The organism is Ruegeria sp. AM7 (genome assembly GCF_056535965.1).
Genome location: NZ_JBQFJE010000001.1, coordinates 401,108 through 457,926, shown reverse-complemented (window position 1 = coordinate 457,926; position 56,819 = coordinate 401,108). Strand labels below are relative to the sequence as shown.

The 56,819-nt window shown below is 57.0% G+C and carries 54 protein-coding genes (2 of these 54 running past the window's edge); 18 read left to right on the top strand and 36 right to left on the bottom strand.

Annotated features, from left to right (window positions below; genetic code table 11):
• The 6 genes in view from ACR3EG_RS01990 to ACR3EG_RS01965 are tightly spaced (at most 36 nt apart) and all read left to right on the top strand, a layout consistent with a single transcriptional unit that may run on beyond the window.
• A protein-coding gene (locus ACR3EG_RS01990) for a glycosyltransferase family 4 protein (RefSeq protein WP_480482452.1) crosses the window boundary here: on the top strand, positions 1-419 show its 3' portion. The gene continues 655 nt to the left of window position 1, outside the view; the window shows 419 of its 1,074 coding nt (coding positions 656-1,074); the start codon falls outside the window, past its left edge; it ends in the stop codon at positions 417-419.
• A 12-nt stretch (positions 420-431) separates the two neighbouring features.
• A complete protein-coding gene (locus ACR3EG_RS01985; RefSeq protein WP_480482450.1) occupies positions 432-827 on the top strand; it encodes a 6-pyruvoyl trahydropterin synthase family protein in 396 nt (131 codons plus the stop codon).
• On the top strand, positions 811-1,590 hold the full coding sequence (locus tag ACR3EG_RS01980) for a methyltransferase domain-containing protein (RefSeq protein WP_480482448.1): 780 nt from the start codon (positions 811-813) through the stop codon (positions 1,588-1,590). The genes ACR3EG_RS01985 and ACR3EG_RS01980 overlap by 17 nt, the downstream gene beginning before the upstream one ends.
• A gap of 36 nt (positions 1,591-1,626) precedes the next feature.
• A complete protein-coding gene (locus tag ACR3EG_RS01975) occupies positions 1,627-2,448 on the top strand; it encodes a RibD family protein (RefSeq protein WP_480482446.1) in 822 nt (273 codons plus the stop codon).
• A 24-nt stretch (positions 2,449-2,472) separates the two neighbouring features.
• Positions 2,473-3,453, top strand: coding sequence for a zinc-dependent alcohol dehydrogenase (locus ACR3EG_RS01970; protein WP_480482444.1), 981 nt, complete (start codon positions 2,473-2,475; stop codon positions 3,451-3,453).
• Positions 3,450-4,271 carry an inositol monophosphatase family protein gene (locus tag ACR3EG_RS01965; protein WP_480482442.1) on the top strand — a complete coding sequence of 274 codons (822 nt, stop codon included), beginning with the start codon at positions 3,450-3,452 and terminating at the stop codon, positions 4,269-4,271. Before ACR3EG_RS01970 ends, ACR3EG_RS01965 begins: the two co-directional genes overlap by 4 nt.
• Positions 4,272-4,301: 30 nt before the next feature.
• Here the strand turns inward: ACR3EG_RS01965 and ACR3EG_RS01960 are convergent, their stop codons facing one another.
• Complete coding sequence (locus tag ACR3EG_RS01960; protein ID WP_480482441.1) at positions 4,302-5,201, bottom strand: LysR family transcriptional regulator; 900 nt, start codon at positions 5,199-5,201, stop codon at positions 4,302-4,304.
• A 112-nt stretch (positions 5,202-5,313) separates the two neighbouring features.
• Between ACR3EG_RS01960 and ACR3EG_RS01955 the strand changes: the two genes are divergently transcribed.
• Complete coding sequence (locus ACR3EG_RS01955) at positions 5,314-5,934, top strand: glutathione S-transferase family protein (RefSeq protein ID WP_480482439.1); 621 nt, start codon at positions 5,314-5,316, stop codon at positions 5,932-5,934.
• 79 nt (positions 5,935-6,013) lie between these two features.
• On the top strand, positions 6,014-7,642 hold the full coding sequence (locus tag ACR3EG_RS01950) for an FAD-binding oxidoreductase (protein ID WP_480482438.1): 1,629 nt from the start codon (positions 6,014-6,016) through the stop codon (positions 7,640-7,642).
• A gap of 9 nt (positions 7,643-7,651) precedes the next feature.
• On the opposite strand, the gene ACR3EG_RS01945 is transcribed toward ACR3EG_RS01950, so the two are convergent.
• The 18 genes from ACR3EG_RS01945 to ACR3EG_RS01860 all read right to left on the bottom strand — a co-directional run bounded on the left by ACR3EG_RS01945 (position 7,652) and on the right by ACR3EG_RS01860 (position 26,208).
• Positions 7,652-8,560: a carbon-nitrogen hydrolase family protein gene (locus ACR3EG_RS01945; protein WP_480482436.1), complete on the bottom strand. Its 909-nt coding sequence runs from the start codon at positions 8,558-8,560 to the stop codon at positions 7,652-7,654.
• A 78-nt stretch (positions 8,561-8,638) separates the two neighbouring features.
• Positions 8,639-9,052, bottom strand: coding sequence for a GFA family protein (locus ACR3EG_RS01940; protein ID WP_480482434.1), 414 nt, complete (start codon positions 9,050-9,052; stop codon positions 8,639-8,641).
• A gap of 28 nt (positions 9,053-9,080) precedes the next feature.
• The gene (locus tag ACR3EG_RS01935) at positions 9,081-9,791 is read right to left on the bottom strand and encodes a glutathione S-transferase C-terminal domain-containing protein (protein ID WP_170724620.1); all 711 of its coding nucleotides are present in this window, start codon (positions 9,789-9,791) and stop codon (positions 9,081-9,083) included.
• Positions 9,788-10,969 (bottom strand): CaiB/BaiF CoA transferase family protein, encoded by a 1,182-nt coding sequence (locus ACR3EG_RS01930; protein ID WP_480482432.1) that lies wholly within the window; start codon positions 10,967-10,969, stop codon positions 9,788-9,790. Before ACR3EG_RS01930 ends, ACR3EG_RS01935 begins: the two co-directional genes overlap by 4 nt.
• A gap of 88 nt (positions 10,970-11,057) precedes the next feature.
• Positions 11,058-11,963 (bottom strand): LysR substrate-binding domain-containing protein, encoded by a 906-nt coding sequence (locus ACR3EG_RS01925; RefSeq protein ID WP_480482430.1) that lies wholly within the window; start codon positions 11,961-11,963, stop codon positions 11,058-11,060.
• A gap of 403 nt (positions 11,964-12,366) precedes the next feature.
• Entirely contained in the window at positions 12,367-13,872 is a 1,506-nt protein-coding gene (locus ACR3EG_RS01920; protein ID WP_480482429.1) for an enoyl-CoA hydratase-related protein, read from the bottom strand.
• A gap of 51 nt (positions 13,873-13,923) precedes the next feature.
• The gene (locus ACR3EG_RS01915; protein WP_480482427.1) at positions 13,924-14,844 is read right to left on the bottom strand and encodes a helix-turn-helix transcriptional regulator; all 921 of its coding nucleotides are present in this window, start codon (positions 14,842-14,844) and stop codon (positions 13,924-13,926) included.
• Between the two features lie 64 nt (positions 14,845-14,908).
• Positions 14,909-15,355, bottom strand: a complete 447-nt coding sequence (locus ACR3EG_RS01910) for an acyl-CoA thioesterase (protein ID WP_480482425.1) — start codon at positions 15,353-15,355, stop codon at positions 14,909-14,911.
• Positions 15,355-16,545, bottom strand: coding sequence for a benzoyl-CoA 2,3-epoxidase subunit BoxA (gene boxA / locus ACR3EG_RS01905; RefSeq protein ID WP_480482423.1), 1,191 nt, complete (start codon positions 16,543-16,545; stop codon positions 15,355-15,357). Before boxA ends, ACR3EG_RS01910 begins: the two co-directional genes overlap by 1 nt.
• A complete protein-coding gene (locus ACR3EG_RS01900; RefSeq protein WP_480482421.1) occupies positions 16,542-16,709 on the bottom strand; it encodes a hypothetical protein in 168 nt (55 codons plus the stop codon). Before ACR3EG_RS01900 ends, boxA begins: the two co-directional genes overlap by 4 nt.
• A 79-nt stretch (positions 16,710-16,788) precedes the next feature.
• Positions 16,789-18,240 carry a benzoyl-CoA 2,3-epoxidase subunit BoxB gene (gene boxB, locus ACR3EG_RS01895; RefSeq protein WP_480482419.1) on the bottom strand — a complete coding sequence of 484 codons (1,452 nt, stop codon included), beginning with the start codon at positions 18,238-18,240 and terminating at the stop codon, positions 16,789-16,791.
• Between the two features lie 33 nt (positions 18,241-18,273).
• Complete coding sequence (gene boxC / locus ACR3EG_RS01890) at positions 18,274-19,932, bottom strand: 2,3-epoxybenzoyl-CoA dihydrolase (RefSeq protein WP_480482417.1); 1,659 nt, start codon at positions 19,930-19,932, stop codon at positions 18,274-18,276.
• Positions 19,933-20,012: 80 nt separating this feature from the next.
• Positions 20,013-20,465 (bottom strand): DUF309 domain-containing protein, encoded by a 453-nt coding sequence (locus ACR3EG_RS01885; protein ID WP_480482415.1) that lies wholly within the window; start codon positions 20,463-20,465, stop codon positions 20,013-20,015.
• Complete coding sequence (locus ACR3EG_RS01880; protein WP_480482413.1) at positions 20,462-21,280, bottom strand: alpha/beta fold hydrolase; 819 nt, start codon at positions 21,278-21,280, stop codon at positions 20,462-20,464. Before ACR3EG_RS01880 ends, ACR3EG_RS01885 begins: the two co-directional genes overlap by 4 nt.
• On the bottom strand, positions 21,277-22,815 hold the full coding sequence (locus tag ACR3EG_RS01875) for a benzoate-CoA ligase family protein (RefSeq protein WP_480482411.1): 1,539 nt from the start codon (positions 22,813-22,815) through the stop codon (positions 21,277-21,279). Before ACR3EG_RS01875 ends, ACR3EG_RS01880 begins: the two co-directional genes overlap by 4 nt.
• Before the next feature lie 228 nt (positions 22,816-23,043).
• Entirely contained in the window at positions 23,044-24,540 is a 1,497-nt protein-coding gene (locus ACR3EG_RS01870) for a TRAP transporter large permease (protein WP_480482409.1), read from the bottom strand.
• Positions 24,537-25,097 carry a TRAP transporter small permease gene (locus ACR3EG_RS01865; RefSeq protein WP_480482407.1) on the bottom strand — a complete coding sequence of 187 codons (561 nt, stop codon included), beginning with the start codon at positions 25,095-25,097 and terminating at the stop codon, positions 24,537-24,539. Before ACR3EG_RS01865 ends, ACR3EG_RS01870 begins: the two co-directional genes overlap by 4 nt.
• 82 nt (positions 25,098-25,179) lie before the next feature.
• Positions 25,180-26,208, bottom strand: a complete 1,029-nt coding sequence (locus ACR3EG_RS01860; RefSeq protein WP_480482405.1) for a TRAP transporter substrate-binding protein — start codon at positions 26,206-26,208, stop codon at positions 25,180-25,182.
• A gap of 249 nt (positions 26,209-26,457) precedes the next feature.
• On the opposite strand from ACR3EG_RS01860, the gene pobA reads away from it, so the two are divergent.
• The 6 genes from pobA to ACR3EG_RS01830 are packed head-to-tail and all read left to right on the top strand — an operon-like array spanning position 26,458 to position 31,291.
• A complete protein-coding gene (gene pobA, locus ACR3EG_RS01855) occupies positions 26,458-27,627 on the top strand; it encodes a 4-hydroxybenzoate 3-monooxygenase (protein WP_480482403.1) in 1,170 nt (389 codons plus the stop codon).
• Between the two features lie 2 nt (positions 27,628-27,629).
• Entirely contained in the window at positions 27,630-28,034 is a 405-nt protein-coding gene (gene pcaC, locus ACR3EG_RS01850) for a 4-carboxymuconolactone decarboxylase (RefSeq protein ID WP_480482401.1), read from the top strand.
• On the top strand, positions 28,031-28,747 hold the full coding sequence (pcaH, locus tag ACR3EG_RS01845) for a protocatechuate 3,4-dioxygenase subunit beta (protein WP_480482399.1): 717 nt from the start codon (positions 28,031-28,033) through the stop codon (positions 28,745-28,747). Before pcaC ends, pcaH begins: the two co-directional genes overlap by 4 nt.
• A gap of 2 nt (positions 28,748-28,749) precedes the next feature.
• Positions 28,750-29,349 (top strand): protocatechuate 3,4-dioxygenase subunit alpha, encoded by a 600-nt coding sequence (gene pcaG, locus ACR3EG_RS01840; RefSeq protein WP_480482397.1) that lies wholly within the window; start codon positions 28,750-28,752, stop codon positions 29,347-29,349.
• Positions 29,342-30,193, top strand: coding sequence for a 3-oxoadipate:acetyl-CoA acetyltransferase (locus ACR3EG_RS01835; protein WP_480482395.1), 852 nt, complete (start codon positions 29,342-29,344; stop codon positions 30,191-30,193). Before pcaG ends, ACR3EG_RS01835 begins: the two co-directional genes overlap by 8 nt.
• Positions 30,194-30,229: 36 nt before the next feature.
• Positions 30,230-31,291, top strand: a complete 1,062-nt coding sequence (locus tag ACR3EG_RS01830) for a 3-carboxy-cis,cis-muconate cycloisomerase (RefSeq protein ID WP_480482393.1) — start codon at positions 30,230-30,232, stop codon at positions 31,289-31,291.
• Positions 31,292-31,452: 161 nt separating this feature from the next.
• Here ACR3EG_RS01830 and ACR3EG_RS01825 read toward each other — a convergent pair whose 3' ends face one another.
• Genes ACR3EG_RS01825 through ugpB form a run of 4 tightly spaced genes read right to left on the bottom strand, consistent with a single transcriptional unit; the run spans position 31,453 to position 35,621 of the window.
• The gene (locus ACR3EG_RS01825; protein ID WP_480482391.1) at positions 31,453-32,508 is read right to left on the bottom strand and encodes a sn-glycerol-3-phosphate import ATP-binding protein UgpC; all 1,056 of its coding nucleotides are present in this window, start codon (positions 32,506-32,508) and stop codon (positions 31,453-31,455) included.
• Positions 32,509-32,511: 3 nt separating this feature from the next.
• Positions 32,512-33,348 (bottom strand): sn-glycerol-3-phosphate ABC transporter permease UgpE, encoded by an 837-nt coding sequence (gene ugpE / locus ACR3EG_RS01820; protein WP_480482858.1) that lies wholly within the window; start codon positions 33,346-33,348, stop codon positions 32,512-32,514.
• Positions 33,349-33,368: 20 nt separating this feature from the next.
• The gene (gene ugpA, locus ACR3EG_RS01815; protein ID WP_480482389.1) at positions 33,369-34,250 is read right to left on the bottom strand and encodes a sn-glycerol-3-phosphate ABC transporter permease UgpA; all 882 of its coding nucleotides are present in this window, start codon (positions 34,248-34,250) and stop codon (positions 33,369-33,371) included.
• 60 nt (positions 34,251-34,310) lie between these two features.
• Entirely contained in the window at positions 34,311-35,621 is a 1,311-nt protein-coding gene (ugpB, locus tag ACR3EG_RS01810) for a sn-glycerol-3-phosphate ABC transporter substrate-binding protein UgpB (protein WP_209196375.1), read from the bottom strand.
• A gap of 172 nt (positions 35,622-35,793) precedes the next feature.
• Between ugpB and ACR3EG_RS01805 the strand changes: the two genes are divergently transcribed.
• Positions 35,794-36,708, top strand: a complete 915-nt coding sequence (locus ACR3EG_RS01805; RefSeq protein ID WP_480482387.1) for a LysR substrate-binding domain-containing protein — start codon at positions 35,794-35,796, stop codon at positions 36,706-36,708.
• 241 nt (positions 36,709-36,949) lie between these two features.
• On the opposite strand, the gene ACR3EG_RS01800 is transcribed toward ACR3EG_RS01805, so the two are convergent.
• From ACR3EG_RS01800 to ACR3EG_RS01770, 7 genes are all read right to left on the bottom strand, one after another.
• Entirely contained in the window at positions 36,950-38,005 is a 1,056-nt protein-coding gene (locus ACR3EG_RS01800) for an ABC transporter ATP-binding protein (protein ID WP_480482385.1), read from the bottom strand.
• Positions 38,005-39,252 carry an MGH1-like glycoside hydrolase domain-containing protein gene (locus ACR3EG_RS01795; RefSeq protein ID WP_480482383.1) on the bottom strand — a complete coding sequence of 416 codons (1,248 nt, stop codon included), beginning with the start codon at positions 39,250-39,252 and terminating at the stop codon, positions 38,005-38,007. Before ACR3EG_RS01795 ends, ACR3EG_RS01800 begins: the two co-directional genes overlap by 1 nt.
• Positions 39,253-39,257: 5 nt before the next feature.
• Entirely contained in the window at positions 39,258-40,466 is a 1,209-nt protein-coding gene (locus ACR3EG_RS01790; RefSeq protein WP_480482381.1) for a carbohydrate ABC transporter permease, read from the bottom strand.
• Positions 40,466-41,698 carry a carbohydrate ABC transporter permease gene (locus ACR3EG_RS01785; RefSeq protein ID WP_480482379.1) on the bottom strand — a complete coding sequence of 411 codons (1,233 nt, stop codon included), beginning with the start codon at positions 41,696-41,698 and terminating at the stop codon, positions 40,466-40,468. Before ACR3EG_RS01785 ends, ACR3EG_RS01790 begins: the two co-directional genes overlap by 1 nt.
• A 65-nt stretch (positions 41,699-41,763) precedes the next feature.
• The gene (locus tag ACR3EG_RS01780) at positions 41,764-43,119 is read right to left on the bottom strand and encodes an ABC transporter substrate-binding protein (protein ID WP_480482377.1); all 1,356 of its coding nucleotides are present in this window, start codon (positions 43,117-43,119) and stop codon (positions 41,764-41,766) included.
• Positions 43,116-44,270 (bottom strand): LacI family DNA-binding transcriptional regulator, encoded by a 1,155-nt coding sequence (locus tag ACR3EG_RS01775; RefSeq protein ID WP_480482375.1) that lies wholly within the window; start codon positions 44,268-44,270, stop codon positions 43,116-43,118. Before ACR3EG_RS01775 ends, ACR3EG_RS01780 begins: the two co-directional genes overlap by 4 nt.
• Before the next feature lie 1,056 nt (positions 44,271-45,326).
• The gene (locus tag ACR3EG_RS01770) at positions 45,327-46,604 is read right to left on the bottom strand and encodes a replication initiation protein (RefSeq protein ID WP_480482373.1); all 1,278 of its coding nucleotides are present in this window, start codon (positions 46,602-46,604) and stop codon (positions 45,327-45,329) included.
• 580 nt (positions 46,605-47,184) lie between these two features.
• Between ACR3EG_RS01770 and ACR3EG_RS01765 the strand changes: the two genes are divergently transcribed.
• Complete coding sequence (locus ACR3EG_RS01765; protein WP_209196383.1) at positions 47,185-48,570, top strand: AAA family ATPase; 1,386 nt, start codon at positions 47,185-47,187, stop codon at positions 48,568-48,570.
• On the top strand, positions 48,563-49,630 hold the full coding sequence (locus tag ACR3EG_RS01760) for a ParB/RepB/Spo0J family partition protein (protein ID WP_480482371.1): 1,068 nt from the start codon (positions 48,563-48,565) through the stop codon (positions 49,628-49,630). The genes ACR3EG_RS01765 and ACR3EG_RS01760 overlap by 8 nt, the downstream gene beginning before the upstream one ends.
• A gap of 843 nt (positions 49,631-50,473) precedes the next feature.
• Here ACR3EG_RS01760 and ACR3EG_RS01755 read toward each other — a convergent pair.
• The 5 genes from ACR3EG_RS01755 to ACR3EG_RS01735 form a co-directional block, all read right to left on the bottom strand.
• Positions 50,474-50,800, bottom strand: coding sequence for a hypothetical protein (locus tag ACR3EG_RS01755; RefSeq protein ID WP_480482856.1), 327 nt, complete (start codon positions 50,798-50,800; stop codon positions 50,474-50,476).
• Positions 50,801-50,907: 107 nt separating this feature from the next.
• Complete coding sequence (locus ACR3EG_RS01750; RefSeq protein ID WP_480482369.1) at positions 50,908-52,842, bottom strand: acyl-CoA synthetase; 1,935 nt, start codon at positions 52,840-52,842, stop codon at positions 50,908-50,910.
• A 48-nt stretch (positions 52,843-52,890) separates the two neighbouring features.
• Entirely contained in the window at positions 52,891-54,351 is a 1,461-nt protein-coding gene (locus ACR3EG_RS01745) for a coniferyl aldehyde dehydrogenase (RefSeq protein WP_480482367.1), read from the bottom strand.
• A gap of 36 nt (positions 54,352-54,387) precedes the next feature.
• The gene (locus ACR3EG_RS01740; protein WP_480482365.1) at positions 54,388-54,807 is read right to left on the bottom strand and encodes a hypothetical protein; all 420 of its coding nucleotides are present in this window, start codon (positions 54,805-54,807) and stop codon (positions 54,388-54,390) included.
• A gap of 11 nt (positions 54,808-54,818) precedes the next feature.
• Positions 54,819-55,268: a hypothetical protein gene (locus ACR3EG_RS01735; RefSeq protein WP_480482363.1), complete on the bottom strand. Its 450-nt coding sequence runs from the start codon at positions 55,266-55,268 to the stop codon at positions 54,819-54,821.
• Between the two features lie 101 nt (positions 55,269-55,369).
• Between ACR3EG_RS01735 and ACR3EG_RS01730 the strand changes: the two genes are divergently transcribed.
• Positions 55,370-56,380 (top strand): AraC family transcriptional regulator, encoded by a 1,011-nt coding sequence (locus ACR3EG_RS01730; RefSeq protein ID WP_480482361.1) that lies wholly within the window; start codon positions 55,370-55,372, stop codon positions 56,378-56,380.
• Positions 56,381-56,387: 7 nt separating this feature from the next.
• Here ACR3EG_RS01730 and ACR3EG_RS01725 read toward each other — a convergent pair whose 3' ends face one another.
• A protein-coding gene (locus tag ACR3EG_RS01725) for a LysR family transcriptional regulator (RefSeq protein WP_480482359.1) crosses the window boundary here: on the bottom strand, positions 56,388-56,819 show its 3' end. It continues 456 nt past the right edge of the window; only the last 432 of its 888 coding nucleotides appear in the window; its start codon lies beyond the right edge, outside the window — the gene reads right to left on this strand; its stop codon occupies positions 56,388-56,390.

Here is a 56,819-nt window from a genome sequence, read left to right as displayed (position 1 = left end):
CGAATGCAGGGTTAGCTAATCGTATCCAACTAAGGGGCGAGGTCGACGGCGCTGCCATCGAGGATGCATACCGACGCGCAAGTATGTTCGCTCTGGCCACCCGTTACGAAGGCTACGGCATGGTCCTGAGCGAGGCGATGCTGCACGGTCTGCCGGTTGTTTCCTGCGCAGTCGGCGCGGTCCCCGAAACGGTTGGCCATGCCGGGCGTCTTGTGCCCGCCGATCAACCGGATGCCTTTGCAGCCGAATTGCGCACCCTGCTGGAAGACCCGGATCAGTTGGCGAAAGCTGCGCATGCTTCACTGGAACAGTCGGCAGGGTTGCCGAGCTGGCACGACACAACCCGGCATTTCGCCGATGTCATCAAACGGGTGGCCGAGGCACTTGCGCCGCCTTTCCCCTCTGGACCCACGAAATGAACTGGACTGCCTATGTTTGCTGTTGAAGTCCGCGACCATGTAATGATCGCGCATTCCCTACCCTCTCCTGTTTTTGGCCCCGCGCAAGGGATGCACGGCGCGACCTTCGTGGTGGATGCCGCGTTTTACACCGAAGATCTGGATGAAAACGGTCTGGTCGTTGATATCGGCTTGGCCACCGAGGCTCTGGCCAACACGCTTGCCCCGCTGCGCTACGCCAATCTGGACGAAGTCCCCGCGTTCAAGGGAAAGATCACAACGACCGAGTTTCTTTGCTATCACATTTGGGATCAACTCAAGGCGGCCGCAAAAACCACCGGGCTTGGCGACAATGGCCGCGTCAAACGCATCCGGGTTCAGCTGCACGAAAGCCATGTGGCACGTGGGTGGTATGAAGCAGACGTCTGAAACCAGCTTTGAACCGGATTGGCTGAATCTTCGGGAACCAGCCGATCACCGGGCCCGCGATCCAAAACTGCTCGCTAGTGCCGCAGGCTGCGTTCAGGATGGGTCCGTTGTACTGGATCTGGGCAGTGGCACCGGATCAACGGCCCGGGCATTTGTTCAGGCAGGGTTCGGCAAGATGCGTTGGCGCTTTTTCGACAACGACGCGACCCTGTTGCGTATTGCAAGTGATCGCCATCCCGAAGCCGAATGCGTCGTCGGCAATCTCGGTGACGTAAAAAATCTGCCGCTCGGGGACGTCGGCCTGATCACGGCTTCGGCCTTGTTCGATCTTGTGCCCGAAAGCTGGATCAATGCTCTGATCCTCCGTGCAGCCGAAGCGGGCATACCAATCTACACGGCCCTGAACTACGATGGCCAAATGAGCTGGACGCCCAACGACGAACGTGACTGTGTCGTCACTCGGGCGTTCAACCGGCACCAGACGAACGACAAAGGTTTGGGACCAGCGCTGGGGCCGTTATCCGGGTCACGGTTTGCGGAATTGAGCGAAATAGTGGGCTACACTGTTGCTTCCGCACAAAGCCCGTGGCGGTTGGGGCGGCAAGAGACCCAACTGCATGACGCAGTTTTAGACGGAATCGCGCAGGCAGCCCACGAGGCGGGCGCGAAACACGCCCTCGATTGGGGAATAGACAGGCGGGGCGCGGTCGCGGAAACGCTTGGGATGATTGGGCACACTGATCACTTATCGGTACCGCGATGACAGTCGCTCAACTCTATACAGAATGCGGAGAAACCAATGCACGACATTGACGTAACATCCAGGGTTTGGGACCGCATTCTTGCCGTTCGAGCAGGTCATGGTTGTCTGTGCGATCCGGATTGGACGGAAGGCGAAAAGCGGGCCATCTCTGTCTATGGAGCGTTAGCACAGCCGAACCCCTCGGGTCAGGTGATCGGGCAGATCGGGCAATCACTGGACGGACGGATTGCAACTGTTTCGGGCGATGCCAAAGACATCTCTGGTCGTCAAGGGCTGGTACATTTACACCGTCTACGGGCTTTGTCGGATGCGGTTGTGATCGGCGTTAAAACTGCACTGCATGACAACCCACGCCTCACCGTTCGCCTCGTCAAAGGTCAAAATCCGGTCCGCGTTATCATTGACCCAAACGGGAGGATGCCAAACGATATCGGTCTGATGCAGGACATGAACGCCCGGTGCATAGTCATCCAATCGGTAGATGCACCGCGTCCCGACCATACCGAAGTGGTCAAGTTGCCCCGCACCCATTGGATTTCGCCGGCACAAATCCTGGGCGCCTTGCGTCAGCGCGGATTGAACCGCGTCTTGATCGAAGGTGGCGGCATCACGATTGCTCAGTTTCTTGAAGCAGGGCTGCTGACCCGGCTGCATGTCGCAGTTGCACCCCTATTGATCGGGGCCGGACCACAGGGGCTGACCACATCACCGGTCGCTAGCCTGGGGCAGGCTCTTCGGCCCAAGACGGACGTCTATGGTTTGGGTACAGACGTGCTGTTTGACTGCACACTGGAACCTCGACATGAACAAGTGGCCACCTACCCCTTGCCTTGCCGGACCGCTGCTCATGCGTCCTAAAGCGAATAAGTTGAACTTTAAACAATGACCGCCAACCCAGAACCGCCAACACGGGCTTTATGGATTACTAAAGCCGCTAGCACTGAAATACGTGAAACGGACATCCTTGATGGCCCGGACCATATACAAGTGTCCACCCTGTTCTCGGGAATCAGCCGGGGCACCGAACGGCTTGTGTTTCACGGTCAGGTACCGCGCAGCGAACATGACACCATGCGTGCACCGTTTCAGCAAGGCAATTTCACCTTCCCCGTCAAATATGGCTACTCGGCTGTTGGCACCGTTCAATCCGGACCGCGTGAGGGTGAGACTGTATTCGCGCTATATCCGCACCAGACACGGTTCAGCATACCGTCACATTCGGCCATTTCCATCAACCCAGCGGTCCCTCCTGCGCGCGCCGTGTTGGCGGCCAATATGGAAACGGCATTGAACATCATGTGGGACGCGGGCGTTTGCGCAGGCAGCAAAGTGACCATTGTTGGCGGCGGTGTTGTCGGCGCGCTTACCGGATACCTGTGCGCCAGAACGCCCGGAACCGAGGTTTGCATAGTGGACATCAACCCGGACAAGGCCGCGCTTGCCGAACAGTTGGGTTGTGCATTTGCCACCCCCGAAAACGTGCTCGAAGACGCAGACATGGTCATCCACACCTCAGCCACCTCAAGCGGATTGGCGACAGCAATAAACGCTGCCGGTGTCGAAGCAACGATTATCGAGGCCAGTTGGTATGGTGATCACCTCACGACCGTGCCGCTTGGTGCCCGATTCCATCAAAGGCGGTTGCGGATCATCAGCAGCCAAGTAGGTCGTATCCCAGCACATATGGGAGCGCGCTGGGACTACAAAAAGCGGCTAACCAAGGCGATTGACCTGTTGGCAGACCCAGTTCTGGACGTATTGATTTCGGGTGAAACTAATTTCGCAGATCTTCCCGAGAATTACGGGCCTATTCTGGAAGATCCATCGACCCTCTGCCATAGAATACGGTATTCCAACAGATGACGTTGCCGCAGGAAGTTACTCCTTGGCTGTCGCCCAAGGCGTCTGAACACATGCAAGCGATGGCACGGACCGCGCTTCGCGCCGGGGCCGGGTTGCAGCAAGCCTTCAAGACCCGCGACACGCTAAACATTTCGCAAAAATCAAAAGGCGATTTCGTATCCGACGCAGATCGCGCGGCAGAAGCTGAAATCGATCGACACCTGACTGCGATCTACCCCAAGTATGGTTGGCTCGGTGAAGAGACTGGAACGCGCGCGGGCATCGGGACGGCTTTGCGATGGGTGGTGGATCCGTTGGACGGGACGACGAATTTCCTGAAAGGTATTCCCCATTGGGCCATATCCATAGCGTTATGTGATGGCGACGAAGTACGGGCTGCCTTGATCTACGATCCCCAGAAAGCCGAAATGTTCACAGCCGAACGCAGCAGCGGCGCCTTTTTGAACGGGCGACAGATATCGGTCAGCGGCGAAAGTGATCTGACCGCAGCTTTGTTTGCCACTGGCGTCCCTGCCGGGGGGCGTGTGACCTATCTGGAACCTGCCCTTCAGGACCTTGAACGACTTATGCCAGAGTGTGCCGGTATTCGCAGAAACGGCGCTGCGGCCCTTGATCTTGCATATGTCGCAGCCGGGCGGCTTGAAGGGTATTGGGAGCGGAACCTGGGTCCGTGGGACATTGCTGCAGGAATTCTGTTGGTACAGGAAGCCAAAGGGGTCGTGCAGCCGCTTTGGCCGGATCAAGACATCTTCTCGTCAGGCTCTTTTCTGGCAAGCAACGCAGCCTTGGCAAATACGTTCCGCAAATTCATTGTCTGAGGTGATCTTAGACCAATCCCCCCATCCTGATCACGCGCCTGCGTTTGTGATTAGGTCGTCGTTTGCAAGGTGGTCGATCAGGTGCCTGACGCGGGTCGTCATACGGCGATTTTGCGGGAAAAGAGCGGCGACGACATAAGGTGCCACACGGTAAGTAGCAAACAGTTCGATCAAAGCACCCGACCTGAGAGCCTCAGCTACTGTGTAAGCAGGACATCGTGCGATCGCCACACCGTCAATCGCAAGACGCGCCGAAGCTGCGGGGGCATTGGCGCGCAACCGTCCGCTAACGGGAACCGCCACATCTTCGCCTTTGATATCGAACCGCCACAGTCCGGGCTCGGATATGTTCCCGTCAAGAATGCAGTCATGTGTCGCCAAGGCGCGCGGGTCTGTCGGCGTGCCTGCGCGGTCCAGATATGCGGGGGATGCGCATACGACTAAAGGCATTTGCCCCAGTTGACGCACTTTCAGTGAACTGTCGCGCATCGGACCTATCCGGATAGCAAGGTCCAGACCCTCATCAATGATCGACACCCTGCGGTCGGACAGGTTCAGGTCAATCTCGACCTCGGGGTGCTGTGTTGCAAAGGCCGCAAGAGACGGCGCAAGCCGCACCGAGCCAAAGCCGGTCGGCGCCGAAATCCGGATCACGCCGCGCAGTGATTTCTGGGCGTTTCGGACTGTTTCCTCAAGTTCGTCAAACCCATCCAGCAGCGGTTCACACATCGCCAGATACGTCGCACCCGCATCTGTCAGGGATACGCTGCGTGTCGTACGGTTCAAAAGCTGCACGCCCAATGCCTCTTCCAGATCAGCAACATATTTGCTGACCAGTCGAGCTGAACGCCCCATCCGCTGCGCCGCCAACGTGAAAGAGGCATTTTTCGCCACCAGCGCGAATGCGCGCATACGATCAATCTTGTCCATTTTATTGCGCCCTTTCAGGGCCTAATTATTCGCAAAATCTGACAATTATCATCCAACTTCGCAAGAGTTATCTGTCCGTCAGACACAGCTTATGAATGACAGGAGCCAACAGATGTCCAACGCAGTTCGTATCCACCATTTCCCGAAATCAGGTCACGCGCATCGTGCTTTGGTCTTCGCCCAGCTCGCAGGAATTGTGCATGAAGCCGTCTTTGTTGATCTGGCTGCCGGAGAGCACAAGACACCCGAATTTCTGGACATGAACCCAAACGGTCAAGTACCGGTCTTGCAAGATGGCGATGTCGTCGTATCGGATTCGAACGCAATTCTGGTCTACCTTGCGCGGAAATATGCGTCTGACTGGATGCCCAGCGATCCAGTCGGAGAAGCGGATGTCCAGAAATGGTTGACCCTTGCCGCAGGTGAAATTGCGTTTGGGTCATGTGCCGCACGTTTGATTACAGTCTTTGGTGCTCCGTTGGATGCCGACTTTGCCGCGGCCACTGCAGCCAAGGCAATGAAAAAGTTAGAAAATGGCCTTGAGGGGCGTGATTGGCTGGTTGGCGACCGCCCGACCATTGCAGATGTAGCTGCCTATTCCTACACCGCCCATGCGCCCGAGGGGAATGTCTCGCTTGACCCTTACCCGAACGTACGGGCCTGGATCGCGCGTTTCGAGGCCCTGGATGGCTTTGAACCGATGCCCTCCACCGCTGCGGGCCTCGTGGCCTGAACCAAACCTGCCCGAAACTTGAGTGTAAAGAGCTTCGGGCAAGGTTTCCCAGTGTTGGGAAAAAAGAAGGAGTGAACCGATGGTTGATGCAGATACCCCATTCCATGCCGGTGAACTGGCCGCACAAAAACGCGCGGGCGCGGATAATATTGCCACCATCGGAACACGCTATATACGCGACTTCATGCCCGATCAGCACCGAACGTTCTATCAGGCGCAACCGTTTCTCGTCGTCGCCTCAGGTGACTCGGACGGTCAGGTCTGGGCAACAATCATCGAAGGGCCTGATGGTTTCATCGGTTCTCCTGATCCGGAACGCCTGACGTTGGATACACAAGTCGACCCGCTGGATCCTCTGGCACATAGCCTACAGGAAGGGACCGATATTGGGGTCGTCGGGATCGAACTGGCCACAAGGCGCCGCAACCGTCTTAGCGGCCGGACCCGACGTTCAGACCAAGGGCTGGTCATAGACATTCGCCAAACGTTCGGAAACTGCCCGCAGTACATCAATGAACGCGATTGGTGGCGCGCGCCGAGAACCGTGCCCACAGAAGCCCAAGAATCCGACCATCTCAGCCCCGGCCAAATCGCTCGCATCCGTGCCGCTGACACGCTTTTCCTAGGGTCCGGTCATCACGCCCCGCAAAAGGCGGCCTCGGATGGGTACGACGCCTCGCATAGAGGCGGCGAGCCGGGGTTCGTGCGCGTGATCAGCCCAACCCGGTTGCGCATACCGGATTATTCCGGGAACAACTTTTTCAACACGATTGGAAATCTGCTGCAGGACCCTCGTGTCGGATTGTTGTTTGTCGATTTCGCAACCGGTGGACTTTTGCATCTGACCGGGCGCGCCAAGATCGACTGGGCGCCCGAAGAAGCGCGTGATCCAAACATTTTGCGCATGATCGACGTTACGATCGACGCGGTGATTGAACGGACCGAGGCACTTTCGTTACGTTGGTCAGCGGACCCTGCCCCGTCGCAAAACCTGACCGTAGTCGACAAGAAATCCGAGGCCGAGGGGATCACATCATTCCACCTCGCTCCGGCCGAAGGCGATACTCTGCCACCTTTTCAAGCCGGGCAGCATTTACCGATCGCCCTCGAAATACCTGCGCATGATGTAAAGATACGTCGGTCTTATTCCCTGTCGGGCAAACCCGGTGAAGACACTTACCGGATCACTGTAAAGCGCGAGCCAGGTGGGACTGCATCGCAATTCTTACACGACAGCATCAAAATAGGAGACACGATCGAAGCCCGCCCTCCGGCTGGTGATTTTCTGATACCTGATTCAACACGCCCTTTGGTTCTGGTCAGCGTGGGTGTTGGTTTGACACCAATGATGGCCATGCTGCATCGGTTGGCGCAACAGAATACCGGACGCCAGGTATGGTTCGTGCATGGCGCACGCAACGGTCGTCACCACGCACTGCCCCAAGAAACAGACCGCCTGATCTCGGCGACCCGCGGCGCACGGAAACGCGTGTTTTTCAGCCAACCCGACAACGGCGATCTGGTTGGTCGTGATTTCGTCGCAGAAGGCCGTGTCACGGCTGCAGAGGTTCTGGCGCTCGATACCGGTGCGGATGCGCTTTACATGCTTTGCGGTCCCGCCGGATTCGTGACTGATCTGAAGTCAGGTCTAGAAGCTGCCGGAATAGACGGAAGCCAAATCCACTATGAAACCTTCGGCTCTGCCTGACCGCTGCCGTTAGTCCAACCGCTGTTTGCTATGGTTGAGGCTAAGGATGTCGCGACGGCTGTAATGCCCTGCCGGGTCCAGTTTCAGATGTGCGGCGATGACCTGATCCACATCGATCTCAGCATAGAGTGTGATCTCTTCGCCCGTGACTGGACCCGCAATCAATTTGCCACCGGGTGCCGCGATCATGCTACCGCCGTCGTTGATGACATCGCGCCCCTCGGTTACGTGTTTTCGCAAGGGGAAGCTGTCAGGAATGTCACTACTGCGCAGCAGACCCGAGACCGAAACAACATAAACCCGCCCCTCCATCGCGATAAACTGTGTGATGTGGTCGGTTACGTCCAGATCTCCTGGCCATGTTGCGATATGCAACTGTTCTCCCTGCTGGTACAGCGCTTGCCGGGCCAGAGGCTGCCAGTTTTCATAGCAATTCAAACCGCCGACCCGGATGCCTTTCCAGTCCTGAACAGCCAGACCATGCCCATCCCCATCGGCCCATAGCAGCCTTTCGTGAAACGTCGGCTTGAGCTTGCGATGCACATTCACGACACCCTTGTCGGGCAGAATTGTCACCAACGAGGCATAGACCGAACCGCCCGAACCAGCCCGTTCAACGATCCCAGTCATGACGGCGACGCCAAGGTCAGTTGCCTCGGCACAGATCGCAGCAATCTCGGGGCCGTCGGTCGTAATCGCGGACTTCAGATAGGCCACATGCCCGATCTTCAGCAGCTCGTCATTATGGGCCACGCTCGGGGCACGCAACCATACGGGATAGCCGGACAAAAACACCTCGGGGAAGACAACCAATTCGGCCCCATTGGATGCCGCATCCCGCAGCAGGGCGATCAGCTTGTCCGTACTGGCCTGTGGATCAAGAAAGACCGGAGCGGCCTGAACAGCGGCAACTTTCATAAGGCAATGTCCTGCTCGTTTTGCGTCTGACCCGCGCCTGATCTCATCAGGCACGGGCCGGGGTGTCAAATCAGACGTTTAGCCCGGATTGGCCGGCGCTTTGTCCATATCATCCGAAACCGGGCCCCAGGGTTGCGCAGAATTGCACCAGATCTGGATCGAGGGCTTGACCCATGAACTGTCCTGCAACGTCCCGGCCTTTACCGCCGCAAGGTCACCAAAAGCCGGCATCTCGGTCGACAGAGGCGAGCCGCAATTGCCGCAGAAATTGCGGGTCACCGGCTGCCCGGATGCCCCGTTCATCACATAGGTCCTGCGGCTGTCACCCTCGAATGCGATCGACGCGGTCGGCACCAGCACATTGGTCGAATAGGCCGAGCCGCTTTGCCGCTGGCAATCCGGACAATGGCAGACGACCATCATGGCAGGCTCATCGGCGTTGGAACTATAGGTGACCTGTCCGCACAGGCAGCTTCCTTCGATCTTGGGCATTGGTGTCTCCTTGCTGGTGGTTCTGATTTTATTGGGACTTCTCTTTTGTTGGCATCAGATGGGCGGCCGATTGGTTGAACAGGGTTTCGTTCTGCTGTGCCGTGGCTTTGCCCGTGAATTGAGCGTTTTTGTGCAGGTTGATCGCATCACGAACGGCAGGGCGTGCCTTGATCCGTTGACGCCAGGCGGCAACATTTGGAAAAGCATCCAGTGAAACGCCTAAAGGTTTCGCGATGAAAGCCCACGGAAAACACATCATATCTACGATCGTATAGCGGTCGAACATATACTCGCGCCCCTCAAGCCGGTTCTCTAGGACCGCCAGAGACCGTTCGAACTCGCCCTTGTATCGCTTGTGGGAATAGGGCTGATCTTTCGGCGCATAGTTCACAAAGTGGCTCAGTTGACCGCCCATCGGACCCTGATTGGCTGCCTGCCAGAACAGCCATTCGGTAAAGGCGATCCGCTCGCGTGGGGTTTCGGGGCCGAATTGGCCGCTGCGATCTGCCAGGTACAACATGATGGCGCCGCTTTCGAAAACACTCAGCGGGCCACCGTCTGCGTCATGGTCCAGTATGGCCGGCATCCTGGCGTTTGGGCTGATCGCCAGAAAGTCGGGTTGGAACTGGTCGCCACCGCGCAGGTTCATAAGAATGGTGCGATGATCCAAACCAGTTTCGGCCAGCATGATCGCGACTTTCCAACCGTTCGGTGTGGGGGAGTAATAGAAGTCAATCATGATGCATCCGCCAGAGGGTCTGGGGTCAGGCTCGCGCGAACCTCGGCAGTGTGTTCGCCCAGTTCCGGCGCGGGGCGCAAGTCGGTTGCCGGAGTACCGTGAAACACCGCCGCCGGCCGGGTCTGCCGCAGGCGACCTGCGGTCGGGTGGTCATATTCGACGAACATACCATTGGCCTCGAGCTGCGGATGTTGGCGCATCTCGCGTCGTGTCAGGACAGGGGCACAGGGGACACCCGACTCTTCCAGTGCAGTCAACAACGTGTCGCGGTCAAGGTCACGCACCATCTCTTGCGTCAAGTCCAGCCGCGCGTCCCGGTTGATGTCGCGCAACTCGGTCGTTTTAAAGCGTTCGTCGTCGATGATATCAGGGCGACCTGTGGCATGGGCCAGAGCCTCCCAATGTTTGTTCTGCATGATCGAAATACTGAGGTATCCGCCTTTCACCTCATAGATCAGATCATGGAAAGACTGGCTGGCCTCAACCTCCATCTCATCGCCCACAAAGGTGTGGCCGTTCATGTCCGAGGCCCAGAGGAAAGCCGCCACTGTGTCCAGCATCGACAGCGTGACCTTCTGGCCCTTTCCTGTGCGTTCGCGCGCGAACAGCGCTGCGGTCACGGCTTGGCTGGCTTGAACGGCAGTCAGCTTGTCGGGCAGGATCGTGCGGACCAGACGCGGACGCTCCTCGTCCGATCCGGCCTGAACCGTGGTCAGCGCCGATAACGCCTGAATCAGCGGGTCATAGACCGGCTTGTTGGCCAAAGGTCCTTCGAACCCGAACCCGGAAATGGACATATAGACCAGCCGGGGGTTGAGCACACTCAGCACTTCATAGCTAAGCCCAAGACGATCCACGACACCGGGGCGGAAATTCTGGATAAACACGTCGGCGTCCTGCACCAGCGTCTTGATCATGGCGATATCATCGGGGTTTTTCAGATCGGCCAACACCGAACGTTTGTTGCGGTTATTGTTCAGGTAAGAGGCCGAATGTCCCCCCCGGCGCGTCGCCACGTGACGGGTAAAGTCGCCGTCGGCGCGTTCGATCTTGATTACATCTGCTCCCTGATCGGCAAGGATCATCGTGCTCATGGGGCCGGACACAACGGCGGTCAGATCAATGACCCTGATGCCCGACAGGGGGCCGTTGCGCTGAATGTCACTGTGCTGGGCCATCGCCAAACTCCTGCAAACCTTAGTTTGAAGCTAGGTTGTGAAGGAATAGGTTTGTACTGCAAAAACCTCAGCAAGAGTTGAAAAAAATTCAATTCCTTTGCGTCAGCAACCAGTCATGGAACCGCTTGACATCGGACCGCATGGCACCATCGGGCCGCGCGACATAATAGCCGATATTGTCGGCGTCGGGCAGATCAAAAGGCGCGCACAGAACGCCAGCCGAAAGCAAAGAATCCACCAGCGGCCTGCGGCCCAACGCAATACCCAAACCGTCCTGTGCCGCCTGAATCGTCAATTCATAGGTTTCAAGACTGTACCGCTGATTGGCCGCCGGAGGTTGAAACCCCCGCGCCTGGCACCAGTAATCCCATTCTGCATCCACGGTCGTATTTGCCAAAACCCGCTGGGTTTTCAAAACTTCCGCCATGGCCATACCCCTAATCGTCTGAGCAAACGCAGGCGACATCACGGGCACGATGACTTCGCGCATAAGCGGAGTTACAACCGTTTGAGGCCACTCGCCCATTCCCCGCCGGATTGCCAGATCAACATTTTCCCGCTCTAGATCAACCACACGTGTTGTGGTGACCAAATTAACCTCAAGATCGGGGTGGCTACGTTCAAGATCGGAAAGCCTCGGCAACAGCCAGCCGGCCGCAAAAGACGGCGTCAGAGTCAAAGATATCCGCTTGCGTCCCGGCATCGAACGGATGGCCTCGGTCGCGCGCAGTATCTCGGACATCGGCCCTTTGATCTGATCAAAAAACTGTGCGCCATCCGCGGTCAGAAACAGACGTCCCTTGCGGTTTTCGACCAACCGGACCCCCAGTTCGGATTCAAGCGACTTGACTTGGTGGCTGATAGACGACGCCGAAACTTGCAAGCGTTCCGCTGCCTTGACGGCGCTGCCGGTCAAAGCAACCTCGTAGAAGGACTTCAACCCACCAAAAGGCGGAAAATAATCATGTGGAATGCGCGGTCTGACCTTTGACATGGCGCCATCTTAGCCCTCCTTCGGGAGATGAACAGCCAGAACAGATCAAATCCCTTTCGCACAGTTTATGACTATCTCACACAGTTTTTTGCTAACCAGAAAACGCTGTTTGTTTGATGACCTCGTAACGCTTATTCGCTCGCGTCGTATTACCTCTACGGGCGTATCACCATGTTCCTATGCGAATGCACAGAACATCGGCACAAGTGGTGAATTCCGGCGTCTGGGGATCGACCTGAAAGACGGGCCTATTTCTCTCAGAACTGGCGAATTCAGAAAGCCCACACTGGGCTCAAGCCGCTGTTTTGACATCTCTTCCTCAGTTCATGAGAACTCTTCTTCCAGCAATCCCGAACGTCTGATCTTTTCTAAACAGATAAGTTTAACTGTGGGTCTCTAAGTGTCACTTGGTCGGAAACAGGTCAGCCAGGCGGGCGTTGTTTTTTACGCAATATCGCAGGGAAGGGCTGGGTGCCCAAACCAAACTGTCTTCGTTCGCATAGGTATCCAGACGCGCCAAGATAGTTTCAGCCCCGATCGTATCCGCATAAAACATCAACCCACCACGCCGCCGTGGGAAGCCACAGCTTCTTACGGTAACAAGATCAATACTTCGAGCCGATAAGGCAATTCCTTCGTCAAGCAGACCAACCGCTTCGTTGATCATTGCACATAGCAGCCTGTCCCTGATCTCCTCCTCAGAATAGTCACAGCGGGTGATCCCTGCGAAATGTGCCTCCTCCAATGCCAGGTCGGCCACGATCGGGTCGTCAACCTTCCCACCCCCGCCGGGATATCGATACCAGCCTGCGCCGACCTTTTTGCCCAGCTTGCCCAGCTCGAGCATCCGGTCCGCGATGGGAATATATCGGCGGTTTGGGTCGCGCGGGGCGTTTTCGCGGCGATTGGCAAGAGCGATGTCCACACCGGTCAGGTCCTGCGCCTCGTAAGGGCCCATGGTATAGCCGAATTCGACCATGGCCTCATCCACCTCCCACGGGGTCGAGCCATCCATCAGCACCGTATCCGCCGCTTCGTGGTACCGGGCGAGAATGCGATTTGCGATATGGCTAGTGCCGGGGGTATCCTGCCCCCGCACAGCGCGTTCGGTAAAGAAGATATGGCGCAGGGCGCGGGCTTGTGCGCCTTGCCGCAGGTCCAGAAACGCCGCGCGTTCTTGGGCCGTTGCGTCCGACAAAGGGGTTGTGGCGGATAGCGCCACCAGATCAATCGCCCGAGGCGGCGCGATCTGGTGGGGCATCCGCTGCGCGACATCGGCGCGCGCGGCCGCAATCGCTGTATCATCTGCGGCGGGCCGGTCCCGTAATCCGGGCGGTACAGACAGCTCCAGCGTGCCTACGTCCAGATGCTGCGCAACATCCACCGGGTCCTCTGCGATACCGTCCACCAGCCCCAAGGCTTCGGCCTTTTCAGCGGAGACGGGCTTGCCGGTTGCAATTAAGTCAACCGCCGCCGCAATCCCGATCAGGCGCGGCATGCGTTGCGTGCCGCCCGCGCCGGGCACCACGCCCAGCGTCACCTCGGGAAGGCCAATCCGGGCACCCGGCGCCGCGATCCTATAACGGCAGGCCAACGCCAGCTCACACCCACCGCCCAACGCAACCCCCGTGATCGCCGCAACCCACGGCACGTCCGAGGCCTCGATCCCATTCAAAATTTCCGGCAAATGCGGCGCAACCGGTGGCACGTCAAACTCTCGCGCATCCGCGCCCGCAGCAAATGCGCGCTGCGATCCATGCAGCACCACCCGCGACAAACCTTTCTGTGCCTGAACCCAAGCCAACGCATCCCACAGACCCTGCCGAATGCTGAGACCGATGGCATTCACAGGCGGGTTGTTCAGCCTGACAAAACCGACGACCCCCTGACGCCAGACATCCACGGCCATCATCGGCTCCTTCTGCGTTATAGTTCATTTATGTACGGATATAGACCTAAGTCACGCTTCCAACAGCTTTTGCGTCCGGATCATCGTCACCAAATCATCCAAAGACTGGTCCAGCGCCCGCCCCGATGTGTCCAGCATGAACCGCGCCCGAGCATAAAGAACCTCGCGGCTGGCCAGGATCGAGGTCAGCTGCTCCATCGCGTCGGCATTGCCCGCCATGGGCCGCTCATCACCCTGCGCGCGCACCCGGTCCATATGCTCCTGCGGCGAGGCCTTCAGCCAAATCGTATGGAAACTGGACAGCAACTTGTTGAGCGTCTCGGGCTCGGACACGATGCCACCGGCCACGGCCAGGATCACGCGGTCATAGTTTTCGATCACGCGGTCCAGCGATCCGGCCTCAAGCTTGCGATAGCCTTCCTGCCCGTAAAGGGCGAGGATTTCGTCAATCGGCATCCCGCCATGCAGGGCGATTTCCTTGTTCAGCTCCAGAAACGGCGCATCCAGTTGTTCAGCCGCAAGTTTACCAAGCGTCGATTTCCCCGCACCGCGCAAGCCAATCAGACAGACGCGCTGTGCCCGTCCACCCTGATCGCTGCCCGGCGAGAGCGCCTGCAACACCTGATCACGTGTTTCGCTATCGGCGGCAGAGAACAATTCGGCCACGCGCAGGCTGGTGGAGTTCCACGGATCTTCTGCGCCAACAAACCACTCGATCCGATGATCCAACGAATGCGCGACCCGTTGCAGCAACCCGATCGAAATATTCCCTGTCCCGGATTCAAGCTGCGCCAGATAGCGCTGTGACACGCCCGAGCTTTCGGACAGAACCCGACGAGAAATGCCCTTGCGTTCACGCGCGCTGCGGACCCGTTCGCCCACCTGCACCATCAGCGCCGAGATGCTGCGTTCGATCTCGGATTCTGTGTCGATCTGGGTCGACACCCCGCTGAAGGTTGTAATTTCCGCCATGTTCCGCAATTCCGAATGTGTATAATAATGCACAATACGTTCGCCGGACCAAAAAGGAAAACGGTTATGTCCTGGTCTGCCCGGCGTCACGCAAAAACGGAGCCAACAGGTCTTGGATATCCTGCGGCGGTTGGCGTTTTTCAAACGCGTCCGCTACGATGAAGACGCTGACCGTTTGGGCCGAAAAGCACAGTTGGCCGTCCTGTTCGCCATCGACACGAAACGTGATGGAGGATGTGCCCAACCGACTGGGCCACACGTGACAGGCCAGCGTGTGCCGGGGCGTAATCGGGGCTTTGAAATCCATCTCAAGCCGGACGAAAGGCGTGCCGACGTTACGGTCCAGTTCCAGCTGATACCAGCCCTGACCCAAGTGCTCTTCCCACCAGGCGTTGATTGCATCCAATGTGAACCATGGTAAGCGCCCGGTATAGGCGATGCGCGCCGGGTCGCAATCACCCCATGTCACCCGGATATCATGTCGATAGGCCGAGGCCGGCCGGGCCGACATCAATAGGTCTCCACGTGGTACCGACCAGCGTCGCGCATCTGATCGCGCAGCGCGGTCCAGTCCTGTCCAACCCCCGCCGAGATTTCGGTCAGGGCTTGCTCGACCCCGTCCTCCATATCCCGCAGGCCGCAGATATAAACATAGCTGTTGGGGTCTTTCAGAAGATCGGCGACGATGTCCCGTTTGGCCAGCATCCTGTCCTGCACATATTCCTTGTCCTGACCCTCTTGCCGGCTGAATACCAGATGCTGATCCAACAGCGTCTTGGGTACTTTCTGCAACGGCCCGAAATAGGGCAAGCTGTCAGGCGCTCTCGCCCCAAAAAACATCGTCATGCCACCGTGAATGGTGCCCACCTTGCGCTGACGGCGCATGGTAAAGGCGCGCATCGGGGCCGAGCCGGTTCCGGTGCAGATCATCAGGATTCGCGCATCCGGGTCGTCGGGTAGCAGGAAAGTCGATCCGAATGGCCCGGTGACATTGACCGCATCACCCTTTTTCAGATCACAGACATAGTTCGAGCAAACGCCGCCCTCTTCGCGTTTGACGGTTAGTGAGACATTGTTGAAACCGGGTCGTTCGCCATCGCGCGGGCTGGACACGGAATACAGCCGTGGCAGGTGCGGTTGTCCTTCGTCAGTGGTGCCGGGCGGGATGATCCCGATCGACTGACCTTCCAGAACTGGCATCGGATGACCTTGAAAATCCAGAATGATATGGCGCACGTCACTGTCCGAGGACGCCTCGGTCAGGCGGTAATTGCCCTGCACAACGGCTTGAACAGGTTTGCCCAAATTATACAGGTTGATCGTGGGTTTCGACGCCGTGGCTGGGGCCTTGGATTTGCCTCCCGCACCCTTATGGGCATCGGCGAGCAACGCGGCCATCGCATCATCCAGCGCCTCAATCCCGGTGTCGGCGTCATCCGAACCCACGTCCTCCTGTTCCGGCAACTCCTCCCACTCATATTGCTGCTCAAGGCTGTAGGGCTCGGTCACCACGCGCCATTCGTCGATTGATCCGGTCGGACAGACCGGGATGCAATCCATGCAGAAGTTGCACAGATCCGCATTCACAACCACATTGTTGTCGTCATGCTCGATGGCCTGTTCGGGGCAGGTCATCTCGCACGTATAACAACGGATACAGATTTCCGGGTCGATCAGGTGCTGTTTGATGGGTTTGTTCATGATTTATGCCGTCGCTGAATAAGGGCGGGAAGGGTCATCGCGTCGATAAGTGCTGCGCAGATGCCGGAGCAGGTGTCACAGCCAAGACAACGCCCCCGGATCACCGCGTGATTGGGCTGTATCTCGGCCTTGTCTGCGCTAAGTGCGGAGCGTTCCGCTGGCATCACCCATATCCTTCCCGCGTTGGCTGGCAAGATGCGCGGGCAGAGGGGGGACCCACTGCCCTGCCAAACAGGCCCAAGATCAGGCCATGTGCAGTTTCACATATTCGAAATCGCCGGGCTTGTTGTCGATCCCGACCTTCGGGGCCGAGATCCAGCCAGCGTATTTGCCGGGCTCATAGCACGGCACCATAAGCGACTGGATATAAGCCCCATCTTCTTTGGAAGGCAGCCATTTGTCGGCATTCGCGGCCCACTCCGCTTCCGAGATGATATCGCCTTCGGGATTGGCCTTGATCGCGGCAAAGACGCCGATCTGGCGGTGGAACGCCTCGTCTGGCAGGGCCAAGTTGAACTCGATCCCGGCCTTCTGGATGATCTTGTTCCAGCGCCCGACGCCGCCCGACGCATCGCGAACATAGTCGTCGCGCAACCGCATGTTGATCGCGGTGAGCGCAGGCACATCCTGCTTCACGATCGCCCCATCAACAATGGATTTCACTGCATAAGTGTCGCTTTGCAGCATGTGGTCGTCGTCGATACGGTTCTCCATATACCGGCCCTTAATACCCGCGTTGAAGGCGTTGGCGGCATTGGTCGAGACCTCCTGCCCGAACAGGTCCAGCGACAGCGAATAGTGCAGGTTCAGCTTTTTCTGGATCGTCGGCAGGTCGATCACGCCCAGATCGCGGACCTTGCCGATATCGTAGGGGTCGGTCAAACCGGCCTCGTTCATCGCCTCGCAGGTGCGTTGCACGATACGGCTGACACCGGTTTCGCCCACAAACATATGGTGGGCCTCTTCGGTCAGCATAAAGCGGCATGTCCGGCTGAGCGGATCAAACCCAGATTGCGCAAGGCTTTCCAGCTGCATCTTGCCGTCACGGTCGGTGAAATAGGTGAACATGAAGAAGGACAGCCAATCGGGTGTTTCTTCGTTAAAAGCACCCAACATACGGGGGGCTTCTTCGGAGCCCGAAGACCGGATCAGCAGGTCATCCGCCTCTTCCCGGCCATCCTTGCCAAAGTATTTCTGCAGCAGATAGACCATCGCCCACAGGTGGCGGCCTTCTTCCACGTTGACCTGAAACAGGTTCCGCATGTCATAAAGCGATGGCGCGGTCAGACCCAAGAACCGCTGCTGTTCGACCGAGCCCGGCTCGGTATCGCCCTGAATGACAATCAGACGTTTGAGCATGTTGCGGTATTCGCCCGGCACCTCTTGCCATGCTTTCTCGCCCTTATGCTCACCCATTGGAATGATGCGCTCTTCGACCTGCGGGGCCAGCAAAACGCCCCAACGGTATTCCGGCATTTTCACATAGTCGAACTTGGCCCAGCCTTTGGGGTCAACACTGACGGCGGTCCGCAGGTAGACCATCGAGTCCTGAAAGTTCTGTGGGATCAGCTTATTCCACCAGTCGATATAGCCGGGATGCCATTTCTCAAGCGCTTTCAGAACCTTGCGGTCCTGGCTCAGGCCGACATTGTTGGGAATCTGAGTGTCGTAACTTACGTTGATGACGTCTAGCATGTCTTTCTCCTGATGAAGCTCGGGCGGAACCTGTCACACACGTTCCATGTCATATTCGCCGCGCAGCCCGGTGCCGTACCGTTGCAACGCGCCATCGGGACCCACCGCATTGGGACGGTTGAAAATCCAGTTCTGCCATGCGGTCAGGCGACCAAAGATGCGGGTTTCCATGGTTTCGGGGCCAGCGAAACGCAGGTTTGCCTCCATCCCGGTCATCGCATCGGGGCTGAACGAGGCGCGCTCTTCCTCGAAGATGCGGATCTCGTCTTCCCAGTCGATGTCGTCCAAGATCATCGTCACAAGGCCCAGCTCGTCGGCAGCTTCGGCATCCAGCGCGGCGTTTTTATGGTCTTCTATTTGGCCAGCCGTATTGGGCGTGCCATAGAACCGGGTTTCAAGCCGGGTCAGGTCATTGCCCATAGGCAAAGGTCCAAAATTGGCATCGGTCAGAGTGACCGTCGCCAAGGGACGATTGTCGCCTTCGAACTCGTCTTCCATCATATATGTGCGATCCACCGCCCACAGGATTTCGGCCAGAATACCCGTAAAGCACGAGCCATGTTCGACCAGCGCCGACATCGACCGTGATGTGACGTCGATCCGTTTCAGCAGACGCTTCCAATACTGCAGCACCTCGTTGGCCAGCCAGTGGTCACGGTTGGCCAGCAAAAGCGCCTCATGCGCCTGGAACAGCTCGGGGTCGCCTTGGGTGCGGAAGACCAGCAGGCCGAGCTCCATTTCGTTCAGGCGCAGGTGCAGAATTGCGTCGTCCAGTTCGCGCGCCAGCCGCAACAGATAGGCCTGATCCCCCTGCGCCGTGAACGCGGCCATGTCCTGCGGAGCGTTGGCATCCGGGCCGCTGATCGTCACGGTCGCCTTGCGGGCACCCCGATCAACAGCCACCTCAATCAAGCTATACGTGACCGAGCCATCTTCGCCGACCGTCTTGTCCAATAGACCCAGAGCAACCCCTGCAGCATCCGGCTTGGACATCGCGGCGGCGAATTCGAGGGCACGTTCTTGCACCGTGGCGTCGAACTTGGAGTTCGGCACGACCTCATCCACCAGACGCCAATCCAGTGCCCGCTTGCCTTTGACCCCTTCTTCGGTCGAGCAGAACACATCGGCCAGATCGCGCCGCACCTTACGTTTATCCGTCACCCGCGTCAGCCCACCAGTTCCGGGTAGAACCGCCAACAGAGGCACCTCGGGCAGCGCGACCGAGGAGGTGCTGTCATCGGTCAGCATGATGTGGTTGCAGGCCAGCGCCAGCTCATAACCACCCCCGGCGCAGGCGCCTTTGACGGCGGCAATATATTTCTGGCCGCTGTCTTTTTCGGCGGCTTCGTAGGTGTTGCGCGTCTCATTCGTGAATTTGCAGAAGTTCACCTTGTGGCTGTGGGCCGCCCCCCCGAGCATCCGGATATTTGCACCCGCGCAGAACACCCGTTCCTTACCGGATTGCATGACGACCACTTTCACCTCGGGATGTTCAAAGCGCATCCGTTGCACGATATCGGCCAGTTCGATATCGACGCCCAGATCGTAAGAGTTCAGCTTGAGTTGATAACCCTCGAACAGCCCCTGATCTTCGTCGACATCCATAAACAAGTTCGCAACCGGCCCATCATATTCCACCCGCCAATGGCGATACTGCGATGGATCAGTCTGAAAATTGATGACCTTGGTCATGTGCAACTCCTACGTTCAGTCATGCAGAATAGTGCGCTGCATGTATCGAGTAAAGGAATGAGTGCAAAATAACGCATCTTTTAGATGCAATTTTTACTAGCCTTATCCCCTACTTCTACTTTCTTGTGCATTATATTACACATTTCACCATGCAAACTCAAAACAGCCCCTCCTGCCCGGTCCACCGCCTCGCGAGCCAGATCGTCGGATAAGGTCATTAGACGCGCCATCGCGCGAGGCTGCCCCATCCGGCCTTTAAGACAGGCGTTTGCGTATTGAATAACCGCCTGCACCATCAGACGTTCTGGCGAATTGGGCGGGCAGGCCAGCCAGACGGCCTCGAGCACCTCATGCGCCTCCCAATAGTACCCCTCATTCAGAAAGGCCAAACCGCTGGTCCAGGCGGATGTATCCACCAGATCAGACGGCGCAACATCCGACAGGCCGATTTTCAGCGGGTCAAACAGACCTTCGGGGTGACGCGCTGTCTGACCCGGTACGTAAGCGTGCGGAGGCCAACAGTCGCTGGTCATGCCATTTCAGGCATTGCCTGTTCCAACCGCTCAAGCCGGGCGGTGAACTCTGCGATTGCTGTCAGGGTTGCTGTGGGTTGATCAAACTGAGGGGCGTGCCGACAATTGTCCAGTATGGCTGTTTCGACGGGAGCATAGCTGCGGGTTTCAACCTCGGCAATCTGAGCCGGTGTGCCATACTGATCATCACGCCCCTGAATCGCAAGCGTCGGAATGCGCAGGTAGTCGATGGCATCCGCCACGTTCCAGTCCTTGAAACCGGGGTCCAGCCAAACATCACACCAGCCACTGAAGGTCGCGGCGGGGTCACGGTGATACGCAGCCAACCGCCCGGCCAGATCGTCGGTATCGAACGCCTCCCGCGCGGCGGCAATCGAGGCCAACCCCATCTCTTCGACAAAGAAATGCGGCGCCATCAAGATCAGCCCTCGTACCCGCTGGTCCGAGACCGAACCCGCATAGATCGTCGCTATCGTCGCACCGTCAGAATGGCCCAGCAGAACCGCCCGCTGAATACCAGCCTGATCCAGAACGGGACCCAGAACCTGCTGCGCTTCGACAGTCATGTAGTCCAGAGTGCGCGGCAGCTCTGCTGGATCGGATTGGCCATAGCCAGCGCGGGAATAGGCCAGAACACCAAAGCCGGTTGCCGCCGAAATCTCGGCAGGGAAATCCCTCCACATCGCGACGCAACCCAGCCCTTCGTGCAGCATCACGATGGTTGGCGCATCCTGTGGCGCAGGGCCCCAGGTGCCGTATTCCAATTCCGTGCCGTTCACATCCATGCGGCCCGAGCCGCCATCCTGCCAGATCATGCGGTTTCCCTCAGTTTGAAACGTTGGATTTTGCCGGTTGCGGTTTTGGGCAGATCATCCACCACCTCGACCCAGCGCGGATATTTCCACTTGCCAATCCGGTCTTGGACAAAGTCCTTCAGATCCCCAATCGCATCCGCGCTTTGACCATCTTTCAGAACGACAAAGGCGCGAGGCTTGTCCAGGCCTTGCTCGTCGGCATGGGCCACAATCGCGGCCTCAAGGATCGCGGGATGTTCGATCAGCGTCTGTTCAATCTCGAACGGGCTGACCCAGATACCGGACACCTTGAACATGTCATCCGTGCGCCCGCAATAGATATAGCGACCCTCGGCTGTGCGCTCGTATTTGTCGCCAGTCCGGGTCCAATGCCCCTCGAAAGTCGCGCGCGATTTCTCGCGCCGGTTCCAATAGCTTTCGGCTGAGGAAGGACCGCGAACTAGCAGCTCGCCCACCTCGCCATCGCCAACCTCGTGATCGGCCTCGTCGACCAGACGCACGTCATAGCCGGGCACCGCCGTGCCGGAGGTTCCATAGACAATGTCGCCGGGTCGGTTCGACAGGAAGATATGCAGCATCTCGGTCGAGCCCACGCCATCCACGATCTGCGCGCCCATATTCTTCTCCCATGCCTCACCCACCTCGCGCGGTAGCGCCTCGCCAGCCGAGGTACACAGGCGAAGATTTGGTTCGCTTTGTAGATCGCCCGCCTCGAACCGCGCATTCATCGCGGCAAAGAAGGTGGGCACGCCGCAAAACAGCGTCGGCTTGTGCGCGGCGATGATCTGAAACGCCACATCCGGCGTCGGGCGACCGCCCAACAGTATTGTCGTCGCCCCCACCGACAGTGGGAAGGTCAGACCGTTACCCAACCCATAGGCAAAGAACAGCTTGGCGACGGAAAAGACCACGTCATCCTCACGGATACCCAGCACCTGCGCCCCGAATGTATCGGCGGTCGCCCGAAGGCTGGACTGCACATGGCGCACCCCTTTGGGCAAACCCGTCGAGCCCGAGGAATAGAGCCAGAACGCGGCCTCATCACTGTCCGAGGTGACGGTTTCCACTGGCGTGGCCCCATCCATGAACGCCTCAAGGCTGGTGGTGCCATCGGGCGCGTCGCCTATAACGATCACCTGCCGCAGGTTTGTATTGCCTTGGATCGCAGGTGCAACCGTGGCCCACATCTCGGCCGATACGATCAGAACCGTCGCGCGGCTATCGTTCAGGGTCGCGGCGTAGACCGGCGCGGACAGCAATGTGTTGATCGGCACCGGAATGGCCCCGGCTTTGATCGCGCCCCAGAACAAGATAGGGAATTCGATCTGGTCCAGCACGACCATCGCCACACGTTCTTCCCGGCGCACGTCATGGCGCGCCAGCGCGCCGGCAAACCGTGCGCTTTCCTCGGCCAGGGCGCGATAAGTCAAGGTGCGTTGCTGTCCGTCGGCCTCGTGAAAGGCCACTTTGTCGCCGCGCCCTTCGCGCAGGTGACGATCCACAAACCAAAGGGCTGCATTCTGGTTTTCTGACACGGGTTCCTCCTCCCCTCGACAGGCCAGCGGCTGCTTGCCGGAAAAACAATCACCCTGATGCGCCGCCCATCTCCCCTATGGGACGCCACGTTGGGGGATCATTCGAATCGAGGTTTTTGGAAAATTCCGCCCCGACGCCTGAAATATGCGTTATAATGCACATCTCCCAGATATGTTTGCAACAGTGTTTTTTGCGTTTGTGCATTTTCTTGCACAAATGGGCGTAGATCAGCCAAATGGGATCAGGAATAGAGTGATCGCAGGGAACAGCACCAAAAGGACAACACGCAGAATGTCAGACCCGACAAAGAACAGCACGGCCTTGTAGGTCTCGGTCATGCGGGTTTCACGGTCCATCGTGTTGATCACAAACAGATTCATCCCAACCGGAGGCGTGATCAACCCGACCTCTACTACGATCAGCACGAGGATACCGAACCAAATGGCTGTGCGTTCTTCGGCGATGCGGTCGGCCATGCCTTGTGTGACTCGGATACCGATCTCTTTCTGCAAATCGCGACTGATCTCAGCCCCCGAGGCAATCAGGGCTTCGACTTCAGCGCGGATGTCGGGGGCGATGTCGGCAGCTCCGGCCAGAGCAGCGCGGGCTGCATCATGTTGCATCGCGATCAGGTCGACCAAGCCGAAATCCAGCACGGATATGACCGGGTAGAAGATGGGAATCGTCAGCAGGATCATGCTGAGGCTGTCCATCACGCAACCAAGAACCAGATAAAACACCAGGATCAGCGCCAGAATTGCCCAGGGGCTAAAGCCCTGACCCAGCACGAAATTCGCCAGTTCCTGCGGCACATTCGTCAGCGCCAGAAACCCGTTGTAGAACCCCGCGCCCAGAATGATGAAAAAGATCATCGCGGTGGATTTGGCTGTGGTGGTGAAACTGTCTTTCAGTGTCGACCATGTCAGCCCGCCATTCGCAAGCGCGATGAGTCCGGTTCCAGCCGCACCCACAGCAGCGCCTTCTGTGGGCGTGAACCAACCCGCATAGATGCCGCCGACAACGCCGCCAAAGACAACCAGCACGGGCCAGACGTCCAGCAACAGCCGAAACCGTTCACGGTAAGGCACGGCAGGACGGGTTCCGGCGCTGTCTGGGTAAAGGCGCACATAGACCGAGACGGCAATCACATAACCCAATGCCGCCAGAACGCCGGGGATAAATGCAGCTAGAAACAGCTTGGCGATATTCTGTTCGGTCAGGATCGCGTAGATCACCAACACAACCGAAGGCGGGATCAGAATGCCCAACGTCCCCCCCGCGGCCAACGTGGCGGTCGAGAAGCCACCGGCATAGCCATACCGACGTAACTCAGGCAGTGCCACGCGCCCCATCGTGGCCGCCGTGGCCAACGAAGACCCGCAGATCGCCCCGAACCCTGCGCAAGCTCCAATCGCGGCCATGGCGACACCGCCCCGGCGATGGCCCAAAAAGCCCTCGGCCGCTTTGAACAGCGCCGTCGACATCCCGCCCAGCGTGGCAAAATACCCCATAAGCAGGAACATCGGCACAATCGACAGGGAATAGCTGGAGAAGGTCGTGTAGGTCTCGGATTTCAACCGGCCCAGCGGGATGTTCATGTTTCCGGTGACGGTCACGATACCGACCAGCCCGGTGACGAACATGGCCAACCCGATCGGCACACGGGCGAAAATCAACAAAAGCAGAGCGGGAAAGGACAGCAACCCGATGGCGAGATCGCTCACGGCAGGAGTTCCTTTCCTGTCGCGCATTCGCGGATGCGGATGCCCGCCATATAAAGACCGACGACCGCCGCCATGACGGCTGCGCAAAAGCTGGCGGCATAACCCCACCAGACGGGGAATTGCAGGATAAACGTATTCTCACCAAACCGCAGCTTCGCCATCATGCCCCCGAACAACTGCACTGCGATCAGCACCAAAACGGCGGCAAAGACCACCTCGGCCAACATGCGCAAGATACGGTCAACCCGAGGCGATAGTTTCGAGGTGAAAATATCCACGACCGCATGACCCGAATTCAACTGGCAGAGCGGCAGGAAGGCAAAGATGGCAAAGGCCACCCCGGCCTCGACGATCTCGAAATCGCCGTTGATAGGCCCGACACCCAGCCCCAAAGCCCATTCGGAAAAGCCCGGCGCAACCTGTCCGATCCACCCATGCAGCAATGTATTGAGGGACCGGCCCAGAACCGAGATACAGATCAACAGGATCAAAGCCGTCAGAACAGCGCCGCCCAGCAATGCCATGCCGCGCGCCAGCTTTTCTATCGTTTGGTGCATGTCCCCTCCACCAACGGTGCCGATGCAGATTTTGGTACAATTGCCGCGCGACGCTCAGACTGCGCCGCGCGGATGATCCGGCTTAGCTGCCGTGTTCGGCCATCAGCGCCTTGGCGCGATCGATCAGGGCCTGACCGTCAATGCCCTTTTCGTTCATCTCGGACAGCCAGGTGTCATAGACAGGCTGTGCCGCCTCGGCCCAGGCGGCGGATTGTTCGGCGTCCAGAGTCACCACGTTATTGCCGCGATCCAGCGCGATTTCACGTGCGGGCTCGTCATAGGCCTGCTGGACTTCGCCTGCGAACATGGAGAACTCCAGACCCGAATTGTCGTCGATGACGGCTTTCAGGTCATCAGGCAGCGCGGCGTATTTATCCTTGTTCATGGCAAGGACGAAGGTCACGGTATACATCATCGGCCCGGTGAATTCGGTATGGTTTTCTACCAGTTCCGGCACTTTCAACGCCTTGGTCACTTCCCACGGAATGGTCGTGCCGTCGATCACACCCTTGGACAGCGCCTCGGGCACCGCGGGCACAGGCATACCCACCGGGGTCGCGCCCAATGTGCTGAGCAAGGCGTTGACCTGACGCGAGGCGCCACGGATTTTCATGCCGTTGAAATCGTCTGGCGTCAGAACCTCTTTGTTGGCGTGGATCATGCCGGGGCCGTGGACCCAGCCACCCAGAACCTTCACGTCCGAGAATTCACGCGCGGCGATGTCTTCTTCCAGCAAGGTCCAGAACGCAGCCGAAGCGGGCTTGGCGTCATTCACCAGGAAGGGCAGTTCGAACACTTCGGTCGACGGGAAGCGGCCCGGCGTATAGCCGATGACGTTCCAGGTCATGTCGATCACGCCGTCGATCACCTGATCCAACAATTCCGGCGGCTTACCGCCCAGTTGCATCGAAGGATAGCGGGTGATTTCGATACGTCCGCCCGAATCCTCTTCGATCTTGTCGGCCCAGACGTCGATGATTTTCGATGGAATCGTCGCCTGCGCAGGTAAGAAGCTTTGCAGGTTGAATTCATATTCGGCAGCCGTTGCCGCCGTCCCCATGCTTAGGGCCAAAGCCCCTAACGCCCCGATCAGCGTGCGTTTGATCTTCATTGGTTCCTCCTCCTCTGCGCGATGCGTCGCGATGCAATTTAATGCATAACATGCATAATATCGCAACTTTTTTTGCAGACCCGCTTATCATCAGTCCAGCGTCCCAGGTCCGATACGGGGCGGTATCCAGTCATCGCATGGGATCATGTATGGCCCCCTTATGCTTTTATCGCAACGGTATGGCCGCATCCGTGCGTTGCGAAACCTCTTGCACAATGCAATCCTGCACAGCGGGGACAGGAGGATAAGATGCGGACGCAAGTTCTTGTGATCGGCGGCGGGCCGTCGGGTTTGCTGTTGTCACAGCTTCTGGCAACGCAGGGAATCGACAGCATCGTACTGGAGCGTCGGACGAAGGACTATGTGTTGGGCCGCATCCGCGCCGGCGTGTTGGAGCAGGGCTTTGTCGACCTGATGGATCAGGCAGGCGTCAGCGCGCGCCTGCACGCTGAGGCAATTGAACATAGCGGCACGTTGATCGCGGTCGAAGAGGATTGCTTCCGGGTCGACTTTCAGCACCATACCGGCACCCCGGTTCTGGTTTACGGCCAGACCGAAGTGACCCGCGACCTCTATGACGCGCGCGAGGCCGCAGGTGGCGCGATGATCTTCAACACCGAAAACGTCACCATTCATGACGCTGAAACCGACACCCCCTATGTGACCTTCACCACCGATGGGCAAGATCAGCGTATCGATGCGGATTTCGTCGCGGGCTGCGACGGGTTTCACGGGGTCAGCCGACAGACCATCCCGCTGTCGGTCCGGCGCGAATACGAAAAGATCTATCCTTTTGGCTGGCTGGGCATTCTGTCCGAAACCCCGCCTGTGCATCACGAATTGATCTATGCCTCGTCCCATCGCGGCTTTGCGCTGTGCTCGATGCGAAACGAAGCGCTGAGTCGCTATTACATCCAGTGTTCTCTGTCCGATCACCCCGAAGACTGGACCGACGCCGCCTTTTGGGCCGAGCTTAAACGCCGCATTCCAAAGGAATTTGCCGATCGCCTAGTGACTGGCCCGTCCATCGAGAAATCGATCGCGCCGCTGCGTTCCTTTGTGACCGAGCCGATGCAGTGGGGGCGGCTGTTTCTGTGCGGGGATGCCGCGCATATCGTGCCCCCAACCGGGGCCAAGGGGCTGAATACGGCGGCCTCGGACGTGCATTACCTGTTTCAAGGTTTGAAGGACTATTACCAAGATGGGTCTGAGGCCGGGATCGACACGTATTCGCAAAACGCTCTGGCGCGGGTTTGGAAGGCCGAGCGGTTCAGCTGGTGGTTTTCAACGCTGCTCCACCGCTTTCCCGACCAGTCCGAATTTGACCTCAAGATGCAACGGGCCGAGATTGACTTTCTGCGCAGCAACGAAGCCGCGCAAAAGGCGATGGCCGAGAACTATGTGGGGCTGCCGTATTAAAGATGACCGACGAAAAGGGGAACGTGATGGATCGCCATGCAACCGGCATGTCCGTGCGCCGCAAAGTTCTGGGCGACGCCCATGTAGATCGTGCCGAGGCGCGCAAAACCACCTTTGACGCGCCGTTTCAGGACATGATCACCGAAACCGCGTGGGGCACGCTGTGGGCGGACGACACGATCACCCCGCGCGAACGGTCTATGATCACGCTGGCGCTGCTGGCCGCGACGCGGAACTTTGACGAGATCCCCATGCATGTGCGCGCCTGCGCCAATACCGGGGCTTCGAAAGACGATATCCTTCAGGCTTTCCTGCACGCCGCCGTCTATGCGGGCGTTCCCTGCGCCAATCGGGCCATTGCCCTTGCCAAACAAACCTTTTCCGAGATGGAGGACATGGCGGAATGACCCAGCTTTTCCCACGCGACAGGGCCTGGCATCCGCAAGCCTTGGACCCCAATTATAAAACCAGCGTGACACGCTCTCCGAAACAACCGCTCTTGTCGCTGGAAGGGACCACAAGCGAGCTGTCCGGCCCGACCTTTGGCCATAGTGACATCGACCCGTTGGACAATGACCTTCTGCGCAATTTCGCTACAACCGGCGATCCGGTGGGTGAACGTATCTTGCTGCACGGACGGGTGCTGGATGAAAACGCCCGCCCGGTGCCCAATACACTGGTCGAGATCTGGCAGGCCAATGCGGGCGGGCGGTATCGCCACAAAAAAGACACCTATCTGGCTGCTATCGACCCGAATTTCGGCGGCTGTGGGCGAACGCTGACCGATGATCAGGGCTACTACCAGTTTCGCACCGTCAAACCCGGCGCTTATCCTTGGCGCAACTGGGTCAGCAGTTGGCGGCCTGCGCATATTCACGTGTCAGTCTTCGGAACCAGCTTTGCGCAGCGCCTGATCACGCAGCTTTACTTTGAAGGCGACCCGCTGATTGCCAAGTGTCCGATCATCAACACGATCCCCGACCCGCGCGCGATTGACCAACTGGTGGCCGCGCTGGATATCAACGCCTCCGTCCCTTTCGATTGTCTTGCTTATAAGTTCGACCTCGTGCTGCGCGGGCAGCGGTCGACCTATTTCGAAAACCGGCCCGAGGGGAACTGACCATGGTGCAAAGGCTGAACTATCTCAAGGAAACACCCTCACAGACCGCGGGGCCCTATGTGCATATCGGGCTGGCCCCCGGAGACGCCGGGTTCGATATCTACCGGCACGAGTTAGGCCGTGACATCGCGGGGCCAGACGCGTCAGGGACGAAGATCACTGTGCGCGGTATGGTACGCGACGGAACCGGCGCTCCGGTCAAGGATGTACTTATCGAAACATGGCAGGCGGATGCAAATGGCGTTTTTCCCGATCAGGGCTCTGTTGATCCGGGCTTTCGTGGCTGGGGCCGTGTGATACCGGATTTCGACACGGGTGAATGGGCGTTCGGCACAATCAAACCGGGCGCTGTTAAAGACCAAACCGGCGCAGTGATGGCCCCGCATATTAACTTGTGGCTCGTTGCTCGTGGGATCAATCTAGGCCTCAACACCCGGCTTTATTTCCCCGATGAAACGGCGGCAAATGCGTCGGATCCGGTGTTGAACCTGATTGAACAGCCCGCGCGCAGGCAAACTCTGATCGCGGAACAGGTGGAAGGCGGCTACCGGTTCGATATTCAATTACAAGGCCCCTCAGAAACGGTGTTTTTCGATGTCTGATCCTGTCTCACAAACCCCCTGCATCATCTGTGTGGCCATCACCGGTTCGGTGCCCACCAAGGCCGACAACCCTGCCGTTCCCATCAGGGTGCCGGAGCAGATCGAAAGCACTCATGAAGCTTTCGAGGCCGGAGCCTCCATCGCTCATTGCCATGTGCGCGACGCCGAGGGCAAACCCACCTCGGACCCCGACCTGTTTGGTGCGCTGAAGGAAGGGATCGAAACGCACTGCCCCGGCATGATAGTGCAGCTTTCCACCGGAGGTCGTTCGGGTGCGGGCAAGGCGCGCGGGGGTATGTTACCGCTGTCCCCGGACATGGCCTCGCTTTCGGTGGGATCGAACAACTTTCCGACGCGCGTTTATGAAAACCCACCCGATCTGGTGAACTGGCTGGCCAGCGAGATGGTAACCTACGGCGTCAAACCCGAGATCGAGGCCTTTGATCTGTCGCATATCCTGCAAGCGGCCCGGATGCACCGCGAGGGGCAATTGCCCGATACGCCCTATATTCAATTCGTCATGGGCGTCCGCAATGCCATGCCCGTGGATCGAGATGTATTCGATTTCTACGTCAAAACAGTGCACCGCCTGTTCGGAGACGTCCCGTGGTGCGCCGCCGGGATCGGGGCTGGGCAGATCAAGCTGAACGAATGGTCCATCGCGGCGGGCGGGCACGTGCGCACGGGACTAGAGGACAACGTGCGTCTGGATCGCGACACGCTTGCCCCGTCCAATGCAGCCCTGGTGCAGCGGGCCGTTGACCTGTGTCATGCGCATAAACGCCCGATTGCGAATGTCGATCAGGCCCGTGCCATTCTGGGCTTGCGCCCGGCTGCGGCCTAACGCCAGTCCGGACGACCCAAGATAAGGACGACAAAAATGACCGATCTGTTCTCGCACCCCTGGTTTTCCGGTCTGTTCGGCGACGCCGAGGCACAAGAGATCTGGTCGGCGGAGCGGTCGCTCGCCCATATGCTGGCCTTCGAGGCCGCCTATTCGCGCGGACTGGGTGCAATCGGCAAAATCCCTGCCGACCAAGCGGACGCTGCGGCCACATGGATTGAGCAAGCCGCGCCCGGCATTGAGACCTTGCGCGCGGGTACCATGGCGGATGGGCTGCCTGTTCCGGCGCTGGTTCAGGCCCTGAGATCGGATGCAGGACCACTGGCACCAGCCATTCACACCGGAACGACCTCGCAGGACGTAATGGACACGGCCTTGGCGTTGACCTTGCGCGAGACCACGGACCTGTTGCAAGAGCGCCTGTTGCGGCTGTCGGTCCTACTGGGCAATCTCAGCGAACAATTTGGCGAACGCAAAATCATGGGGCGCACACGGATGCAGGCTGCCCTGCCCGTCACAGTCGGCCACCGGATCGAAACCTGGCGTGATCCGCTTCGGGCCTATCACCAAAGCCTGTCCGACCTGCGCCATCGCGTGGAATGCGTACAACTGGCCGGACCTGTTGGCGATGGTCAGACGATCGGGCCTGCGCAACGCGACTTGGCGAAGCATATCGCCGATGCCCTTGGACTGCATGTGGCGGGCCAAAGCTGGCACACTGCCCGCGATAGGGTGGTGGAATATGCCGATCTGCTGTCGCGTATCTCGGGGTCGCTGGGGAAGATGGGGCAGGATATCTGCCTGATGGCCCAACAGGGCGTGGATGAGATCACGCTGTCCGGTGGCGGGGCATCTTCGGCTATGCCACATAAACAGAACCCCATTCTGGCCGAGCTGCTGGTGACACTGGCCCGGTTTAACGCCACACAGGTGTCTGGGATGCATCACGCATTGGTGCATGAACAGGAACGATCCGGCAGCGCTTGGGCGTTGGAATGGATGATCTTACCGACTATGGCGCAGACCACGGCTCGGTCACTCACTGCGGCGACCACATTGTGCACTCAGATCGTTTCTATTGGTACCGCGCCCGCCTGACCCCGCTCTGCTTGTTGACCTGATCCCTGCACCGCTTGGATTCAGCCAACCGAACTATTCTGGGCGACCTAGCAAAGTTGCGACCACTCCACCCCATTTTTTCGACAAGCTCATGAAACTGTGCTTTGGAAGCGGTGGCTTTTGCAAAACATAGGCATCCATCAGCTGTCCAATCGTCTTCCGGTCTTACTGTCGAAAAAATGCATGTGCTCCGGTGCAACCGAAAAGCGCATACTCGGATGGCGGCCTTCGATTGGGTGGACACCCGGCAGGCTGACGGTGATCATCGCGCCAGAGCCCGCAAGATGGCCGTGCAACAACGTGTTCGCTCCCAAGGGCTCTGCCATCTGAACCGCTGTCTCGAACGGGCCGTTTTCATCTACGGTCAGATGTTCTGGTCGAATCCCAAGTTTCAAAGCAGTATTGGGACCTTGTGACGGGCCAATTTCGGATGCGCCGACCCGGATCAACCCGTTCTCACGCTGCGCATCGAAAACGTTCATCGCAGGACTTCCTATGAATTGCGCGGCAAACAACGTTTTAGGGGTCTCGTAAACTTCTAACGGGGTGCCAATCTGTTCGGCCACGCCCCCGTTCATGACAATCATCCGATCGGCCATCGTCATCGCTTCGACCTGATCATGGGTCACATAAAGAGACGTGATCCCTAACTTTTCCTGAAGCTCACGAATTTCGAGACGCATTTGAACGCGCAGCTTGGCATCGAGGTTCGAGAGCGGCTCGTCAAACAGAAAAACAGCCGGTTCGCGGACAATGGCCCGACCCATCGCAACACGCTGACGTTGACCCCCCGACAGTTGTCTCGGCTTACGATCCAGCAACGGCTCCAATTGCAACAGCTTGGCCGCCTCGGTGACTTTCTGGTCGATCTGCGCCTTGGGCAAGCGTGCAATTTTCAGGCCGTACCCCATGTTCTGACGCACGGACATGTGTGGATAGAGCGCATAATTCTGGAACACCATCGCAATATCGCGGTCCATCGGCTCTTTTTCATTTGCACGCTCGCCACCGATCCGTATTTCGCCAGAGGTGACTGTCTCTAACCCGGCCACCATGCGCAAAAGCGTCGATTTTCCGCAGCCTGACGGGCCGACGATTACAATGAATTCTCCGTCTTCGATTTCCATGTCGATGCCGTGGATCACGTCCGTCGGGCCAAAGCTTTTCTTGACGTCTTGCAGGGTAACAGTTGCCATTTCTTATTTCTCGCTATCGACAAGGCCGCGGACAAACAGCTTTTGCATGGACACGACGACGATGACCGGTGGTATCATCGCCAGAATGGATGTGGCCATGATCGTCGGCCAATGGGCAAAATCATCGCCAGATGGGAACATCTGCTTGATGCCCATCACGATGGTGTTCATTTCGGGATCAGTGGTGATCAGCAGAGGCCACAGGTATTGGTTCCAGCCATAGATAAACAGGATCACAAACAAAGCGGCGATGTTGGTGCGGCTCATGGGCACGACAATATCAATGAAAAACCGCATCGGGCGGGCACCATCGACACGCGCGGCCTCGGCCAATTCATCGGGAATGGTCAGAAAGAACTGACGGAACAGGAAGGTCGCGGTGGCCGAAGCGATCAGCGGGAAGATCAGCCCGGAATAACTGTTTAGCATACCAAACCCGGCCACGACCTCAAACGTTGGTACGATCCGCACCTCGACCGGCAGCATAAGGGTGATGAAAATCATCCAGAAAAAGGTCTGACGACCGGGAAAACGGAAATAGACAATCGCAAAAGCCGACAGCAACGAGATGATGATCTTGCCCACTGCTATGCCGATTGCCATCACCAGACTGTTGAACAGCATCGTCGCCACGGGCACATTCACGCCTGAAAACAATGCCGCCTTGTAGTTCACCCAGAACTGATCCCCTGGCACAACAGGCATGGGCGGCGACACGATATCTGCTTGCGTGACGGTCGAGGCCACAAAGGCCAGCCAGATGGGAAAGAAAATGATCAGCACGCCTACGATCATGAGCGCATGGGTCAGCCAGATGCCGGCACCGCGTTTCTCGACCATTCCATTCTGTTGGGCGGCCATCAGTAGTGCACCCTCTTTTCCACGTATTTGAACTGGATCACTGTCAGCAAGCCAACAACAACCAGCAGGATAACGGATTGCGCTGAAGATGAGCCCAGATCCTGCCCCACAAACCCGTCTGAAAAGACCTTGTACACCAGAATGGTCGTGGCTTGTTGTGGACCGCCCCCGGTGATCGTGTGGATGACCCCGAAGGTTTCAAAGAATGCGTAGACAACATTTACCACCAACAAGAAGAACGCCGTTGGTGATAAAAGGGGCAATACGATGGTGAAAAACCGGCGCCAAAACCCGGCACCATCTATCGCCGCCGCCTCTATCACCGATCTTGGCACAGATTGCAGCGCCGCAAAGAAGAACAGGAAGTTATAGCTGATGCGCCCCCAGGCGGAGGCGACGACAACCAGCCCCATGGCTTCGGTTCCATTCAGTACGTGGTTCCAGTCATAGCCAAGTTGGCCCAGATACCACGAGATAACGCCGACGCGGGTGTTGAACATGAAAAGCCACAACACCCCGGCCACAGCTGGCGCGACCGCATAGGGCCAAATGAGCAGCGTCCTGTAAACGCCGGATCCTTTGATCAAGCGATCCGCGATCACTGCCAGAAACAGTGCAGGTATCATCGAGCAAAAGGTGACAAGCGTCGAAAACACCGCCGTTGTCACGAATGACGCGCGATAAAACTTGTCGCTAAGCAGGAACTCGAAATTGCCCAACCCAACGAATTGCGAGGACAATCCGAAAGGATCCGGAATAAACAAAGACTGCCATACGGCCTGTCCGGCGGGATAAAAGAAAAAAACGGCCGAGATGATGACCTGCGGCGCAATCAATGCAATTGGCAAAAGCCAGCCGCGAAAAGTGACGCGTTTTTCCAATTTGTCAGCCCACCAGCAGTTTAGAATGCGGGCTCTGACGAGCCCGCATGTGCCAAGAGTTTAGCGATTTGCCGATTCAAAACGGCGCAGCAACGCATCACCACGTTCTTTAGCGCTATCCATCGCTTCCTGGGCGGTCTTTTCGCCGGACCAGATTGCCTCGAGTTCTTCGTCGATGATGCCACGGATTTGATCGAAAGACCCAAGACGCAGACCCTTGGAGTTTGCGGTCGGCTCTTTCGCAGTCATTTGAATCACGGCAATGTCGGTGCCAGGGTTTTCTTCGTAGAACCCGGCGTTGCGCGTCTCGACACCGGCTTCGGCGGTGATCGGCAGATAACCGGTATTCTGGTGCCAATCGGCCTGAACACCCGAGGTCGACAGGAAGCTAAGAAACTCGCCAACGCCTTTATACGCGTCGTCCTCATGGCCTTCCATCACCCAAAGCGAAGCACCGCCGATGATCGTATTCTGCGGCTCGCTGATCACGCCTGACCAATAGGGCAAGGGGCGCACGTCAAAGTCGAACTGAGCTTCGGCTTTGATACCTGCGTAACCCGCAGAGCTTTCGGTGAACAAAGCGCATTCGCCAGACCGGAAATTCGCACCGCCTTCGTTGCGGCGACCGGTATAGATGAATTTGCCATCCTTTGCCCAATCTCCCATCGCAGTTAGATGCGCGACCTGCGTGGGTCCGTTCAGCATCAACTCGGTGTCCAGACCGGCAAACCCATTGTCCTTCGAGGCGAACGGGACGTCGTGATAAGCAGATAGGTTCTCAAGGTGAATCCAGCTTTGCCACGCAGTGACCAGGGGACAGTCTTCACCCCCGGCTTTCAGCTGATCAAGGGCAGCGCCCACGTTTTCCCAAGTGGACAGGTCTGTATCGGGGTCGACACCGGCCGCCTCGAAAGCATCGCGATTGACCCACAACACTGGCGTGGACGAGTTGAATGGTAAGGACAGCATGTCGCCGTCCGTCGTGGTGTAATAGCCTTTGACAGCGCCAATATAGGCGTCCGGATCAAAAGACGCACCACTCTCGGCCATGACCTCGAATACCGGCTTGATTGCCCCTTCGGCAGACATCATCGTGGCGGTGCCAACCTCGAACACCATTAGGATGTGGGGTTGTTCACCAGCGCGGAACGCCGCAATCCCCGCGTTCAGTGTTTCTGAATAATTGCCCTTGTGGCTTTCTATAACCACGAATTCATCCTGGCTGGCGTTGAATTCTTCGACCTGGGCCTTCACCAGTTCACCCAACCGACCCGTGAAGGCGTGCCAGAATTGAACTTCGGTCTGCGCCATTGCAGCCACCGGAGACAAAGCAGTTGTTACGGCTAGAGCGCCGAGAAAATTCTTTTTCATGATTCCTCCCATGCATCAGGCTCGATGCTTCGTTGAATACCGACCGCAATGCGAAACCGGTACACCTGACGATTTCACGACGTTAACCGCACAAGATCATAATTCAAGTCTGATCTGATGGATAAAAAAATAACACAGTGTTATGGAGGGCTTCTCATCACCGGAATTAGCAATGAGCCAAATACTTAGAATACGACAACTAGAAGCTTTAGTCGCGGTGACAACCAATGGATCTGTCACAGCAGCCGCTGTTGATTTGGGAGTTAGCCAACCAGCTGTCAGCCGACTGCTTTCGGATCTTGAAAAGTCGTTAGGATTTCAGCTTTTTGACCGGCGCGAAGGCCGGTTGTTGCCCACCCAGGAGGCGCGCTACCTCTTGCCGAGCGTAGAACGTGTTCTTGAATTGATGAATCAGATATCCGACGTCAGTCAGGATATCACTCAGCGCAAGGCGGGGCATATACGAGTTGCCTGCCTCCCCGGTTTTGCCACCAGCCATCTTCCAGATGTAGTCGCAGGATTTTTGAAAGACCGTCCCGGGGTAACCTTAACGATTGAGCCAGACAGACCCGAACGCATCCTCGAGTGGATGATCGGCGAACAGTATGATTTTGGGGTAACAGACAGTTTTAACGGCCACCCCGCAGTTGAAAGCAATAACGTAGATGTTCGAACGGTCTGCGTGTTCCCAACCGGTCACGAACTACAAAACCTGACTGAAATCACTCCAGCCGATCTTGCAGACAGCAAGATAATTCACACTCGGCGTGACAGTGATTTTTTCTTAAGACTCTCCAGAGTGTTTCAAAACGCTAATGTGACACTGAATACTCATATCGAAGTCAGACAGTTTACTGCGGCCTGCGAACTTGCCTTAAAAGGCGCAGGTGTGTCCGTTGTCAGTGAACTGGATGCTGTGCAGTACACTCCGCGAGGTTTAACATTTCGACCCTTTGCACCAGCACTGCCACATACGCTTTCTCTGGTGCGGCCGATTTTGAAACAACCTTCATTGGTGACGCTGGAATTCATAGAAGAATTCAAAGAGAGTCTTGCACCATTTTCAACCCAACGGATCGATCAATAGTCCCAGAAGGAATGCAGCAATAAGTCGCCATCCGAACCGCAAAAACTATTCCTGTTCTAGCTTCCTAACCGCATCCCAATGACAGACGGGACTGCGTTTGCGAACCTCTTTGCAGGTGGCAGGGCCACGGCCTGTTCGGTGGCTGTATACGGCTTGTTAAGGCATGCGATGCTGGGTCGCAAAGCCTTGCGCGGCAGCGTTTCCGCCCGACCAGACTAAACCTTGAAAGGTTATCCCCCTTTTAATTTGCGCTGATCGCCTGCCCTAACGCATCGAAGAACTGCAGTTTCTCAGGCGCGAAAAGAAGGCCAACCTGCATTCCCGCCTTGATCTTCGTATCCCCGCCAAGGCGAACGGTCACCTTCTCGTCAAATCCGCAGTCGACGATAACGAACATGTCGGCCCCAAGATATTCGACAACCTCGACCACGCCATCACTATTCCCCGAACCGGATTCAACAACACTGATATGTTCAGGACGGATACCCAACCGGGTTGCGTCACCTGTTCGGTCAAACGGGCCAATGCCGCCGTTTTCCAGACGAAACCGGTCCCCCGCCACAGAGCAAGGCAACACGTTCATCTTTGGGCTGCCAATGAACTGCGCGACAAAAAGGTTGGCGGGGCTTTCGTACAACTCGCGCGGAGTGCCCACCTGCGCGATCTTGCCGAATTCCAGCACCACGATGCGATCGGCCAGAGTCATCGCTTCGACCTGATCATGGGTTACATAGATCATGGTTCGGTTCAGACTTTGGTGCAGTTTCGCGATCTCATAGCGCATTTCGACCCGCAGAGCGGCATCAAGGTTGGACAAGGGCTCGTCGAACAGGAACGCAGTGGGGTCGCGCACGATCGACCGGCCGATAGCGACACGCTGTCTTTGGCCGCCGGAAAGATCCTTGGGGCGGCGCTCCAGATAAGGATCCAGTTTGAGAACCTCGGCAGCCTTTCCCACACGTTCAGCTATGTCAGGTTTCGACACGCCCGCAACTTTCAACGAAAAACCCATGTTTTCGGCCACGGTAAGGTGAGGGTATAGCGCATAGGACTGAAACACCATCGTCAGCCCCCTCTTGGAGGGCGGATGGTCGGTTACGTCATCGCCATCAATCAGAAGCGATCCGCGCGAGATATCCTCGAGCCCACCGATCATCCGCAACAATGTGGACTTGCCGCAACCAGACGGCCCCACGAAAACGACAAACTCACCGTCTTGGATGTCCAGGTCGATGCCCTTGATCACCTGAACTTCGCCGAACCATTTCTCGACGGCTTTAAGCTGGATACTCCCCATCAGTTCTTCCCCGCCCAATGCAGCCAAACCGCAGCCGTCCAAGTGAAAGAATTGCCTCCTGCCGGACCTCCGGTAAGAGGGTCGAAATACTCGGCAAATCCATGGCCCGCGATCAGCCGGGCTGTTTTCAGACGCAAGGCTTCGGCTTCAACCCCATGGCCCATCTCGGCCAGTCCGAAACCTGTCAGCATGTTCATGAATGCCCATGTCGGGCCGCGCCAGTAGCGGCGTTCGTCAAACTTGGGCATTTGCGGGTCATAGCTTGGAATGGGGTGTGGGACAGTAGTCAGAACCGTCTTGACCCGCTCAAGCATCTGGTCAGAGTCAATGCCCGCATACCAACACAAGTAGCTGGCGTTCGAGACGCTGTCCGCCCATTCACCGGTATGCGCATCGCGCGAGTCAAACGCACCAAGCGCGTCATTCCAAAGCGAACGTGCTCCGGTTTCCAGTATGTCCACATCTTCACTGAGCCCTTCCGCTTCTAGCCCCAGATCGTTGCTGATAGCCAACAAATCGCGGGCGGCGCGCAAGGTTGTGAAACTCATGGTTGGATCGGCCACACGGAATGGATTCAATGCCAGCAGTTTCTCCTGATCCCAGCCGACCTCGCGCCCGATGTTCACCAGTTTAATGTAACGGTCGTAATCGTATTTCGTCGGTCGGTCCGCGCTGTTCACGTGGCTGGTGTCACGGCGCTGATATTCACCCACATCCGAGGCATCAATCGCCGCCATCGTATTGTCCCAATCAGGCGCGTTGTCCCGCCCGGCCTCCCACGGATGCGTCGTACAAACTGCACCGTGATCGTCCAGCCGCCATGCCATGATCCAGCGATGCCAGGCCAGCATTTTGGGAAATAGCGCGCGCATCCTCTCTGCCCCAATGGCCTGGTCTATGTCCAAAACCCGCCGGGCCATTGTGGCGGCCAGTGGTGGTTGGATTATGCCCGAAGACGGGATAGGCCCGGTGCCGCCCCAAACATCCGGCCCCGGAAAGTAACCCGGATCGGGCTTGTGAAACAGGATATGCGGAACCATGCCATCCGCCCATTGGCCCGAGAACAGCGTTTCAAGTTCGGTCCAGGCGCGGTTGATGTCGAATTCGGCAAAACCCAGCGCGGCAATCGCGCTGTCCCAGTTCCATTGATAGGGGTATAGACCGCTGGTGGGGATGGTATAGCGACCGCGATCATTGGCGATCAGAATGTTGCGGGCCGATTCACTTGGGGTCGTATAGTAGTTCATGTCAGTCATCCTTTGACCGAGCCTGCCGTCAGGCCCTTGGTCATGAAACGTTCAAGCCCCAGAAATAGGGCCATGATGGGAACGGTGGCGATCACCGCACCGGCCATCAGGTGTTGGCGCGGGATTTCCGAGGAATTCAGCATCGTGACACCTCGGGTCAGGGTGAATTTCGACGGGTCATCCAGCAGCATGAAGGCCAGCAGGAACTCGTTCCAGGCGATCATGAAGACGTAAAGCGAGACCGAAGCCAGTGCCGGCAGGCTAAGCGGCAAGGTGATCTTCCAGATCACTGCCAGCCGCGACAGGCCGTCCATCAGACCCGCCTCTTCGACCTCGGTCGGCAGGCCGCGGAAATAGCCTTGAAGCATGTATAGGGCGACCGGGATCGTCGTGACCGGGTAGATCATAACGATGCCCAGGATCGAATTGCGCAGGCCCGTCAGCGAGAACGCGATGTAGATCGGCAGCGCCAACACGATCATCGGTACCATGTAGATCAGCAGGATTGAGCGCGAGAAAGCCTTTTGGCCTTTGAACCGGAACCGCGCCACTGCGTAGGCACCGGGTACGCTGAAGGCCAGCGTGATGAACACCGTCAGGACCGAGACATAGAAGGATGTCCACAGGTAGGTGCCGAAATTGAAGTCGCGGAACAGCTCGGTGTAGCTGCGGAACAGCGCCCAGCCCTGCGACAGGTCGACCGAGAAATCCAAAGGGTTCTGCAATAGCGCCTGTTGCGATTTCAGGCTGGTCATGACCATGACGTAGAAAGGGATGACAACAATGGCTGTGAAAAAGATATAGCCAAAGCCAGTGCAGAACCGGATCGCGGCATCCTCGAATTCGTGCCGTGTGAGTTCCCCAAACGGCGTGTCCCGCAATATCGCGGTAAGCGACAGATGCGTCACGACAGCCATGGCAAAAACGGTCACCAACAACGCCTGCAGGGACGTTTCAGAGCCGATCAGAACGGGACCAAAGCGCGTCAGGGCAGACAGTCCTAGCATGGTCGACAGACCAAGCCGCGCCATAGCGTGTCGTTCGGGGTAACGCACATAGATCAACCCGGCTACAGCGCCCCAAAGAAGGCAGAGCAAAACCTGCGGTCGAAACGCCGCCCCTGTCGAGAAGGACATGGTAATGGCGACGGTGGTCGCAATCACAACCAGCCAGAGCGCGCCCAAGGCTGGACCAGTCAAATAGCCTTTGCGCATCACAGGCCCTCCTCTCGGCTGATGAAACGGAAGAAGACAAAGCTGAAGGCGATCAGGCACATCAGGATCACCACGGCTACCGCCGCCCCTGCCCCGATATTGGAAATTGCAAAGGCCTGTTCATAGACGTTGACGGTCAGCGTACGGGTCCCCGCGTTGCCGCCGGTCAGCAGGAAAATGTCGTCGAACTTGTTGAACGTCCAGATAAAGCGCAGCAGGAACAGCACCGACAGGATGCCCAGCAGTTGCGGGATGCTGAGCAGCCAAAACTTCTGGAACGGTGACGCTCCATCCATATCTGCCGCTTCATACATACTAGAGTCGATGGATTGCATCCGCGCCAGAATGAACAGGAAGGACAGCGGAAAATAGCGCCAGATCTCGAACACTGTCACCATGATCAGGGCCAGAGGACGTTCGCCGAAGAAATTGATAGGCTCACTGCTCAGCCCCATTTGCACAAGCAGCGCATTGGCAGAGCCTGAGAACGGATCAAACAGGGTAACCCAAGTAAAGGCCACGGCAATGACCGGGGCCACGTAGGGGAACAGGTAAAGGCCTCGTATGATCCCCTGCCCTTTGAAACTTTTGTTCAGCAACAGGGCTGCGAACAATCCCATCACCAGCGCTCCGATCGTGCCGAAGACCGTGTAGAACAGCGTGACCCACAAAACGCCCCAGAACTCATCCCCGTCAAAAACGCGGGCGAAGTTTTCAAGGCTGAACTCGAAATTGGTCAGAACGCTTGGGCCACTTCCAGTTATGCTGGGTTCGGACCCTTCGATCAGATCTTCGAAAGTATCCGGGTCACCTTCCAGCGTGACCGGAATGCGAACACGTTCGCGATAGCCACCTTCGAGAGTGCCGAAATCACAGAACAAATCCTGCCCGTCCAACACGCAAGGGGCCAAGACCTCGCCCGCGGTCACGCCACCCGGCAAAACGTCGGTTAAGGTGACACCGGTGACAGCAATATCCTGACTGGAGTTTCGCACGCGGTATTCAATCCGCAAATCATCACCTGATCCGCGCAAGCTCTCGCGCACAACGGGTGCGGGCGGCCGCAGATCGGACAAGGTGAACGGCTTGAAACTGATCCAGAAGATCGCAAGCAAGGGCAGGATCACGACAAGCGATACGCTGATTACGGTCGGGGAAAGCAACGCCCAGGCCAGACGCGCCTCGCGTTTGGCTAGCGCCCCGGTTCCGGTCGGTGGGGTGGCCGAAGACATAAGGGACCTCAGAGGTTTAGGTGTAGCGGCGCGCCCGCCGCTACAAGTGCCGGTCAAGCAGGAGTTTACTGGACCTTGGCAAGCTCATCATTCATCGCGGCCACGGCAGCCGCGGCGTCGATTTCATCATCGATATACTGGCGCACAACCCGGTTGATGGCCTGACTGTTGATCATCTTGGAGGCCAGCGAGAGCTGCCCTTCGGCCACGCCCCAACGCTGCGCCACATCCAATCCGCCGACAATCTCATCGATCATCGCCTGATCATAAAGATCACCCAGCGGCGCCTTGCGGTCGACGCCTACAGGCAATTTTGCCCAGGCTTCGGCAAAAGCGGTCGGGTTTTCGGCGTTACCGCGACGAACCGGGAACTTACCCTCGGGCGCGATTGACAAGGTTTGGGTGTACCCGTCATCCATGGCGTATTTCACAAACTCCATCGACGCGTCCGTGTCGGCGTCATTGGTGATCCCAAAATACCGAACATCGCCCCAAGCTGCCCCTTCCGGGTTGGAGGGGCCCGAGAAATTGGTGACAATCCCTGTTTTCGACGCCAGATCGCGCGAGGTCGGGTCATCGTTGATTGTTGGCGGCGCGCTGTCGCGCAGACCGGCCAACTCGTCCAGAATGAAGGGCGACCAGATGATCATCGCGGCTTTGCCATCAAAATACAGCTCGCGCGATTGCTTCCAGAACAACTCACCCGGAGGCGACGCTTTTGAAATCGCTTTGTAGAAGTCCAAGACCTCGGTTGTCTTCGCTTCGTCCAGAGGCTGGAACCCATCCGGGCCGACCGGGCTGACGCCATTGGCAAGGAACACGTGCTCCAGCACCTGGCTCATGAAGTTCTCGTCCACCTTGGTTGCGGCAACAAAACCATACATCTCGGGCGGGTTGTGCAGCTTGTCCAGCGCGGCCAAGACATTTGCATAGGAACTGGGTGCCTCAAGTCCGGCCTCGTCAAACAAGTCCTTGCGATAGACGATCATCTGCGTCCAGCCATCCACTGGCACCGACGCGGTTTCGCCATTGAACGCAGCCATCGCCAAAGCCCCCGGAGCGAATGTGCCAGCACCCAATTCTTCGATCACCTCGGTCGCGGCTTCGGTGTCCAGAATACCAGCCTCGGCCCAAGGCAGAGCGTATTGCAAAGTGTGATAGACCACGTCCGGCAGGTCCCCGGCGGCAAATGCGGCAGTAGCGCGCGTTCCCAGATCGCTTTCGGTGACCGGGATCACCTCGACTGTGGTGCCGGTTTCGACCTTGAACTGATCGGCCATCTCTTGTTGCTTGGCCAAACGCTCGGGCTGTTCCTCTGTGGTCCAGAACCGGATCGTGTCCGCTTGCGCCGACAACGCGGTCAACGCAAAGGCGAGCGACGTTCCAAGCAACAGCCGGGATGCTTTGGATTTCAGTCTCATGTTAGATCTCCCCGTTTTTGGTTTGTTAGATATTGTCGTTTCTGCGCCAGTTCTTCTGGCGTCAGTCTGGGCGGGCCGTCCGAACCACCCGTAACAAGGGTGGCATCAACCAGTTCTTGTAATGTCGAGGGGTCAGCCCCTTGGATTTGCTGGATCAACAAGGTTGCCAACCGTTGCCCTGCCTTGCGCGAATCCACCGAGAAGGTTGTCAGCGCCGGGCGGGCGTATTGGCATTCCGATACGCCGTCATAGCCAATCACCGAAATATCGCGCCCAATTTCGAAACCCTGATCCTGCGCATCCGCGCAGAACCCCAGAGCAGCCAGATCGGTCGCAAACACAATCGCTGTCGGAGGACATTCCAGCGCCATCAGCGCCCGCCCCTGCGACGCGCCGTCTTCGCGCGTGCGTGCGCCCTCACGGATTAGATCCGTGTCCAAGGGCAGGCCAGCAGCCTGCATACCCTCGGCATAGCCGTCACGGCGCAGATGCGCGTAGTTGAACTTGGGGTCGCTTCCAACAAAGCCGATACGCGAATGCCCAAATTCGTTCAGCCGCAAAACGGCGTTGCGCATTGCACTTTCCCCCGCAATGTCGAACCACGAGGTTTCGTCCCACTTGTTCGGCTGCCCATAGCCGGTGCGCCCATAAAGGATATGCGGAACGTCGAGGCTACGCAGCAAACCGATGCGCGCATCCTTCACTGCTGTTCGTGGTAGAATGAATCCGTCAGCCTTGCGCTCCTGGTAAAGTCGGCTGAGCACTTTCAGCGTATCTTTCTCGGATGTGGCCGTAGAGATGGTCATGGTCCAGTCGAGACTGCTCGCCGCTTGACAGGCTCCAGCCAGAAAATCCTGCAGGAAGGGATTTTGCTGATCCGGCTCTTCGCTGTTCAGAACCATCGCAATAGCCCGAACCTGCCCGGTTCGGATCGCCTGCGCGTGACTGAGCGGTCGATACCCCAAGGCCCGCGCGGCCTTTTCAACCCGCGCACGCGTGACCGGAGAAATATCGGAATACCCGTTGAGCGCCCGGGAAACCGTGCTCTTGGACAAGCCAAGATGTGCGGCCAACTCGTCCAGCTTAACTCGGCCGGACACAGTCATCTGGCTGGAATGGTTGCTTAGCGGATATGAAAGATTCGTAGTCATTAAGGCTATTTCAATGTTCCGAAACCGGTTTCGGCAACAAAAAAGTGAAAAAAAGTGCAAACTGTCTATTTTTTGGAAGTTTTGAGGATTGTCTTGGCAGTTCTTGCAGCGCGCGAGAGACCAGTAAACTTATAGGCGTTCACATCCACTAAAGAACCATCAAAAATAGTGTGCTTGTTAGCGCTAAATCCAATGCCGCCTTTGAAAGCTAGAGGCCACACCAGTTATCTGCGCAGTTCAGGCATTATTCAAACGCGCGAACAAGTTGGTAGTGCCACTATCAAGCATGTTTTTAAAAGCGGGACACCTTACAAATATCCAGTAGCTTCGCGCTTGCTTTGTTAAAGTATCTTCTTTGAAGCTAGCCGACCGAAATACCTACCTTCACGGCAAGATCTGAAATATTCAAGGGGGGGGCTGATAAGTATCACCGGAATCTGTTATAGACTTTTGGCTATTGACGGCGTCAGGTACCGCGGATGAATGACTTTGGGTAAAACCAGCCGTAGGCAAGTTCTTGGTTTTCTTCAAAGGCTCGCATAGTCCAAAGGGCGTGATCCTTTTTGCGGTAGTTTTCTGTATCCGATGCTGAATTTCTTACCAGGCACTGGAAGACATCATGGCCGGCTGCGGTGTCTCAGTGGTCCACACCACGCCGAACTGATTGGCTACTCGGTATTTTGACGTAATCGCCAGGACAGTTCCGTGGCTCAAAACTTGGCAACAAAGCCAGCAAAAACGGGTTTGTTTTGGAGTCATAGGGCTCTTTTTAAAACAGCAAGTCAGCAATAGTCGCTTCGCACTATGTGCTCATTTTTTTAATTTTTTGCGTATTACCTTTTGGCAAACCAAACGGAAAGTTATCGTCCCTCATCCCAATTCTTCCCAGCAGACTACAATTGGCATTTTGCTCAGGCAACGTTCTGCAATTACATATATTCTCGACGTTAGGAGAAACTTCTTTGCTGAAGATATGCGGGCAATGAACAAATTGTGGTTCTAGTGCCGTGCGAACGCCAAATTGCTCAAAACACTATTGAGATACCAAAGATCCTATTATGCGTCTTTCGAAACCGGCACGAACGATTCAGGCTCAAGATCTTCCCAAAACTCAAAAATCTTAGAGGCGTTCAACCCGGACCGCCACCCATGTGTCCGGAAGTGCTCTCGATCAAGTTCATTTTCCAACCCTGCCATGAACAGACGCTTATCAGCATCTCTTTGCGTGGGGTTTCGCCGCGAAACCAACTTCTCAACAATAGCGAACATACGCGAACGTTCCGAACGTTCAGCAGCTCTTTTTGCGTATGCCTGATCCTCCTCATACTTTTCCAGGCGCCGCAGCCGAGCAGCCTCTTTGGCTTCGGGCGAAGGTTCAACGTCGTTCTCAGGTGAATTTGATTGGTAATCGTCTCGTAGAGCCGCTGAAAGATACCCCAGCGCAGATTTCACACTCCCCTGCCCGCTTACATATTCGAGTTTCTGTTGTACGTAGTCTTCACCGTGCTCCGCGATCCACTGACGAGCTAACCGGTCGGACACCCCTTGCTTCAGCAACTTTTTATAAACCGACAAATTTCGAACCCCATCGCTGTCGTCAATCTGGAACATTGCCTTTTGGGGGTTACCTTTAATCCTGAACCTAATATCGGTGACGGTACGACCTTTCTTTTGAAAATCCGCCTCAACCAGAATATCCGAGCTCTTGTTTACCTCTGCCACAGCTGGCTTGATAATCTTTGCGTTCAGATGCTTGAAACTACTGTAGTAGTCGCTTCCATCAACGCCCATCAACTTCCTAAAAACATCCAACGACCACCATCCAGTCGAACCGGTTCTGACAAACCTGTAACAGTTTTCATAAAGCGCCAGTCCATGACCAGAACTAAAGTTCTTCTGAATTTGCACGTTAATCAAAGCGTAAATCTTGGGGTCGTAGAGTTTTTGAGCCAGGGCTGGTGAATAGGCATATTCACAGACACCGCCTTTCAGCTTTGCAAAACTTAAAAGAGATGAAACTCCCCACTCTTGACGACCCTTTTCATCAAGCATGTCCCACTCGGCTACAGTTTCAGCCAAAGCTCGAAGGCTTGATCGCAATGTATCAAAATCATTTGAGTTGTACCCAACCATCATCGCTAGTGTTCGCGCATCAATCGTGTGGGTTGTCGCAGACGTCAATGCATCATACGCGTTGAGCAAAAGTACATTAGACAACTTACGCTGCAACAGCGTCAACTTACCGCTGATATGTATAGCAGCGACGTTCTTTTTGACTGCTTCACGGCGCAACGCGCCCGAGAGACGGTCGAGGTTCAATTTCGTTTCTGGCATGATTCTGCCTGACTGCTCTTTATTGTGATATTTGACACGAAAGGTACCTCCGGAGCAAACAATTTTGGGTGCCTAAATACGGGATGACCATTATCCTGCAGACGGGTACCCAAGGACTTTCCACCCGAACTTATCCACAGAAACCTCTGTATACTGACCACACTTCCGTAACCACAGGCCAGCGCCGATACATTTTTTGCTTTTCTCAGAGCCTAAAAGGCGGGTTTCGGCACTTCCTGCGAATCGGGCCCTTTCCCACCGAATTTTGTTACCAATCGACCTGCATACGGGTACCTTTGATACCGAAGATTGGTCCCTTAACGCCCGTAAACAGGTACCCAATACGCATTATATCTTTGTTTTTAAACGTTTTTCTAATAGCAAAGATTCTAAATATCTAAAAATAAATAAACGATTTGTTGCGTTGTTCCATTCATTTTTTTATCCAGAACAGACCTCCACAGCGCTCTATCCATGATTTTTGTGGAAAACCCCGACTCACAGGATAGCGCCTACGTAAAATGTTCGCTAAGTTCGGCGATATACGCTCTAATAGCGAACATACTGTGAGGCACACAAAATGAGCAAACCCACGCAACCTCCCCTGCCCCCCTACTTTAACTTAGATCCAGCGCAAGCGGCAGGGAAACTTCCAGACCCTATTGGAACCACGCGGTTTGCCAAGGCGGCGACCTTTTGCGCTAAGGGGAGGGAAGACCTGGCACTAAGAGGTTACGCCCCAGACGGAGAAAAACGCCTTCGTCGTTTTTCTATTTGGGAAATAACAAAGTACCTAATTCCGGTAGCTCCTGCGCATCTAAGACGTGTATTGAAGGCCAATCCGGAACTTCCGCAAGGAGAAGGTGAGGCCGGCTCCAAATGGTTTACTCTTGAAGAAGTTATAAGTCTCAGAAACCATTTTGCGGCAGGGGGAGTTAGTACGAAAGAATACCTGCCTTATCGTCCGGAAGGAATGCCTGCGAAAGTTGTGGCTGTCGCAAATTTCAAAGGAGGCGTTGGTAAAACGTCCACCGCTGCGCATTTGGCAATGTCCGCTGCCTTAGACGGCTACAAGGTGCTGGTTGTTGACTTGGACAGTCAAGGATCCATGACCTCTATCTTGGGCGGACGCGTAGCAGATGAGTGGCAAACAGTTTTCCCTTTGATTGCTAAAGATTACGCGCGTGCGGTACAGGAAGAGAACCGTGTGCGAAGCGCCGCAGGACAGCCAGAAATAGCCTTGGATGAAACTCTAGAAGAGGCGATGAAAACCTCGCCAAAAGACGTAATTCAAAAAACACATTGGCCAAACATTGACCTAATCGGAGCGCAGTTGAACCTCTACTGGGCCGAGTTTCAGATACCTGTGTGGCGAATGGGACTTCGGAGTTGGCCGTTGTGGGATGGCTTGACAAATTTCCTAGAGGACGAGGGGGTTCTGAATGACTACGATATTGTCTTTCTCGATACCCCTCCTGCACTTGGGTACCTTACAATCAACGCTCTTGCAGCCGCTGATATTCTTTTGGTGCCGTTGGGGGCCTCGTTCCTTGAATTTGATTCAACGGGCAGATTCTTCGATATGCTCTATACGACTTTCGCCAGTATAGAGGACGGAGAGAATGCGGCCTTGAGGGCTGCAGGTCTACCGGAATTGAAATTTGAGTGGGACGTTGTTCGGGCCATCATAACTAGATTTGACGCCAGCCAGCAAACAGATATGGCGAATGTTATCCAAGCCTATTTTGGTGACTTTATGAATGCTTACCGTCAGGATTTTACTGCACTTGTGGGGCAGGCGGGTGAGCAAGTTAACGGCATCTATGAGGCGGACTATAGGGACTTTAATCGGGAAACCTACGTCAGAGGGCGGGAAACGTTTGATCGCACATACGCAGAATTCAAAGAAGTCCTGATCGGTTGCTGGTGGCGCGACGCAAATATGGGAGGTGAGAGCAATGGCTAAACGCAGAAGACTGACGGTGCCAGATACTAAGGATCTCAAAGAGATCGAGGAAGGTTTCGCCGCGAAACCATCGCTGAACCCATTTGAGGGTTCGGGTGTTACGCCCCCAATAGCGCAAGTTGCTGCAGAAGCTGCCATGCTAAACGGTATGACGTCTGTCACTGATCGGGCTGCTTTGGCGAAAGATCAAGGCGACGCGTCCAAATGGCGCGCAGCACAGGACGCTGGATTGGTCGCTGAAGAGCTGCCTATCGAAACGATTGATCCTGACTTCATTCGTCGCGACCGTATGGTCGAGGACGAAGAGGCGATGGCCGAGTTGCTAGAATCGCTTCGGGAAAACGGATTAAGAACGCCAATTGAGGTGACGCAAAGCGGCGAAGGCTATGGGCTGATTTCCGGCTTTCGACGACTGGTAGCTTTCCGTCGTCTATCTCAAACGGACCCGCGGTTTGCCAAAATCCCGGCATTTGTGCGCCAAGCTGGAACGGGGCAGGGAGCCTACGTTTCGATGGTCGAAGAGAACGAACTGAGAGCAAATCTTAGCCCATACGAACGAGGTCGAATTGCCGTGTTGGCTGCGGGGCAGGGGGTTTTTTCCTCGACCGAGGAGGCGGTGGATGTTTTGTTTGCAGCAGCTTCTAAAGCCAAGCGCTCGAAAGTCAGAAGTTTTGCTCTTGTGCACGAAGCATTGGGAGATGTTTTGAGATATCCTATTGATTTAACAGAGAAAATAGGATTATCTCTTGCGGCTGCATTGCGTTCGGGCGCTCAGCCAGAGCTTCGGAATGCCCTGGTTGCTTCTGAGCCGAGTGATGCGAAGTCAGAATGGGCTGTTCTAAACGCAGCACTAAAATCATTGAACCAACCCGGCAAGAACAAGTCGCGGGGAGGTAGACCTCAGCAAGTGCAAAAACTGACTTCTGTCGCGTTGTCCGGTGGAGGCAACGTGGTCGGCGAATTGTCGGCCAACGAAGTGCGTATCCGCATTCAGACTGAAGACGTTACAGTCGAGGAAGCTCAGGCGTTGCTTGAAAAGATTGCTAGCAGTCTGGCCTAGGTCACGTTCCATTCTGTAAGCCTCGGGTTCGAAGGTTGGCTGTGCTCTGTCTTCGTTGAGAGAGAACAGAGCGCAGCCACTTCAACTGGCGTGAAGTGATCAAACTTAGCTGCTCCGCAAAGCTAGGCGTGAAGTGTCAACGTTTAAGTGGCGAAGAGATTTGAAGATACGCTGGTCGTCTGCCGAGAAAAAAGTTTTCGAGTAGCCATACCGGAAATAACAAAACCGGAAGCTAAATGGTCCTGTGGTCTGATCGGAGTTGCTCGGAAGTCTACGATCCATGTCTGTTGTCTGAGTCACAAGCAAGAGCCGTACTACGGGCTATGAAGTGTACTTGCCGAGGTGAAAGGCAGGGCTATTGATTACTACGCGAATTTCAGCAGACAGAAAAACTTAACAAGAAAAGGTTGTTAATTTTGGTGAACCAAAAGACAGCTAAGATTAAAGAGCTTAACATCGCCATACACCTGTAATATGATCTGAAAGCAGTGGTCAATATGTGTAAAAAATGATCATTAAAGGAAATACTCTGTTAAAAAAGAATGTGTCGTAAACTTCTTTGAGGACCAGCGTCGGCGACATGATTTGCAACAGATCTCCAGAAACGCATAGCTTTGCAGAACCCGCACCACATTGCCTTGGGCATCATAGATGTTCGGAGGCTTAATGGCGCCGATGAACCAGTGCGAGACGTCCTCGAAAGAATGACGATTACTGATCCAGCTATTCATAGACGGCACTATTCGTAGCTTTGGTATGAGTGCTTGCCAAACTCGCATTCGCCATCCATGCGATCACGACAATGTGGGCTAGCGTTGTGTGCAACGTTTCATTAAGGCCGCACTACTTGGCGGACTGCGCGATTGGGTTCAGGCCCGACGCGTCGATACGGCGGAACAGGATGACGGCCGGCCGGGTGATTGGATACGTGGTCAGCGACACCGCCAGCGTCAGATCCCCGCGGGCCAGCTGCGAGATGACGTGGGAGCTGACGCCGCCCGGGCAAAATGCCAGCAGCATGGTTCCTGCGGCCAGTATGGGGGGCAGGTCAAAGGCCAGCGCGACACCAAAAGCCACGATGGGCAGCACGATGACCTGATTGAACACTCCGATCATCAGCGTTCTGCTGCCACGAAACATTCGGGCAAAATCGACGATTGTCGGAGTCAGGCCCAGTCAAAACATGATAAAGGCCTGCGCAAGCGGCAAGATCATCTGAATCCCTAGTTACGTTTTTCCCTCCCGATGGTGCCTGTTGTTCCGGGCCTCCCCGCCCGTCAGGCTTTGAATTCGACCGCGAATGCGTAATTGCCCAGCCTCTGGGCCAGATCATCCTGACCGGTGCCCGCTTTGAGCCGCGCGACGATCCCGCGCTGGCTGTCCGGTGTGACTTCAAGGCTTTCGATTACGGCCCCCACCGCTTCGGCCTCGGCGCGGATGGTGCGCTCGATCTCGAGCATGTTGAGCGTGGGTTTGTGGATTTTCCCAATGGCCGTCAGCGGCAGTTCATCCAGACGGATGAATGCCTTGGGCAGCGCGGCGCGTTCCGGGATATGGTCCTGCGCGTATGCGGCCAGATCCTGCGGAGGCACATCGCGGCCCGTTGTGGATTGGTAATACAGCACGGGCAGTTCGCCGGCCTTTTCGTCGGGGCGGCCGATGGCAGCCGCCAGAACGATATCGGGATGGGCGTGCATCGCCTCTTCGATCATCTTGGGGTCGATGTTGTGGCCGCCGCGAATGATCAGCTCTTTTTTGCGGCCGGTCATCCAGAAATAACCATCCGCATCCTGCCGCGCCAGATCACCCGAGTTGAACCAGCGTTCACCGTCGATTTCAAAAAAGATGCCCCGGTTCTGACTGTCGATCATGTAGCCTTCGAACACGTTGCGCCCCGAGATCATGATCACGCCGACCTCGTTCGTATCAGCCCAGCGATCAAATTCGTCATTGGCGTTCAGCACGGCGCAGCGCATCTTTTGATAGGGCAGGCGCAGGCCGATGGACCCGATCCGGGTGCCACCATCGGGGTCGCGGGGGTTCAGAGACGAGGCCACCGCGCCTTCGGTCATGCCATACCCTTCGACAATGGGAATGCCGGTGGTGCTGACGAAGCGGTTGAACAGCTCAACGGGCATTGGCGCGGCACCGCAGGCGGCGAATTTGATCGAGGACAGATCGGCCCCGTCAATCGGCACATCCAGCAATGCGGAATAGACCGTGGGGACACCCGAGAAAGTCACGATTTTGTAGCGTTCGGCGATCTTCCAGAAATTTGGGATCACGCCTTCGCCGCGATAGCCCTGCGGGGTGGCCAGAACGATATGGCCGCCTTTCAGCAGAACCAGCAGGCCGGTCACCAGAATGGCGTTGGAATGAAACAGCGGCAGTCCGCACAGCGCGGCTGACCCCGGTTCGAACGTGTTTGGGTTGAACTGGCTGATGGACCAGACGTCAAACACTTCGGAGGCATGACTGCGCCGCGCGATCTTGGGCAGGCCGGTGGTGCCGCCGGTACACAGCATGGTCGAAATATCCGACGGTTTGGGCGGATCAAACTCCAGCGCATCGACCCGCGCGCCCCGGATCATGGTGGCAAACCGCGTCACCGGAAGGGTGCGCCCGCCGACATTCAGCGAAGATTTTCGGGTTTTGCTGACCAGCCGCAACGCCGTACCCACTGCGCCATCCATCCAGTCAAAGACGGAGCAGGTCACGATCTGGCGCAGGCTGGGCACCGATGCTGCTGCCGCCTGACACTTTTGCCAGATGTCAGTCTTTGGCGTTTTCTCAAGCGTCACCAAAATCTTGGCATTTGCCGCACGCAGCAGGTCGGCGATCTGGTCGGCCTCAAGCAGCGGGTTGATGGCCAGCACCTGCCCGGCCGCCGATCCACCCCAGATGGTGAAATGGGTCTCGGGCAGGTTGGGCAGCACATAGGCCACCACTTCCTCGCGCCCGATCCCCAGCCGTCGCAATGCATTGGCGGTCTGGGTCACCTTGGCAAACAACTCACGATGGCTAAGCGTGCGGGGCCGGTCATAGGCATTCCCCGTCACGAAAAAGCTGAGCGCGGGATAGTCGGGGTTGAGCGACGTTCCCTGCCGCAGCGCCTCGTAGGTTGTGCCCGGGATATCCCGGTCGGCAAGCGGGATGGCCTCGAACGCTTGGATATCCGTATGGGCGGTGAATCCGTCTTTGAGGTGGGTCATGACGTTCATCTGGTGTGGTGATCCTGGGAAAGGGCGAAGTGTGGCGGCTCAGTCGATCTTGCGCCTGCGGAACCGCCAGGATTGCATCTTCATCAGGCCCCGGAAATTCGGGTTGCCCCAAGGCGGCCCCACCAATGAGGTGGAGTTGAACTTGCCCTTGCGCACGATGCCCTTGGCTTTGGAAAAGGTTCTGAACCCTTCCTCTCCGTGATAGTGGCCCATGCCCGATGGCCCGATACCGCCAAAGGGAATGTCATCGACCCCCACATGCGAAACCGTGTCATTGATACAGGCGCCGCCTGAATGGGTGCGGTCCAGAACCTGATCGGCGCGGGCCGCGTCCCAGTCAAAGTAATACAGCGCCAGCGGGCGCGGGCGGGCGTTGACATAGGCGATTGCGTCGTCAAGCCGGTCATAGGGGATGACGGGCAGGATCGGGCCAAAGATCTCCTCCTGCATCACCAGCATGTCATCCGAGGCGTTCAGAACCAGCGTCACCGGCATCTTGCGGGTGTCGTCAAAGCTCTCGCCTTTGAGGTTGATCTCGATGATCTCGGCCCCTTTGTCGGCGGCGTCCTTCAGATACCCCTCAAGCCGGGCCTTCTGCCGGTCGGATATGATGGCGGTATAGTCCTTATTGTCGCGCAGCTTTGGATAGGCTTTGGTCATCGCGTCGGAAAAGGCGCTGGCAAAGGCGTTGACCTTGTCGCGCGGGCACAGTGCATAGTCGGGCGAAACGCAGATTTGCCCCGCGTTGAACCCTTTGCCGAACCCGATCCGACGCGCGGCCTCGTCCATCGGAAAATCCTGATGGATGATGGCCGGGGATTTGCCCCCCAGCTCGAGCGTGACCGGGGTCAGGTTTTCGGCTGCCGCGCGCATGACGATCTTGCCGACCTGGGTTGATCCGGTGAACACCAGATGATCGAACGGCAATTTGGTAAAGGCGGTGGCGACCTGGGCATCGCCGGTGATCACGGTGACTTCGGTTGCGTCAAATGTCTCGGCTATTATCTCGCGCAGCAGATCCCCCGAGGCCGGGGCAAATTCAGACGCCTTGATCATCGCCCGGTTGCCCGCCGCCAGAGCCCCGATCAACGGTGAGACCCCAAGGAAAAACGGAAAGTTCCAGGGCACCACGATGCCAACAACACCAACGGGCTGGTAGCGCACCTCGACCCGTCCGGGCCGGATGGTCATGGGCGCGTGCCGTTTTTGCGGACGCATCAGCTTGCGCAGCCGTTTGCGGTAATAGGCGATCCCGTCCAGCAAGGGCATGATCTCGGCCAATTGCGTTTCCGCCGCCGCCCGGTTCGAGAAATCCTTGTTCGCGGCTGCGATGATCCGCGCCCGGTTGTCCAGCAAGGCGTTATGCAGCTTGTCCAGCCGCCGGATACGCGTGGCGCGGTCCGGCAACGGATCTGCCAGCGCGGCCTGTTTTTGCGCCAGCAGCAGGCTCTCAAGATCCGGGGCTTCGGCGCGAACGGGGGTCAGATGAGGTGCGGACATTTTGCGTATCCTTTCGGTCAAATGGGGGGCAGGGCGTCAGGCGGCGTCCGTTATGCCCATGGCGGCATGGATGGCTTTCTTGCGCTCCAGCCAGTCGCCTTCTTCGCCGGGGGCAGGCATGGTCATGGCACCTTCGACAACCCAGTTGAATTCCACCCCGATCAGCTTGACCAGCACCGTTGCGGGGTCCAGCTTGGCAACCTGCGCGACCTGCGCGAGCAGATTTCGGTTCAGTTGTTCATAGAGATCATCGCCGCGATTTCCGCCAATCCGTACATTGCCGTTCAGGCCCAGAAACGCCCCCCGGCGCATGCGGTAACCGGTCATGAAGATGACATTCACAAATTCCGGCGGTGCGCCGGTGAGCCCGCAATGCACATCGGTGATGGTCTGGGCGATGTCAAAGCGCATCTGTTCGGGCAAAGGTTTGCGGGTCGCGATGGTATACAGCGGCATGAGTGCGCTCCTTACTGGTTGAAACGTGTGATCAGCACCCCGTAGCGCCGTTTCGAGCGCATCAGCCGAAAGGTCATCCTGGTCAGAAACAGCAGCCGTCCCAAGGGCGAGAGCCTTTCAAGATTGCCGCTCAGCACTTCTTGGAACCGCGTCTCGTCAAACGCCACGAACGAGGTCTGATCCGGGTGCTGCCCGGTAATCGCGCGCCAGCTCCGGTCCAGTTCAAGCAGAAAGGTCTCGCGCTTATCGTTTGAAAATCCGTCGGGCACCGCGACGGAACAGGATGATGACCGCGACCATTTCCGATCCGTGATCGTGTGCTGGGCGTCGGCCACGTTCCAGATCACGGTCAGCTTGTCGGGGCCGACATGTTGCCGGTAGAGATCCCGCAACGCCGCCTCAAGCTGTTTGATCTGCTCAAGCGATATTTGACCATCCTGAATGGCGATAAGTGATCTCATGATGTCCTCCCACCCTCAAACGATCAAAGGCCGGGGGGTATGTCGATGTCACGTCCTGCCAGTTTTTTGACATTTTCCGCCAAGCGCAGTAGCCAATAAGGATGATCAAACCTGACCAGACACGATTGCCGGGCAGTATCCGTATCTTGTGTGAGGCCGCGCCCGGGTTCGGCGTTTGTGCCGAAGATTGCCTGGAGGAAACGGGTCTGACCCTGTTCGAGTTGTACGATTCCGCGACAAAGGTGACGATCGGGCAGGAATTGACGGCGATCGAGAATTTCCTGCGTCACAAACCCTACGAGCCCGGTCTGGGCATCGGAATTGGCCGCCGCATCCGGCCCGAAACGCTGGGGATCTGGGGCTATGCCCTGTTGTCCAGCCCGACCTTCCGCGCCAGCCTCTCCACTGCGATGGACTATGCGCGTCTGTCCTTCATGATCGCACGGATGGACCTGGTTGAGCAGGGCGACGAGGCGCTGATCACCTTCGACACGTCGCCGTTGCCGCAAGAGCTGCGAAAATTCGTGCTGGAGCGGCACCTGACCGTTCTGTTCAATTTTGCCTCTGTCTTATTGCCTGCAAGTCTTGCGGCGGCGACGACGTTTCGCACCATGGAATATGACGAAGGTTTTGCCGCCGCATTGAACCGGGAACTTGGGCTGGTTGTCGATCGCAGCGACCGGATGAACGCGGTGGTGATCCCCCGGTCGTTACTGGATTTGCCCTTGCCGCAACACGACCCCGAGAAGCTGGCCGTGTGCCTCAAGCAATGCGAGGCGCTGCAGGGCAGCGGCACGCAGAACACCTGGACGGCACAGGTTCAGGATGCGATTCTATCGGATATCTCGAACGCGCCGACGATCAAATCGGTGGCCCAGACCCTAAAGACCAGCGACCGGACGCTGGCCCGGCGGCTGGCCGAGGAAGGGTCAAGTTATCGTACCATTCTTGTCCGGGTCCGGCTGGCCATCGCGCATGAGTTGCTGACGACCACCAGCCTGAGCGTATCCAAGGTCGCCTGGCGCGCGGGCTATGCCGAACCGTCAAGCTTCGTGCGCGCGTTCACGAAGGAGTACGGATACACGCCGGGCAAAGCAGGGCGGAATATCTAAGTGGGTGTCAGCTGAACTGTGCCTTCTGGTTGGCAAAGCACAGTGCCAGATAATCATAAACCGCGCGAATACTGGGGTTTTCGTGCAATTCGGGATGCGCGGTCAGCCAGATCTCCATCTCGATCAGAGGCTCTTTCTCCAGAACGCGCACAAGGTCATGATGGCGCGCGGCGTGAAAGCTGTAGATCGGGCCAATGCCCAAATTGGCCCGGACGGCCCGCATCACTCCCAACACATTGCGCAGGCGCAGCGCCGTATTGCCATGGCGGGTGACGGCGTCGACTTCGGACGCGAACCTGCGCGACCCTTCGATGGCGATGGTGCGATGATCGGAAAGATCGGCAATGGTCTGTGGGGCGCCGAACTTTTCGACATAGCTCACCGACGCATAATAGCCGACTTTCATCACGCCGACTTTCTTGGCGATCAGCTCTTTCTG

Bases quoted from the DNA above. Each gene is read 5' to 3' on its own strand.
- pobA (WP_480482403.1), top strand. From the start codon at position 26,458: ATGCGGACGCAAGTTCTTGTGATCGGCGGCGGGCCGTCGGGTTTGCTG.
- ACR3EG_RS01965 (WP_480482442.1), top strand. From the start codon at position 3,450: ATGACGTTGCCGCAGGAAGTTACTCCTTGGCTGTCGCCCAAGGCGTCT.
- boxC (WP_480482417.1), bottom strand. From the start codon at position 19,932: ATGACCAAGGTCATCAATTTTCAGACTGATCCATCGCAGTATCGCCAT.
- pcaC (WP_480482401.1), top strand. From the start codon at position 27,630: ATGACCGACGAAAAGGGGAACGTGATGGATCGCCATGCAACCGGCATG.
- ugpB (WP_209196375.1), bottom strand. From the start codon at position 35,621: ATGAAAAAGAATTTTCTCGGCGCTCTAGCCGTAACAACTGCTTTGTCT.
- ACR3EG_RS01880 (WP_480482413.1), bottom strand. From the start codon at position 21,280: ATGATCTGGCAGGATGGCGGCTCGGGCCGCATGGATGTGAACGGCACG.
- ACR3EG_RS01740 (WP_480482365.1), bottom strand. From the start codon at position 54,807: ATGCCGCTGTATACCATCGCGACCCGCAAACCTTTGCCCGAACAGATG.
- boxA (WP_480482423.1), bottom strand. From the start codon at position 16,545: ATGAACAAACCCATCAAACAGCACCTGATCGACCCGGAAATCTGTATC.
- ACR3EG_RS01830 (WP_480482393.1), top strand. From the start codon at position 30,230: ATGACCGATCTGTTCTCGCACCCCTGGTTTTCCGGTCTGTTCGGCGAC.
- ACR3EG_RS01940 (WP_480482434.1), bottom strand. From the start codon at position 9,052: ATGCCCAAGATCGAAGGAAGCTGCCTGTGCGGACAGGTCACCTATAGT.
- ACR3EG_RS01770 (WP_480482373.1), bottom strand. From the start codon at position 46,604: ATGCCAGAAACGAAATTGAACCTCGACCGTCTCTCGGGCGCGTTGCGC.
- ACR3EG_RS01735 (WP_480482363.1), bottom strand. From the start codon at position 55,268: ATGAGATCACTTATCGCCATTCAGGATGGTCAAATATCGCTTGAGCAG.
- ACR3EG_RS01900 (WP_480482421.1), bottom strand. From the start codon at position 16,709: ATGCCAGCGGAACGCTCCGCACTTAGCGCAGACAAGGCCGAGATACAG.
- ACR3EG_RS01745 (WP_480482367.1), bottom strand. From the start codon at position 54,351: ATGTCCGCACCTCATCTGACCCCCGTTCGCGCCGAAGCCCCGGATCTT.
- ACR3EG_RS01925 (WP_480482430.1), bottom strand. From the start codon at position 11,963: ATGTCAAAGGTCAGACCGCGCATTCCACATGATTATTTTCCGCCTTTT.
- ACR3EG_RS01985 (WP_480482450.1), top strand. From the start codon at position 432: ATGTTTGCTGTTGAAGTCCGCGACCATGTAATGATCGCGCATTCCCTA.
- ACR3EG_RS01765 (WP_209196383.1), top strand. From the start codon at position 47,185: ATGAGCAAACCCACGCAACCTCCCCTGCCCCCCTACTTTAACTTAGAT.
- ACR3EG_RS01935 (WP_170724620.1), bottom strand. From the start codon at position 9,791: ATGATTGACTTCTATTACTCCCCCACACCGAACGGTTGGAAAGTCGCG.
- ACR3EG_RS01760 (WP_480482371.1), top strand. From the start codon at position 48,563: ATGGCTAAACGCAGAAGACTGACGGTGCCAGATACTAAGGATCTCAAA.
- ACR3EG_RS01775 (WP_480482375.1), bottom strand. From the start codon at position 44,270: ATGACTACGAATCTTTCATATCCGCTAAGCAACCATTCCAGCCAGATG.
- ACR3EG_RS01980 (WP_480482448.1), top strand. From the start codon at position 811: ATGAAGCAGACGTCTGAAACCAGCTTTGAACCGGATTGGCTGAATCTT.
- ACR3EG_RS01730 (WP_480482361.1), top strand. From the start codon at position 55,370: ATGATCAAACCTGACCAGACACGATTGCCGGGCAGTATCCGTATCTTG.
- ACR3EG_RS01910 (WP_480482425.1), bottom strand. From the start codon at position 15,355: ATGTCGGCCCGGCCGGCCTCGGCCTATCGACATGATATCCGGGTGACA.
- pcaH (WP_480482399.1), top strand. From the start codon at position 28,031: ATGACCCAGCTTTTCCCACGCGACAGGGCCTGGCATCCGCAAGCCTTG.
- ACR3EG_RS01865 (WP_480482407.1), bottom strand. From the start codon at position 25,097: ATGCACCAAACGATAGAAAAGCTGGCGCGCGGCATGGCATTGCTGGGC.
- ACR3EG_RS01975 (WP_480482446.1), top strand. From the start codon at position 1,627: ATGCACGACATTGACGTAACATCCAGGGTTTGGGACCGCATTCTTGCC.
- ACR3EG_RS01945 (WP_480482436.1), bottom strand. From the start codon at position 8,560: ATGAAAGTTGCCGCTGTTCAGGCCGCTCCGGTCTTTCTTGATCCACAG.
- ACR3EG_RS01970 (WP_480482444.1), top strand. From the start codon at position 2,473: ATGACCGCCAACCCAGAACCGCCAACACGGGCTTTATGGATTACTAAA.
- ACR3EG_RS01800 (WP_480482385.1), bottom strand. From the start codon at position 38,005: ATGGGGAGTATCCAGCTTAAAGCCGTCGAGAAATGGTTCGGCGAAGTT.
- ACR3EG_RS01785 (WP_480482379.1), bottom strand. From the start codon at position 41,698: ATGTCTTCGGCCACCCCACCGACCGGAACCGGGGCGCTAGCCAAACGC.
- pcaG (WP_480482397.1), top strand. From the start codon at position 28,750: ATGGTGCAAAGGCTGAACTATCTCAAGGAAACACCCTCACAGACCGCG.
- ACR3EG_RS01960 (WP_480482441.1), bottom strand. From the start codon at position 5,201: ATGGACAAGATTGATCGTATGCGCGCATTCGCGCTGGTGGCGAAAAAT.
- ACR3EG_RS01930 (WP_480482432.1), bottom strand. From the start codon at position 10,969: ATGGCCCAGCACAGTGACATTCAGCGCAACGGCCCCCTGTCGGGCATC.
- ACR3EG_RS01950 (WP_480482438.1), top strand. From the start codon at position 6,014: ATGGTTGATGCAGATACCCCATTCCATGCCGGTGAACTGGCCGCACAA.
- ACR3EG_RS01955 (WP_480482439.1), top strand. From the start codon at position 5,314: ATGTCCAACGCAGTTCGTATCCACCATTTCCCGAAATCAGGTCACGCG.
- ACR3EG_RS01790 (WP_480482381.1), bottom strand. From the start codon at position 40,466: ATGCGCAAAGGCTATTTGACTGGTCCAGCCTTGGGCGCGCTCTGGCTG.
- ACR3EG_RS01825 (WP_480482391.1), bottom strand. From the start codon at position 32,508: ATGGCAACTGTTACCCTGCAAGACGTCAAGAAAAGCTTTGGCCCGACG.
- ACR3EG_RS01860 (WP_480482405.1), bottom strand. From the start codon at position 26,208: ATGAAGATCAAACGCACGCTGATCGGGGCGTTAGGGGCTTTGGCCCTA.
- ACR3EG_RS01750 (WP_480482369.1), bottom strand. From the start codon at position 52,842: ATGACCCACCTCAAAGACGGATTCACCGCCCATACGGATATCCAAGCG.
- ACR3EG_RS01885 (WP_480482415.1), bottom strand. From the start codon at position 20,465: ATGACCAGCGACTGTTGGCCTCCGCACGCTTACGTACCGGGTCAGACA.
- ACR3EG_RS01795 (WP_480482383.1), bottom strand. From the start codon at position 39,252: ATGAACTACTATACGACCCCAAGTGAATCGGCCCGCAACATTCTGATC.
- ACR3EG_RS01920 (WP_480482429.1), bottom strand. From the start codon at position 13,872: ATGGCCGTGGATGTCTGGCGTCAGGGGGTCGTCGGTTTTGTCAGGCTG.
- ACR3EG_RS01835 (WP_480482395.1), top strand. From the start codon at position 29,342: ATGTCTGATCCTGTCTCACAAACCCCCTGCATCATCTGTGTGGCCATC.
- ugpE (WP_480482858.1), bottom strand. From the start codon at position 33,348: ATGGTCGAGAAACGCGGTGCCGGCATCTGGCTGACCCATGCGCTCATG.
- ACR3EG_RS01805 (WP_480482387.1), top strand. From the start codon at position 35,794: ATGAGCCAAATACTTAGAATACGACAACTAGAAGCTTTAGTCGCGGTG.
- boxB (WP_480482419.1), bottom strand. From the start codon at position 18,240: ATGCTAGACGTCATCAACGTAAGTTACGACACTCAGATTCCCAACAAT.
- ACR3EG_RS01915 (WP_480482427.1), bottom strand. From the start codon at position 14,844: ATGGCGGAAATTACAACCTTCAGCGGGGTGTCGACCCAGATCGACACA.
- ACR3EG_RS01780 (WP_480482377.1), bottom strand. From the start codon at position 43,119: ATGAGACTGAAATCCAAAGCATCCCGGCTGTTGCTTGGAACGTCGCTC.